Source organism: Janthinobacterium sp. TND4EL3 (assembly GCF_900156175.1).
Taxonomy (GTDB): Bacteria; Pseudomonadota; Gammaproteobacteria; order Burkholderiales; family Burkholderiaceae_D; genus Janthinobacterium.
The window spans coordinates 1-55,920 of the sequence record NZ_FTMV01000019.1 but is presented as its reverse complement, the minus strand read 5'-3'; the positions used below and the strand labels follow the sequence as shown (position 1 = coordinate 55,920).

General features: G+C 63.6%; 55 protein-coding genes and 2 tRNA genes (1 of these 57 only partly in view). 33 read left to right on the top strand and 24 right to left on the bottom strand.

Annotation, left to right across the window (positions count from 1 at the left end):
* The 5 genes in view from ureC to BXA07_RS24310 are tightly spaced (at most 23 nt apart) and all read left to right on the top strand, a layout consistent with a single transcriptional unit that may run on beyond the window.
* Positions 1-715, top strand: the 3' portion of a protein-coding gene (gene ureC / locus BXA07_RS24330; RefSeq protein WP_076571693.1) for an urease subunit alpha. The gene continues 986 nt to the left of window position 1, outside the view; the window shows 715 of its 1,701 coding nt (coding positions 987-1,701); the start codon falls outside the window, past its left edge; the stop codon is at positions 713-715.
* A 12-nt stretch (positions 716-727) separates the two neighbouring features.
* The gene (gene ureE / locus BXA07_RS24325; protein WP_076571692.1) at positions 728-1,252 is read left to right on the top strand and encodes an urease accessory protein UreE; all 525 of its coding nucleotides are present in this window, start codon (positions 728-730) and stop codon (positions 1,250-1,252) included.
* A complete protein-coding gene (locus BXA07_RS24320) occupies positions 1,252-1,932 on the top strand; it encodes an urease accessory protein UreF (protein WP_076571793.1) in 681 nt (226 codons plus the stop codon). The genes ureE and BXA07_RS24320 overlap by 1 nt, the downstream gene beginning before the upstream one ends.
* Positions 1,933-1,955: 23 nt before the next feature.
* Positions 1,956-2,594: an urease accessory protein UreG gene (ureG, locus tag BXA07_RS24315; RefSeq protein ID WP_076571690.1), complete on the top strand. Its 639-nt coding sequence runs from the start codon at positions 1,956-1,958 to the stop codon at positions 2,592-2,594.
* Positions 2,591-3,151 carry a HupE/UreJ family protein gene (locus BXA07_RS24310; protein ID WP_076571689.1) on the top strand — a complete coding sequence of 187 codons (561 nt, stop codon included), beginning with the start codon at positions 2,591-2,593 and terminating at the stop codon, positions 3,149-3,151. The genes ureG and BXA07_RS24310 overlap by 4 nt, the downstream gene beginning before the upstream one ends.
* Here BXA07_RS24310 and BXA07_RS24305 read toward each other — a convergent pair.
* Positions 3,148-3,759: a 1-acyl-sn-glycerol-3-phosphate acyltransferase gene (locus BXA07_RS24305; protein WP_076571687.1), complete on the bottom strand. Its 612-nt coding sequence runs from the start codon at positions 3,757-3,759 to the stop codon at positions 3,148-3,150. The two genes, BXA07_RS24310 and BXA07_RS24305, sit on opposite strands and share 4 nt — an antisense overlap.
* Before the next feature lie 250 nt (positions 3,760-4,009).
* Here BXA07_RS24305 and BXA07_RS24300 point away from each other — a divergent pair, with 250 nt between their 5' ends.
* Positions 4,010-4,243: a hypothetical protein gene (locus tag BXA07_RS24300; protein WP_076571685.1), complete on the top strand. Its 234-nt coding sequence runs from the start codon at positions 4,010-4,012 to the stop codon at positions 4,241-4,243.
* A 179-nt stretch (positions 4,244-4,422) separates the two neighbouring features.
* On the opposite strand, the gene BXA07_RS24295 is transcribed toward BXA07_RS24300, so the two are convergent.
* The 3 genes from BXA07_RS24295 to BXA07_RS24285 all read right to left on the bottom strand — a co-directional run bounded on the left by BXA07_RS24295 (position 4,423) and on the right by BXA07_RS24285 (position 6,304).
* Positions 4,423-5,478, bottom strand: coding sequence for an alkene reductase (locus BXA07_RS24295; RefSeq protein WP_076571684.1), 1,056 nt, complete (start codon positions 5,476-5,478; stop codon positions 4,423-4,425).
* 46 nt (positions 5,479-5,524) lie between these two features.
* The gene (locus BXA07_RS24290) at positions 5,525-5,821 is read right to left on the bottom strand and encodes an ArsR/SmtB family transcription factor (protein ID WP_076571682.1); all 297 of its coding nucleotides are present in this window, start codon (positions 5,819-5,821) and stop codon (positions 5,525-5,527) included.
* Between the two features lie 123 nt (positions 5,822-5,944).
* A complete protein-coding gene (locus BXA07_RS24285; RefSeq protein ID WP_139335736.1) occupies positions 5,945-6,304 on the bottom strand; it encodes a DUF1304 domain-containing protein in 360 nt (119 codons plus the stop codon).
* 196 nt (positions 6,305-6,500) lie between these two features.
* Here BXA07_RS24285 and sugE point away from each other — a divergent pair, with 196 nt between their 5' ends.
* Positions 6,501-6,821, top strand: coding sequence for a quaternary ammonium compound efflux SMR transporter SugE (gene sugE, locus BXA07_RS24280; RefSeq protein WP_070217981.1), 321 nt, complete (start codon positions 6,501-6,503; stop codon positions 6,819-6,821).
* An 11-nt stretch (positions 6,822-6,832) separates the two neighbouring features.
* Complete coding sequence (locus BXA07_RS24275) at positions 6,833-7,174, top strand: SMR family transporter (RefSeq protein ID WP_076571679.1); 342 nt, start codon at positions 6,833-6,835, stop codon at positions 7,172-7,174.
* On the opposite strand, the gene BXA07_RS24270 is transcribed toward BXA07_RS24275, so the two are convergent.
* Positions 7,175-8,128 carry a M14 family metallopeptidase gene (locus tag BXA07_RS24270; protein ID WP_076571678.1) on the bottom strand — a complete coding sequence of 318 codons (954 nt, stop codon included), beginning with the start codon at positions 8,126-8,128 and terminating at the stop codon, positions 7,175-7,177. It abuts the gene before it with no gap.
* Between the two features lie 147 nt (positions 8,129-8,275).
* Here BXA07_RS24270 and BXA07_RS24265 point away from each other — a divergent pair, with 147 nt between their 5' ends.
* Positions 8,276-9,388, top strand: a complete 1,113-nt coding sequence (locus BXA07_RS24265) for an acyltransferase family protein (protein ID WP_076571792.1) — start codon at positions 8,276-8,278, stop codon at positions 9,386-9,388.
* Positions 9,389-9,391: 3 nt separating this feature from the next.
* Here BXA07_RS24265 and BXA07_RS24260 read toward each other — a convergent pair whose 3' ends face one another.
* On the bottom strand, positions 9,392-9,856 hold the full coding sequence (locus tag BXA07_RS24260) for a hypothetical protein (protein WP_076571676.1): 465 nt from the start codon (positions 9,854-9,856) through the stop codon (positions 9,392-9,394).
* Between the two features lie 148 nt (positions 9,857-10,004).
* On the opposite strand from BXA07_RS24260, the gene BXA07_RS24255 reads away from it, so the two are divergent.
* From BXA07_RS24255 to BXA07_RS24200, 12 genes are all read left to right on the top strand, one after another.
* Positions 10,005-10,081: transfer RNA gene (locus tag BXA07_RS24255), tRNA-Val, on the top strand.
* Positions 10,082-10,170: 89 nt separating this feature from the next.
* Positions 10,171-10,247 (top strand) — tRNA-Val (locus BXA07_RS24250).
* A gap of 211 nt (positions 10,248-10,458) precedes the next feature.
* Entirely contained in the window at positions 10,459-12,366 is a 1,908-nt protein-coding gene (gene thrS, locus BXA07_RS24245; RefSeq protein WP_076571675.1) for a threonine--tRNA ligase, read from the top strand.
* Positions 12,367-12,417: 51 nt separating this feature from the next.
* Positions 12,418-12,939: a translation initiation factor IF-3 gene (gene infC / locus BXA07_RS24240; RefSeq protein WP_071650129.1), complete on the top strand. Its 522-nt coding sequence runs from the start codon at positions 12,418-12,420 to the stop codon at positions 12,937-12,939.
* Between the two features lie 227 nt (positions 12,940-13,166).
* Positions 13,167-13,364 (top strand): 50S ribosomal protein L35, encoded by a 198-nt coding sequence (rpmI, locus tag BXA07_RS24235; protein ID WP_038493025.1) that lies wholly within the window; start codon positions 13,167-13,169, stop codon positions 13,362-13,364.
* Positions 13,365-13,390: 26 nt separating this feature from the next.
* A complete protein-coding gene (gene rplT / locus BXA07_RS24230; RefSeq protein WP_010399214.1) occupies positions 13,391-13,750 on the top strand; it encodes a 50S ribosomal protein L20 in 360 nt (119 codons plus the stop codon).
* Between the two features lie 146 nt (positions 13,751-13,896).
* Positions 13,897-14,913, top strand: coding sequence for a phenylalanine--tRNA ligase subunit alpha (pheS, locus tag BXA07_RS24225; protein ID WP_034751917.1), 1,017 nt, complete (start codon positions 13,897-13,899; stop codon positions 14,911-14,913).
* 78 nt (positions 14,914-14,991) lie between these two features.
* Positions 14,992-17,418 carry a phenylalanine--tRNA ligase subunit beta gene (gene pheT / locus BXA07_RS24220; RefSeq protein WP_076571673.1) on the top strand — a complete coding sequence of 809 codons (2,427 nt, stop codon included), beginning with the start codon at positions 14,992-14,994 and terminating at the stop codon, positions 17,416-17,418.
* 172 nt (positions 17,419-17,590) lie between these two features.
* Positions 17,591-17,938 carry an integration host factor subunit alpha gene (locus BXA07_RS24215; RefSeq protein WP_010399205.1) on the top strand — a complete coding sequence of 116 codons (348 nt, stop codon included), beginning with the start codon at positions 17,591-17,593 and terminating at the stop codon, positions 17,936-17,938.
* 10 nt (positions 17,939-17,948) lie between these two features.
* Positions 17,949-18,353 (top strand): MerR family transcriptional regulator, encoded by a 405-nt coding sequence (locus BXA07_RS24210; RefSeq protein ID WP_076571672.1) that lies wholly within the window; start codon positions 17,949-17,951, stop codon positions 18,351-18,353.
* 199 nt (positions 18,354-18,552) lie between these two features.
* Positions 18,553-19,185, top strand: a complete 633-nt coding sequence (locus BXA07_RS24205; RefSeq protein ID WP_076571670.1) for a response regulator — start codon at positions 18,553-18,555, stop codon at positions 19,183-19,185.
* A 151-nt stretch (positions 19,186-19,336) separates the two neighbouring features.
* On the top strand, positions 19,337-20,752 hold the full coding sequence (locus BXA07_RS24200) for a sensor histidine kinase (RefSeq protein ID WP_076571668.1): 1,416 nt from the start codon (positions 19,337-19,339) through the stop codon (positions 20,750-20,752).
* 78 nt (positions 20,753-20,830) lie between these two features.
* Here BXA07_RS24200 and BXA07_RS24195 read toward each other — a convergent pair whose 3' ends face one another.
* On the bottom strand, positions 20,831-21,640 hold the full coding sequence (locus BXA07_RS24195; RefSeq protein WP_076571666.1) for a Crp/Fnr family transcriptional regulator: 810 nt from the start codon (positions 21,638-21,640) through the stop codon (positions 20,831-20,833).
* Between the two features lie 226 nt (positions 21,641-21,866).
* Complete coding sequence (locus tag BXA07_RS24190; protein ID WP_076571664.1) at positions 21,867-23,924, bottom strand: methyl-accepting chemotaxis protein; 2,058 nt, start codon at positions 23,922-23,924, stop codon at positions 21,867-21,869.
* 186 nt (positions 23,925-24,110) lie between these two features.
* On the opposite strand from BXA07_RS24190, the gene BXA07_RS24185 reads away from it, so the two are divergent.
* Positions 24,111-25,787, top strand: coding sequence for a peptide chain release factor 3 (locus tag BXA07_RS24185; protein ID WP_076571790.1), 1,677 nt, complete (start codon positions 24,111-24,113; stop codon positions 25,785-25,787).
* A 51-nt stretch (positions 25,788-25,838) separates the two neighbouring features.
* Here BXA07_RS24185 and BXA07_RS24180 read toward each other — a convergent pair whose 3' ends face one another.
* Positions 25,839-27,731, bottom strand: a complete 1,893-nt coding sequence (locus tag BXA07_RS24180) for a putative bifunctional diguanylate cyclase/phosphodiesterase (RefSeq protein ID WP_083708504.1) — start codon at positions 27,729-27,731, stop codon at positions 25,839-25,841.
* A 579-nt stretch (positions 27,732-28,310) separates the two neighbouring features.
* Here BXA07_RS24180 and rnk point away from each other — a divergent pair.
* On the top strand, positions 28,311-28,718 hold the full coding sequence (gene rnk, locus BXA07_RS24175) for a nucleoside diphosphate kinase regulator (RefSeq protein ID WP_170909733.1): 408 nt from the start codon (positions 28,311-28,313) through the stop codon (positions 28,716-28,718).
* A 54-nt stretch (positions 28,719-28,772) separates the two neighbouring features.
* Here the strand turns inward: rnk and BXA07_RS24170 are convergent, their stop codons facing one another.
* The 3 genes from BXA07_RS24170 to BXA07_RS24155 form a co-directional block, all read right to left on the bottom strand.
* On the bottom strand, positions 28,773-29,801 hold the full coding sequence (locus tag BXA07_RS24170; protein WP_170909732.1) for a transporter: 1,029 nt from the start codon (positions 29,799-29,801) through the stop codon (positions 28,773-28,775).
* A 116-nt stretch (positions 29,802-29,917) separates the two neighbouring features.
* Positions 29,918-30,616 (bottom strand): YXWGXW repeat-containing protein, encoded by a 699-nt coding sequence (locus BXA07_RS31730; protein ID WP_348532971.1) that lies wholly within the window; start codon positions 30,614-30,616, stop codon positions 29,918-29,920.
* Positions 30,617-30,805: 189 nt separating this feature from the next.
* Complete coding sequence (locus BXA07_RS24155) at positions 30,806-31,042, bottom strand: hypothetical protein (RefSeq protein WP_076571660.1); 237 nt, start codon at positions 31,040-31,042, stop codon at positions 30,806-30,808.
* Between the two features lie 310 nt (positions 31,043-31,352).
* Here BXA07_RS24155 and BXA07_RS24150 point away from each other — a divergent pair, with 310 nt between their 5' ends.
* The 5 genes from BXA07_RS24150 to BXA07_RS24130 all read left to right on the top strand — a co-directional run bounded on the left by BXA07_RS24150 (position 31,353) and on the right by BXA07_RS24130 (position 38,133).
* Positions 31,353-33,665 (top strand): coiled-coil domain-containing protein, encoded by a 2,313-nt coding sequence (locus tag BXA07_RS24150; RefSeq protein ID WP_076571658.1) that lies wholly within the window; start codon positions 31,353-31,355, stop codon positions 33,663-33,665.
* Positions 33,666-33,684: 19 nt separating this feature from the next.
* Positions 33,685-35,991: an SUMF1/EgtB/PvdO family nonheme iron enzyme gene (locus BXA07_RS24145; RefSeq protein WP_076571656.1), complete on the top strand. Its 2,307-nt coding sequence runs from the start codon at positions 33,685-33,687 to the stop codon at positions 35,989-35,991.
* 62 nt (positions 35,992-36,053) lie between these two features.
* Positions 36,054-36,773: an SIMPL domain-containing protein gene (locus tag BXA07_RS24140; RefSeq protein ID WP_244556391.1), complete on the top strand. Its 720-nt coding sequence runs from the start codon at positions 36,054-36,056 to the stop codon at positions 36,771-36,773.
* Between the two features lie 77 nt (positions 36,774-36,850).
* Entirely contained in the window at positions 36,851-37,249 is a 399-nt protein-coding gene (locus BXA07_RS24135; RefSeq protein WP_076571652.1) for an OsmC family protein, read from the top strand.
* Entirely contained in the window at positions 37,246-38,133 is an 888-nt protein-coding gene (locus BXA07_RS24130; RefSeq protein WP_076571650.1) for a pirin family protein, read from the top strand. Before BXA07_RS24135 ends, BXA07_RS24130 begins: the two co-directional genes overlap by 4 nt.
* A gap of 7 nt (positions 38,134-38,140) precedes the next feature.
* Here BXA07_RS24130 and BXA07_RS24125 read toward each other — a convergent pair whose 3' ends face one another.
* The 9 genes from BXA07_RS24125 to BXA07_RS24085 form a co-directional block, all read right to left on the bottom strand.
* The gene (locus BXA07_RS24125) at positions 38,141-40,618 is read right to left on the bottom strand and encodes a TonB-dependent siderophore receptor (RefSeq protein WP_076571648.1); all 2,478 of its coding nucleotides are present in this window, start codon (positions 40,616-40,618) and stop codon (positions 38,141-38,143) included.
* Positions 40,619-40,730: 112 nt separating this feature from the next.
* The gene (locus BXA07_RS24120; protein ID WP_076571784.1) at positions 40,731-41,693 is read right to left on the bottom strand and encodes a FecR domain-containing protein; all 963 of its coding nucleotides are present in this window, start codon (positions 41,691-41,693) and stop codon (positions 40,731-40,733) included.
* Positions 41,693-42,202, bottom strand: a complete 510-nt coding sequence (locus tag BXA07_RS24115; protein ID WP_244556390.1) for a sigma-70 family RNA polymerase sigma factor — start codon at positions 42,200-42,202, stop codon at positions 41,693-41,695. Before BXA07_RS24115 ends, BXA07_RS24120 begins: the two co-directional genes overlap by 1 nt.
* Positions 42,203-42,311: 109 nt before the next feature.
* The gene (locus BXA07_RS24110) at positions 42,312-42,911 is read right to left on the bottom strand and encodes a metal-dependent hydrolase (protein WP_076571646.1); all 600 of its coding nucleotides are present in this window, start codon (positions 42,909-42,911) and stop codon (positions 42,312-42,314) included.
* Between the two features lie 400 nt (positions 42,912-43,311).
* A complete protein-coding gene (locus BXA07_RS24105; RefSeq protein ID WP_244556389.1) occupies positions 43,312-44,877 on the bottom strand; it encodes an FHA domain-containing protein in 1,566 nt (521 codons plus the stop codon).
* Positions 44,878-45,094: 217 nt separating this feature from the next.
* On the bottom strand, positions 45,095-45,601 hold the full coding sequence (locus BXA07_RS24100) for a class I SAM-dependent methyltransferase (protein WP_212592362.1): 507 nt from the start codon (positions 45,599-45,601) through the stop codon (positions 45,095-45,097).
* Between the two features lie 50 nt (positions 45,602-45,651).
* The gene (locus BXA07_RS24095) at positions 45,652-46,575 is read right to left on the bottom strand and encodes a PP2C family protein-serine/threonine phosphatase (RefSeq protein ID WP_076571781.1); all 924 of its coding nucleotides are present in this window, start codon (positions 46,573-46,575) and stop codon (positions 45,652-45,654) included.
* Between the two features lie 147 nt (positions 46,576-46,722).
* A complete protein-coding gene (locus tag BXA07_RS24090) occupies positions 46,723-47,163 on the bottom strand; it encodes a glycine zipper 2TM domain-containing protein (RefSeq protein WP_076571640.1) in 441 nt (146 codons plus the stop codon).
* A 120-nt stretch (positions 47,164-47,283) separates the two neighbouring features.
* The gene (locus BXA07_RS24085) at positions 47,284-47,781 is read right to left on the bottom strand and encodes a GNAT family N-acetyltransferase (protein ID WP_244556388.1); all 498 of its coding nucleotides are present in this window, start codon (positions 47,779-47,781) and stop codon (positions 47,284-47,286) included.
* A gap of 207 nt (positions 47,782-47,988) precedes the next feature.
* Here BXA07_RS24085 and BXA07_RS24080 point away from each other — a divergent pair, with 207 nt between their 5' ends.
* The gene (locus BXA07_RS24080; RefSeq protein ID WP_076571636.1) at positions 47,989-49,437 is read left to right on the top strand and encodes a M20/M25/M40 family metallo-hydrolase; all 1,449 of its coding nucleotides are present in this window, start codon (positions 47,989-47,991) and stop codon (positions 49,435-49,437) included.
* A gap of 87 nt (positions 49,438-49,524) precedes the next feature.
* A complete protein-coding gene (locus BXA07_RS24075; protein ID WP_076571634.1) occupies positions 49,525-49,758 on the top strand; it encodes a hypothetical protein in 234 nt (77 codons plus the stop codon).
* A gap of 12 nt (positions 49,759-49,770) precedes the next feature.
* On the opposite strand, the gene BXA07_RS24070 is transcribed toward BXA07_RS24075, so the two are convergent.
* From BXA07_RS24070 to BXA07_RS24060, 3 genes are all read right to left on the bottom strand, one after another.
* Positions 49,771-51,099 (bottom strand): hypothetical protein, encoded by a 1,329-nt coding sequence (locus tag BXA07_RS24070; protein WP_139335735.1) that lies wholly within the window; start codon positions 51,097-51,099, stop codon positions 49,771-49,773.
* 130 nt (positions 51,100-51,229) lie between these two features.
* Complete coding sequence (locus BXA07_RS24065; RefSeq protein ID WP_076571632.1) at positions 51,230-53,359, bottom strand: T6SS effector phospholipase Tle3 domain-containing protein; 2,130 nt, start codon at positions 53,357-53,359, stop codon at positions 51,230-51,232.
* A gap of 139 nt (positions 53,360-53,498) precedes the next feature.
* Positions 53,499-54,356, bottom strand: a complete 858-nt coding sequence (locus tag BXA07_RS24060) for an MBL fold metallo-hydrolase (protein ID WP_076571630.1) — start codon at positions 54,354-54,356, stop codon at positions 53,499-53,501.
* A 188-nt stretch (positions 54,357-54,544) separates the two neighbouring features.
* Here BXA07_RS24060 and BXA07_RS24055 point away from each other — a divergent pair, with 188 nt between their 5' ends.
* The 3 genes from BXA07_RS24055 to BXA07_RS24045 form a co-directional block, all read left to right on the top strand.
* Positions 54,545-54,781 (top strand): hypothetical protein, encoded by a 237-nt coding sequence (locus BXA07_RS24055; protein ID WP_076571628.1) that lies wholly within the window; start codon positions 54,545-54,547, stop codon positions 54,779-54,781.
* A 111-nt stretch (positions 54,782-54,892) separates the two neighbouring features.
* Positions 54,893-55,141 carry a hypothetical protein gene (locus tag BXA07_RS24050; protein ID WP_076571626.1) on the top strand — a complete coding sequence of 83 codons (249 nt, stop codon included), beginning with the start codon at positions 54,893-54,895 and terminating at the stop codon, positions 55,139-55,141.
* A gap of 147 nt (positions 55,142-55,288) precedes the next feature.
* On the top strand, positions 55,289-55,920 hold a 632-nt coding region (locus BXA07_RS24045; RefSeq protein ID WP_076571624.1), incomplete at its 3' end, for an IS1595 family transposase.

Here is a 55,920-nt window from a genome sequence, read left to right as displayed (position 1 = left end):
CGTGGCCTTTGCCGAGTCGCGCATCCGCCGCGAAACCATCGCCGCCGAAGACATTCTGCACGATATCGGCGCCATTTCCATGATGTCGTCCGATTCGCAGGCCATGGGCCGCGTCGGCGAGGTAATCATGCGCACCTGGCAGACGGCGCACAAGATGAAGGTGCAGCGGGGGCCGCTGGCGCCCGACACGGCGCGCAGCGACAATTTTCGCGCCAAACGCTACATTGCCAAGTACACGATCAATCCGGCCATCACGCACGGGATATCGCACGTGGTCGGTTCCATCGAGGCGGGCAAGATCGCCGACCTCGTGCTGTGGAAACCGGCGTTTTTCGGCGTCAAGCCGTCGATGATCTTAAAGGGCGGCATGATCGCGGCCGCGCAGATGGGCGACCCGAACGCGTCAATTCCCACGCCGCAGCCCGTGCATTACCGCATGATGTTCGGCGCCTTCGGCGGCGGCCTGAAAAAATCGTTTACGTTCGTCTCGCAGGCGGCCTACGAGCTCGATATCGGCCACCAGCTCAAGCTCAACAAATCCGTCATCGCCGTGAAGAACATGCGCGGCTTGCGCAAGGCGGACATGATCCACAACGGCGCCACGCCGCACATGGAAGTGGACCCGGAAACCTACGCCGTGCGCGCCGACGGCCAGCTGCTCGTGTGCGAGGCTGCGGCCGCGCTGCCCATGGCGCAGCGTTACTTTCTATTTTAGGCAGGAGACATCATGCTCACTTTGCATACCAAGCTGGCAGCGGACGATCAGCGCGCCGCCGTTGCCCAACTCGTGCTGCCCTACGACCAGCGCGAAAAATGCCGGCTGCGCGCCGTGCTGTCGAATGGCGACGAGGTGGCCGTGTTCACCGTGCGCGGCACGGTGCTGCGCGACGGCGAGCGCATGACGGGGCCGGGCGGGCAGGTGGTGCGGATCGTCGCCGCGCGCGAGGCCACCTACCTGGTGCGCTGCGCGGATGCGCACACGCTGCTGCGCTGTGCTTTCCACCTGGGGAACCGCCACACGCAGGCGCAGGTGGGCGACGGCTTTTTGCGCATCCGCAAGGACGTAGTGTTGAAGGAGATGCTCGAAGGCTTGCAGGCGACCGTGACGGAGGAAGAGGCGCCGTTCGAGCCGGAAGCGGGCGCCTACGGCGGCGGCCATGGCCACCACGACGGCCATGGCCAGCATTTGCTGGCCCCCGTGCCGCTGCGGCAGAAGATCCACCGTCCCGGCGATGCACCGGGCGCCGCATGATGCAGGCCTCGGCCCTGCTGCATCTGCTGCAGTTCGCCAGCCCCGCCTTGCCGATCGGCGCCTACAGCTATTCGCAGGGGCTGGAAGCGGCGCTGGAATCGGGCCTGGTGACGGATGCGGCCACGGCGCGCGCGTGGATCGCGCAGCATCTGACCTTGGTGGTGGCGCGCTGGGAAGCGCCCTTGTGCTGGCGCTTGATGCAGGCGTTTGCAGCGCAGGATCTGTGCGCCGTGCAGCGCTGGAGCGAGCGCTTCATCGCTTCGCGCGACACGGCGGAATTTCGCGCCGAGACCATCCAGATGGGATACTCGTTGAGCAAATTGCTGGCCGAACTGGGCGTGGCCGACGGCGTCTTGATCGACATGCTGCAGGGCCAGCCGGAGGTGGCGCTGCCCACCGCGTATGCGTGCGCCGTGGCGGCGCTGGCCATTCCGCGCGAAGAGGCGCTGCTGGCCATGCTGTTCGCCTGGGCGGAAAACCAGGTGCTCGTCTGCGTGAAATCCGTGCCGCTGGGGCAGGTGGCGGGCCAGCGCCTGCTGCTGTCGCTGCGGCCGGACCTGGAAGCGGCCGCGCTGACGGCGCAAACCTTGGCCGACGACGAGATGGGCAACTGGGCGCCGGGCCTGTCGCTGCTGTCGATGCGCCACGAAGTGCAGTACAGCCGCCTGTACCGTTCCTGAACACTACACCGAGAGACCACAACATGACTTCGATTACATCAAACCCCCTGCGCGTCGGCATCGGCGGCCCCGTCGGCTCGGGCAAGACGGCCCTGTGCGAAATGCTGTGCAAGGGCATGCGCGAGCGCTACGACATGGCCGTCATCACGAACGACATCTACACCAAGGAAGACATGGAAATCCTGCTGCGCGCCGATGCCTTGCCGGCCGAGCGCCTGATGGGTGTGGAGACGGGCGGCTGCCCGCACACGGCCATCCGCGAGGACGCGTCGATCAACCTGGAAGCGATCGCGCGCATGCAGGCCGATTTTCCCGATCTCGACCTGATCCTCGTCGAATCGGGCGGCGACAATCTGGCCGCCACCTTCAGCCCGGAACTGTCGGACCTGACGATCTACGTGATCGATGTGGCCGGCGGCGAAAAAATTCCGCGCAAGGGCGGGCCCGGCATCACGCGCTCCGATTTGCTCATTATCAACAAGACGGACCTGGCGCCGTATGTGGGCGCCAACCTCGACGTGATGGCGCAGGACGCCAGGCGCATGCGCGGCGAGCGCCCCTTCGTGTTCACCAACCTGCGCAGCGGCGACGGCGTGCAGGTCGTCATCGATTTCATCCGCGAGCAAGGTTTGCTCGATCAATCCGGCAAGGAGCTGCAATGAGCGCAACACTGATGACAAAAACGGCCGCCGTGGCGGCCCTGTGTCTGCTGGCCTTGCCCGCCATGGCCCATCCCGGCCATGGCGACAGCGTGGGCTTCCTGGCCGGTTTCGCCCATCCGTTCACGGGCATCGACCATTTGCTGGCCATGCTGGGCGTGGGGCTCTGGGGCGGCCAGCAGCGCCGCGGCTGGGGGCAGCCCGCCACCTTCCTCGGCATGATGCTGCTCGGCGCGCTGGCCGGCATGGCGGGCGTGACGGTGCCGGGGCTGGAAACGGGCATCGCCGCCACGGTGGCACTGGCGGGGCTGGCCATCGCGCTGGCGCTGGCCTTGCCGAACTGGCTGGGCGTGTTGCTGGTGGGTATGTTTGCGCTGGCGCATGGCAATGCACATGGCCAGGAATTGCCGTCCGCCGCGGCCGCGTGCGGCTTCCTGCTGGCCTCGGCCATGCTGTTGTGTGCTGGACGTTTCACCGGCCAGGTGCTGGCCGAGCGCCTGTTGCGTGTGGCCGGCGTGGCCTTGACGGCCGCCGGCGTGGTGCTGATGGGAATGAATTAAGCGCCGGGGCGCTTGTCGGACAGCACGATGGGTGCCGCGTTTTCCGGATGTAAGCCCTGGTGGCCCGCATATACGGCGGCAATCGCCGCCATGTCGGCGTCCTTGTCGCCCGTCAAATACAGATGGTCGACGACGCCCAGCACCTTGTTCGGATAGTCTATGTAGACGAGCAACAACGGCACCTTGGCGGCCAGCGCCAGGTGATAAAAGCCGCTTTTCCAGTTCGGACGGTAGCTGCGCGTCGCTTCCGGCGTGATGGCCAGCCAGTACCAGTCTGCGGCCAGCATGCGTTCGGCCTGGCGCTGTATCGTGCCGCTGGTGGTGCTGCGGTCGACGGGTTCGCCACCGAGGTAGCGCAGCACCTTGCCCATGGGGCCACGGAACAGCGTATCCTTGGCCAGCCAGCGGAAGGGCAAGGACACCGCCCACTTGCCGAACAGGCCCACCATGAAATCCCAGTTGGACGTGTGCGGGTAGACGACGGCGATGCCGCGCGGCCCCGGCAGGGGACGGAAGCGCATGCGCCAGCCGAACAGGTGCAGCACCCGCAGCGCGCAGCGCTGGTGCCAGGTCGGCAAGTCGCCCGCTTGTACAAATAAATCGTCCATTGATACCCTTCAGTGACACTGTTCTTAATGGGATGGCGCTGGTGGCCATTTTCCTTGAAGCAAAAATTCTGCGCAGGCATTCTATACGGGGCTGGCGGTGGCGACAAGCAGCCGGGCCCGCCATCCATGCGGTGCCGGGGCCGTGCTCACTGCCATTTTAACCATGTCCGGGTACTGCGCCGGGCACTAAATGCACGCCATGTGGTCAAAACTTGCTGCAGTGTAGATCCACCAGACATGGAGCCATGGCATGAAGAAGAGTATCGACGTGCTTAATAGCAACAATGACGGAGAGAATGTCAGAACGGACAAGGCGATGGCCGAACTGGTCGAGCGCGGTGTCGCTTTCCACCACGCCCTGGGCAGGACGGTGGCGACGGCTTATTTGCGCGAGCACGCCGTGCCGGCCGACGTCATTTACCGCGTTTTCAGCAGCGCCCAGGCGCGTCGGCCCGCGCGGCCGGCCCGGCGCCGATGGCGCTGAGCGGCCCGGGTGTTGCGCATTTGATGTTGAGATAAAACAAACGGCGGGCGCGCCGATATCGGCGCTTTGTCTGCGCCTGTATCGTTGCGCCCGCCATAAAGGGGGAGGTGTGCGCAGCTATGCGCCGCTACGCCGTGTGCAGCCGCTTGTTTGATCGGCTATCGCGCCTCTTGGCGTGCTCAGGCCAGCGCCGGATAGTCCGTGTAACCGGCGGCGTCCGGGGCATACAGGGTGGCCGGGTTCAGCGGATTGAGCGGCGCGTCGCTGTGCAGGCGGATGGGCAAGTCGGGGTTGGCGATGAACCACAGGCCGAAGGCCACGGCATCGGCTTCGCCCTTGGCCAGCAAGGCTTCGGCCGCCGCCTTGTCCATTTTTTCGTTGGCAATGTAGACGCCGCCGAATTCCTGCTTCAGATACGGGCCCAGGCGGTCGTCACCGAGCGCTTCGCGCGCGCAGATGAAGGCGATGCCCCGTTTGCCCAGTTCGCGTGCCACGTAGCCAAAGGTGGCGCGCGGGTCGGAATCGCCCATGTCGTGCGCGTCGCGGCGTGGCGCCAGATGCATGCCCACCTTGTCCGCGCCCCACACTGCTATGCACGCATCCGTCACTTCCAGCATCAATCGGGCACGGTTCTCGATCGAGCCGCCGTAGTTGTCCGTGCGCAAGTTGGTGCTGTCTTGCAGGAACTGGTCGAGCAAATAACCATTGGCGCCATGGATTTCCACGCCGTCGAAGCCCGCTTTCTTTGCGTTTTCGGCGCCCAGTCGGTAGGCGGCCACGATGCCGGGGATTTCTTCCGCGTCCAGTGCGCGCGGCGTGACGAATTCCTGTTGCGGGCGTACCAGGCTCACATGGCCGGCCGGCTTGACGGCGCTGGGCGCCACGGGCAAGTCGCCATTCAGGAACAGGGGAGCGGAAATGCGGCCCACATGCCACAGTTGCAGCACGATCTTGCCGCCCGCGTCATGCACGGCCTTGGTGATGTGTTTCCAGCCTTCCACCTGTTCATCGGACCAGATGCCCGGCGTGTCGGCATAGCCCACGCCCTGCGGCGTGACGGCCGTCGCTTCCGAGATGATCATGCCGGCCGAGGCGCGCTGTGCGTAGTACTCGGCCATCAGGGCGTTGGGCACGCGGCCCGGGTTGCCGGCGCGCGAACGCGTCAGCGGCGCCATGATGATGCGGTTTTTCAGTTGCAAACTGCCGATGGTGATGGGGTCGAATAAAGTTGCCATGATTGTCCTTGTGAGTGCCGCTCAGGCGGCGTTGAGATGGGGATGCTTACAAACCTTGCTGCATGTGCTCCAGAAAGGCCTCGATGGTGGCTTCATTGCGCTTGAAAAAGCTCCATTGGCCAACTTTCCTGGCGGAAATCAAGCCTGCCTTTTGCAAGGTGGCCAGGTGGGCCGAGACCGTCGATTGCGACAGGCCCAGCCGACGGTCGATCAGGCCGGCGCAGACGCCGAAGTCGAGCGGATGGTCTTGTTCGCAAAAATACTGCTCCGGCTCCTTCAGCCACTGCAGGATCTGCCGCCGTACGGGATTGGCCAGCGCCTTGTGGATGGCGTCGATGTCCATGCTGTTCCTCCTGGTCGATGTTCGTCTTCAAACGATATATGTATCGTCTTTTGTCAATTTCAATATCGGTATAATACGATATAGTAAAAAAACGTGCTGGCCGTTGGATATTTCAAGCAGGGATCAGGCGAAGTGGAGCAGCAGCAGGGCGAGGACGGCGGGCACCGTTTGCAGGTAAAGGATGCGCGTCATGACGGTCATTGCGCCCCACACGCCGGCCACGGCGATGCAGGCCAGGCCGAACACGGTGAACGCATGGGCGATGGCCGCGTCCGGGTGGAAAAAGCCCAGTGCCAGCGCCGCGACGAGAAAGCCGTTGTAGCAGCCCTGGTTCGACATGGCGGGGCGCACGATTTCCGCCTTTTCCTTGCTCAGGCCAAAGACCTTGCGGCCGCGCGCATCGAACAGCACGGTTTCCAGCAGCACGATGTAGACGTGCAGCAGCAGGATGAGGGCGGTAAGAATCTGGGCCAGTAGCAGCATCATTGCTCCCCGAGAATAAATAGATGCGCAATTATGCTGCCAGGCGCATGTTTTTTGGCACCAGCACGAGAAAAAATGTGCTTGCGGCAAGACCTTTCACCGAATGGTATACTTTTCCTTTTGCTCCTGTGGGGACGACCCCGCTCGATGTGGGGGCTGCATGGCGGGGACGACCCTGCCGCCTCGGGAGAAGAAGATGGCGTGGATTATTCTGGTATTGGCGGGCTTGCTGGAAATTGGCTGGGCCATCGGCCTCAAGTACAGCGCCGGTTTTACGCGCCTCGTGCCGTCCGTGCTGACGGCGGTGTCCATGCTGGGCAGCGTGGTGATGCTGGGCCTGGCCTTGCGCACCTTGCCGCTGGGCACGGCCTACGCCATCTGGACGGGCATCGGCACCGTGGGCACGGCCATCTTCGGCATCATGGTGCTGGGCGAACCGGCCAGCGCCGCGCGCATCGCCTGCATCGCCCTGATCGTGTCGGGCATCCTGGGCTTGAAATTGCTCAGCCCGCAATAAAGGATGCCAGCATGAGTCTTGCCACGACGTATTTCTACCTGGCCATCGCCATCATCGCCGAAGTCATCGCCACCAGCGCCTTGAAGGCGTCCGAGGGCTTCAGCCGCTTGTGGCCCAGCGTGATCACCGTGGTCGGCTACGGCATCGCCTTCTGGTGCTTGTCGCTGACCCTGAAGGTCATTCCTACCGGCATCGTGTATGCGATCTGGTCGGGCGTGGGCATCGTGCTCATTTCCGCCGTGGGCTGGTTCTGGTTCAAGCAAAGCCTCGATACGCCGGCAATGATCGGCCTGGGGCTGATCATTGCCGGCGTGCTCGTGATTAATCTTTTCTCCAAATCAGTGGGGCATTGATCAGAAGCTGCTGGCCACCCGCGCCAGGTAATACCACTCGGCATTGGCTTGCGCATTGACGTCCGGGAAGAGGATGTAGGCGTCGAATTCGGCCGTCACGGGCGTGCCGTCCGCGCGCACGCCGATCTGTTCGCCCTGTTTGACCTTGTCGAAGCTGGACCAGGTCTTGATGAAGCGGTCGCTTGCATGCAGCTTGTCGTGCACGACGACCATGTTCAGCGCTTCCATGTCCGCGTCGGCGATGGGTTCCGGTTGCGGCGCATCAATGAAGCCCAGGAAGGCCAGGGTATTCTTGATGGCGCGGTAAGCCACGTCCGGCGCAGCCGGGTCCGCGTGCTGGCCGCATTCCAGGGTCAGCGCATAGCCGCCCGTCGAGCGCATGTATTCGGTCGTGCCCACGCCGTAGCGCAAGACCAGGCCCACCTGGTCGCTATTGCCCAGGCGGCGCTGCACGCCCTGGCCATACGCATGCAGCCAGCCATCGACGAAGCGGCGCACGCCCAGGCGGCGCGCCAGTGCGCGCTCCTTGTCTTCATGCTGGAATGGTTGCAGCGGGCCATCGTTGTTGCGCGGACCCACCATGACGAAGGGCTGGCTGTCGGCGTTGAACGAGTGCAAGTCCAGCAGCACGTCGTGCTGGCCCAGCAAAGGGCACAGCCAGTTGGCGATGCGGTCTTCAAAATCCTGTGGATTGTCGTTCGGGAACAGATTGCGGTTCAGGTTGCGGTCGCCGCTGCGCACGCCCTTGGCGTAGGCGAGCGGGTTGGTGATGGGCACGAAGGTGACGCTGCCGGCCACGATGGAGAGGGCGCCGCTGTCGAGTTCAGCCATCACGCGGTGGATGCCCTTGGTGCCGCAGGTTTCATTGCCGTGCACGGCGCCCGTGACGATCAGGCGCGGGCCGCTGCCCTGGCCCGTGTAGTTGATGGACTTGAAGTGGAGTGCGCTGCTCATGCTGGACATATCCTATGCTGTTGCGGGAAGGGAAAGCGGGGTCGGCATATTTTAGCGGGATTCGCCGTGTACGCCTGCAAAAATGTGGCCATGGCGCACTCTGGCGTGGCATGATCGGCGCCACCGTTGTTTTCCCTTGCCCATTTCATGTCCAGCACGACCCATCCTTCCCGCCTGTACGGCCTCGACACCTTGCGGGCGCTGGCCATCGTGCTCGTCTTCATGAACCACTATCTGCTGTTCGTCAGCGAGGGCGGGGCGTTCGGTTTCTGGGGAGAAATCGGCTGGACGGGTGTCGACCTGTTCTTTGCCCTCAGCGGCTATCTGATCGGCAACCAGATCTTTGCCGCCCTGCGCAGCGAACACGGCTTTTCCCTGTCCCGCTTCTATGCGCGGAGATTCTTGCGCACCTTGCCCAATTTTTATGTCGTGCTGGCTTTGTATTATCTGTGGCCCGCGTTTCGCGGCGATAACGCGCTATTGCCGCTGTGGAAATTCCTGACGTTTACGCAAAACATCAACCTGACGCCGGGCACGGCGTTTTCCCATGCGTGGTCCTTGTGCGTGGAAGAGCAGTTCTATGTGCTGTTGCCGGCCGTGGCGCTGGCGATCGCCGCCTGCCGCAAATCCTTGCTGTGGGCCTGGCTGGCCGTGGCCGCCAGCTTGATCGTCGGCATGCTGGTGCGCGCCTACCTGTGGGAGGAGTACGTGCAAGTGCCGCGCGGCGGTCTCGGCTATTACAAGTATATCTATTACGCGTCGTGGTGCCGCTTCGACGAGCTGGTGGCGGGCGTGGCGCTGGCGCTGCTGAAAAACCACCATCCCGGCGCCTGGGCGCGCCTGACCGCCTATGGCAACCGTACCTTGCTGGCGGGAATGGCCGGTACGGCGCTGATGTTTTATGTGTTTCTCACCGATCACTATGGCTATGCCGTGACGGTGTTCGGCTATCCGGCCCTGGCCGCCAGTTTCAGCTTGCTGCTGATCGCGGCACTCAGTCCCGGCAGCGCGCTCTATCAACTGCGCGTGCCGGGCGCGGCCAGCCTGGCCCTGTGGTCGTATGCGATTTATCTGTTGCACAAGCAGCTGTGCATCCTGCTGCGCCCGTTCCTGCAGGAGATGGGGCATGGGCCGGACGGGGCGCCGGCGATACTGATCAGTGTCGCCGTCAGTATCTTGACGGGCTGGCTCTTGTATAGAGTGGTGGAAACGCCGTTCATGCGTTTGCGGGCGCGCTATGTGCCCGCCAATCACGCGTGATGATTACATGTCGATCACATCGAGCCCCCGCGGCGTGCCCACCAGCAATTCCAGGATCGCATGCACGCGCAGATTCGTGTCTTCGTGTTCGGTATTGAGGATCAAGGTGCGCAGGCCGGGCACGGCTTCCGCGATGTGGGGACTGGCGTAGGCATTGATCAATAACAAGACCAGGTCCGTGGCGCCCGCGCCGGGCTGGCGCCGCAGCCGCTCGTGGATCACGTTCAGCAGCGCGCGCTGCATGCGCGGCGTGGGATTGCTGATGTAGGCGAAGACGCTAGGCGTGTTGGCGATGGCCGCGCAGATGCGCCGCTCCATCTCGTCCGGCTTGACGTCGGAAGCGATATCGAAATACGCGGCATTCCAGCGCGTGCGCGCATACGGGTGGCCGGGCGGGAAGGAATCGGCCGTCTCGAAACCGCAGATGCGGCTCAGGGTTTTCAGCCAGCTTATTATGGTGGAGTTCATGCCGCGATTCTAGCGGCATTCCAGGTGCCCGGGGCCGACTGTATATAAAGGAGGCTGACGCCCGGGAAGCGGATGAAAAAGAGATTAAAGTTTCCTGTAAAACAGCCCTTGTCATTCTGGGAAAGCCTCTCTATAATGCTGGTCTTCGGGGCGGTTAGTTCAGCTGGTTAGAATACTTGGTCGACATCCAAGGGGTCGGGGATTCGAATTCCTCACCGCCCACCAGAATTTAGCAGCAAGTGGTTTTGAAGAGTTTTAAGCTGGCGCAAGCCGCAAGCGGTCATTTGAAATACAATGATCAACAAAAGTTTTACGGGCGGTTAGTTCAGCTGGTTAGAATACTTGGTCGACATCCAAGGGGTCGGGGATTCGAATTCCTCACCGCCCACCAGAATGCAGTTAGAGAGAAAGGGTAAACCGGTTATGACACCGCGAACTACTACCAAGCTTTGGGAGTGACGCTAGTCGAACGGGTTTCCTTTGTCTCAAGAAAGTGAAAAACGCGGCTAGTCCGCGTTTTTTTGCGTCTGCGTTTTCCTTTCAGTTATTTTACCCATCACATCGCAGTTTTACCTGGCGCCAGCGCCGATATGGAGATCAATATGCTTACAATCCGACTTCCCGATGGTTCCGCCCGTCAATTTGACGGCCCGGTCACCGTGGCCCAGGTTGCGGCCAATATTGGTACCGGCCTGGCCAAGGCGGCCCTGGCGGGCAAGGTTGACGGCAAGCTGGTCGATACTTCCTATCTGATCGAGCAAGACGCGGAACTGGCGATTGTCACGGACAAGGACGCCGATGGCCTGGAAGTGATCCGCCATTCGACGGCCCACTTGCTGGCCTATGCCGTCAAGGAATTGTTCCCGGACGCGCAAGTGACCATCGGTCCCGTGATCGACAACGGCTTTTATTATGACTTCGCCTACAAGCGCCCGTTCACGCCGGAAGACCTGGTCGCAATCGAAAAGAAAATGGCGGAACTGGCCAAGAAGGATGAGCAAGTCACGCGCAAGGTCGTTGCGCGCGACGAAGCCATCGAGTACTTCAAGGGCATCGGCGAGGCGTACAAGGCTGAGCTGATCGGCTCGATCCCGGCTGACCAGGAAGTGTCGCTGTATTCCGAAGGCAAGTTCACGGACTTGTGCCGCGGCCCCCACGTGCCATCGACGGGCAAGCTGAAGGTCTTCAAGCTGATGAAGCTGGCCGGCGCCTACTGGCGCGGCGACTCGAAAAACGAGATGCTGCAGCGTATCTATGGCACGGCCTGGGCCAAGAAGGAAGACCAGGAGCTGTATCTGCACAACCTGGAAGAGGCGGAAAAGCGCGATCACCGCAAGCTGGGCAAGCAGCTCGATTTCTTCCATTTCCAGGAAGAAGCGCCAGGCCTGATCTTCTGGCACCCGAAAGGCTGGTCGATCTGGCAGCAAGTCGAGCAGTACATGCGCAATGTGTACCAGGTCAACGGCTACCAGGAAGTCAAGGCGCCGCAAATCCTTGATCGTGGCCTGTGGGAAAAAACCGGTCACTGGGATAATTACCGTGAAAACATGTTCATCACGGAATCGGAAAACCGCGCCTATGCGCTGAAGCCGATGAATTGCCCTGGCCATATCCAGATTTTCAACAATGGCATGCGCAGCTATCGCGACTTGCCATTGCGCTACGGCGAATTCGGCCAATGCCACCGCAACGAGCCGTCGGGCGCCTTGCACGGCATGATGCGCGTGCGCGGCTTTACGCAGGATGACGGTCACATTTTCTGCCTGGAAGAGCAGATCGCCGGCGAAGTGACGGCGTTCCACCAGCAGGCAATGGATGTGTACACGGCATTCGGCTTCACGAATATCGACGTGAAACTGGCCTTGCGCCCCGATAACCGCATCGGCACGGAAGAATCGTGGGACTTCGCCGAGGAATCGTTGCGTTCGGCCCTGCGCGCCTGTGGCGTGGAATGGACGGAATTGCCGGGCGAGGGCGCGTTCTACGGTCCGAAGATCGAGTACCACCTGAAGGATAGTCTGGGCCGCGCATGGCAAGTGGGCACCGTGCAGATCGATCCGTCGATGCCGGGCCGCCTGGGTGCCGAATACGTGGCCGTGGACAACACGCGCCAGGTCCCCATCATGCTGCACCGCGCGATCGTGGGCTCGCTGGAACGTTTCATCGGCATCCTGATCGAACACTACGCGGGCGCCATGCCGCTGTGGTTGTCGCCGGTGCAGGTGTCGGTGTTGAATATTTCCGACGCTCAAGCTGATTATGTACAGGAAGTTACAACAAAACTGCGCAAAGCGGGGCTGCGCGTGCAGGCTGATTTGCGTAACGAGAAGATTACCTATAAAATACGTGAACATTCCGTACAAAAATTGCCTTACATCTTAGTAATTGGCGACAAAGAACGGGATGCGAATACAGTGGCCGTGCGGGCGCGGGGCAATGTCGATCTGGGCGTCATGTCCGTCGATGCCCTGATTGAGCGACTCAAACATGAAGTCGACACCAAGGCCTGACGAGGAAACTCGCTGCACGACCGTCTTACAAGATTTTTAAAGGAAATTACAATAGCTACTGACAAGTCACATCGCATCAATGGCGAAATCACTGCCCCTGAAATGCGTTTAAGCGGGGTCGATAACGAGCCACTCGGTATCGTAAGTTTGGCTGAAGCCTTCCGCCTGGCGGAAGAGGCAAACGTCGACCTGGTGGAAATTGCGCCTACCGCGCAGCCACCGGTATGCCGTTTGATGGACTACGGCAAATTTAAGTATTCGGAGCAAAAGAAAGCTCACGAAGCCAAATTGAAGCAAAAGATCATCCTCGTGAAGGAAGTCAAATTCCGTCCGGGGACTGATGATGGTGACTACAATATCAAGTTGCGTAATCTCATCAAGTTCCTTGAAGACGGCGATAAAACCAAGATCACCTTGCGTTTCCGCGGTCGCGAGATGGCGCACCAGGATATTGGCTTCCGCATGCTGGAACGTCTGAAAGCCGATCTGGAGCCGTACGGCCAGGTCGAGCAGTTCCCGAAGATGGAAGGCCGCCAAATGATCATGGTTCTTTCGCCTAAGAAGAAGAAGTAAGTTACAATAGCGTTTTACTGTGGGTGAACACTGCGCGTGCCAGCATTGGCGCGGCGTCAAACCCCAGGCAGAATTTGCGCGGCCCGCTCAGCAATGTGCGGGCCGCGTGAACTGTAGCGGACTCGCATCCGCTGCACAACATGTGAAAGCAGGCATCTAAGCGCAGCGTCGTGTTGCCACCTGCAATCCTGTTATAAATGGAGCTGTCCGTAAGAGGACAGATTGCTATGCCTAAAATGAAGACCAAAAGCTCCGCGAAAAAACGTTTTCGCGTGCGTCCAGGTGGAACAGTCAAGTCGGGTCACGCGTTCAAACGCCACATCCTGACCAAGAAAACCACCAAAAACAAACGTCAGTTGCGCGGTACCCGTAACATCAACGCATCGGATGTCACATCCGTCATGCGCATGATGCCGACTGCTTAATCTCACACTCAATTTAAGGAGTTACTATGCCTAGAGTAAAACGTGGGGTTACAGCTCGTGCCCGTCATAAGAAGATTCTTGTTCAAGCTAAAGGCTACCGTGGTCGCCGCAGCCGTGTATACCGTGTTGCCAAGCAAGCAGTTATGCGCGCTGGCCAATACGCTTACCGCGATCGCCGCAACAAGAAGCGCGTTTTCCGCCGCCTGTGGATCGCCCGTATCAACGCCGCTTCCCGTGAGCATGGCGTAACGTACAGCGTATTCATGAACGGCTTGAAAAAAGCAAATATCGAACTGGACCGTAAAGTCCTGGCCGATATGGCTGTGATGGACAAGCCAGCATTCGCTGCGATTGTCAACGCAGTGAAAGCAAAAATCGCTGCGTAAGCACGGTGATTGCACAACGTCATCCACAGGGTGACGTTATAAAGAGCGGGGCAGGGGTTTTAACACCTTATGCCCCGTTTCCGTTTTTGATTGTTGGATTTTAGCTAACCGAGTCCAGAATTGATGTCCAAAACAGGAAATGCCGCATGAACTCCCTAGAAGAACTCGTCGTCTCGGCCCAGGCTGACTTTATCGCCGCCGCAGACGCTGCCGCACTTGAAAACGCCAAAGCCCGCTACCTGGGCAAGACTGGCCAGATTACTGAAATGATGAAGGGCCTGGGCAAGCTGGACCCGGACGCGCGCAAGGCGCAGGGCGCCCTGATCAACGCCGTCAAAGTGCAGATCGAGGACGCGCTGACGGCGCGCCGTGATGCACTGGCAGATGCTCAAATGCAAGGCCGCCTGAACGCCGAAGCGATCGACGTCACCTTGCCAGGCCGTGGCCGCATGCCCGGCGGCATCCATCCCGTGATGCGCACGTGGGAGCGTGTCGAGGAAATCTTCCGCTCGATCGGCTTCGACGTGGCCGATGGCCCCGAAATCGAAAACGACTGGACCAACTTCACGGCGCTGAACAGCCCGGAAAACCATCCAGCCCGTTCCATGCAAGATACGTTCTACATCGATGGCAACGACACCGATGGCAAGCCCTTGCTGCTGCGCACGCACACGAGCCCCATGCAGGTGCGCTATGCGCGCACGCATACGCCGCCGATCAAGGTCATCGCGCCGGGCCGCACCTACCGCGTCGACAGCGACGCCACCCATTCGCCCATGTTCCACCAGGTCGAAGGCCTGTGGATCGCCGAAGACATCAGCTTTGCCGACCTGAAGGGCGTGTACCTGAACTTCGTCAAGGCATTCTTTGAAACGGACGACCTGCAGGTGCGCTTCCGTCCGTCGTACTTCCCGTTCACGGAACCGTCGGCCGAGATCGACATCGCCTTCGGCTCGGGTCCGCTGAAAGGCCGCTGGCTGGAAGTGTCGGGCGCGGGCCAGGTGCATCCGACCGTGGTGAAGAACTTTGGCCTCGATCCCGAGAAATTCATCGGTTTCGCTTTCGGCTCCGGCCTGGAACGCTTGACGATGCTGCGCTACGGCATCAACGACCTGCGCCTGTTCTATGAAGGCGACTTGCGTTTCTTGAAGCAATTCAACTAAGCGTTGTTCCGTTTGATTCATGGCGCTTGAGCGCCCGTGCGCTCGCGCTGTGAGCTTTGACCATTTGAAGGCTTGATTATGCAATTTTCCGAAAACTGGCTCCGTACCATGGTCGATCCGAAGATGACTTCGGACGAACTGGCCCATCTGCTGACCATGTCCGGTCTCGAAGTCGAGGACGTCGATCCCGTCGCCCCGCCGTTCTCGAACGTGGTGGTGGGTTTGGTCCTGGAGATGGAGAAACATCCGAACGCGGACCGCCTGAACGTGTGCCAGGTCGACGTCGGCACGGGCACCATGCTCAATATCGTCTGCGGCGCGCCGAACGTGCGCCCGGGCTTGAAAGTCGTCTGCGCGATGGCCGGCGCCGTGCTGCCCCCTGGCGCCGATGGCAAGCCGTTTGAAATCAAGGTGGGCCAGCTGCGCGGCGTCGAGTCGCAAGGCATGCTGTGCTCCGCGCGCGAATTGAAATTGTCGGAAGAAAACGCCGGCTTGATGGAATTGCCGGATGACGCGCCGATCGGCCAGAATTTCCGCGATTACTATGCGCTCAACGACTTGAAATTCACCATCAAGTTGACGCCGAACAAGGCGGACTGCCTGTCCGTGCTGGGCGTGGCGCGCGAAGTGTCGGCATTGACGGGCGTGCCCCTGAATGCGCCCCAGTTCCGCACCGTGCCGGTTTCCAGCGATGAAATCCTGCCCGTCAAAGTCAGCGCGCCGGACCTATGCGGCCGTTTCACGGGCCGCGTCATCCGCGGCCTGAACGCCAAGGCAGCCACGCCGGACTGGATGAAGCAGCGCCTCGAGCGCAGCGGCCAGCGTCCGTTGTCGGCCCTGGTCGACATTTCCAACTATGTCATGCTGGAACTGGGCCGTCCCAGCCACGTATTCGACTTGGCAAAGATCCACGGCAGCCTCGACGTGCGTTGGGGCAAGGCGGGCGAATCCGTCAAGCTGTTGAATGGCAACACCGTTGCCGTCGACGAGTGGATCGGCGTCATTGCCGACGAGCAGGAAATCGAATCCTTGGCCGGCATCATGGGCGGCGACGCCAGCTCGGTGTCGGACGATACGGACAGCATCTACCTGGAAGCGGCATTCTGGTGGCCGAACGCGATCCAGGGCCGCGCCCGCCGTTTGAATTTCTCGACCGATGCGGCGCACCGCTTCGAGCGCGGCGTCGATTTCGCCACCACCGTCGAGCACATCGAGCGCATCACGGCCCTGATCGTGGAAATCTGCGGCACGCCGGCCACCACCGTCGGCCCCGTCGACGACCACGTGGTGAACTTGCCGCAACGCCAGCCCGTGACCATGCGCACGGCGCGCGCACAGAAAGTCATCGGCGTGCCGCTGACCGATGCGCTGATCGCCGACATCTTCACGCGCCTGGCCCTGCCGTTCACCCTGGCCGACGGCGTGTTTTCCGTGACCTCGCCCAGCTACCGTTTCGACATCGAGATCGAGGAAGACCTGATCGAGGAAGTGGCGCGCGTGTACGGCTTTGAAAACATCCCGACCCTGCCGCCCGTGGCCGCGAACGTGATGCAGATCGCGCCGGAAAATACCCGCTCCTTGTTTGCGGTACGTCATGTGCTGGCCGACCTGGGCTTCCAGGAAGTGGTTAACATGAGCTTTGTCGATACGGCATGGGAGCGCGATTTCTCGGGCAACACCAATCCGATCAAATTGCAGAACCCGATCGCCAGCCAGATGAGCGTGATGCGTTCCTCGCTGATTGGCAGCCTGATCGCCAACGTGCGCTATAACCTGAACCGCAAGACGAACCGCGTGCGCATCTTCGAAGTGGGCGCCATCTACCAGCGCGACGACAGCGTGCAAAACGGCCCCTTGTCGGTGGCCGGTTACGCCCAGCCGAAGCGCGTGGCCGCCATGGCCTACGGTGCGGTGGCCGACGAGCAGTGGGGCCAGGCCTCGCGCACGGTCGATTTCTTCGACGTGAAGGCGGACCTGGAAGCGCTGTTCGCGCCGCTGGTCTTGCGTTTTAGCAAAGCGGAACATCCGGCCCTGCATCCGGGCCGTTCGGCCAATGTGGAGCTCGACGGCAAGGTCATCGGTTTCATCGGCGAACTGCACCCGCGCTGGATGCAAAAATATGACTTGCCGCTGGCGCCCGTGCTGTTCGAAGTCGACGCTGCTGCCCTGACGCAACGGGTCGTGCCCGTGTACCAGGAAATCTCGAAATTCCCTGGCGCCAGCCGCGACCTGGCCGTGGTCGTCAAGCAATCGGTGGCCGTGCAGGATCTGCTCGACAGTTTCCAGGCGGCCGCGAAGGCAAGCCCCGCAGCGCGTATCGTGCAAGCCATTGTTTTATTTGATGAATATCGTGGAAAAGGGCTGGAAACGGATGAAAAAAGCCTTGCTTTCCGGATTAGCTTGCAAGATACTCAAAACACCCTGCAAGACGATGTCGTCGATGGCCTGATGGCTGTGCTGATCGATGCCGCGAAGCAGGGCCACGACGCGAAACTGCGTTCGTAATTACCGGACTGGCCGTCGCTTTTTGCGTGACGGCCTTTCCGTCGTCAACCGTAGACGAACCTGCCATGTGGCCGGTTCGGGCGCACAGAAAAGGCAGGGCAGGAAAATTAATAATAGCGACGTTGATTCCGCCGTACTGCAATCCGCATTGGCCGCCGATCTGCATCGGGCCATGCTGGTTGCCAAAGTGCGCCAGGAAGCGGAAAAAGATCTACCCACCTTGACCAAGGCGGAACTGGCCGAACTGTTGTTCGAGCAGGTGGGCCTGAACAAGCGCGAAGCGAAGGATATGGTCGAGACCTTTTTCGACGAGATCCGCAATGCGCTCGAGCGTGGCGAAGCCGTCAAGCTGTCCGGTTTCGGCAATTTCCAGTTGCGCGACAAGCCGCAACGGCCGGGTCGCAACCCGAAAACGGGCGAAGAAATTCCCATCACGGCGCGGCGCGTCGTGACCTTTCATGCGAGCCAGAAGCTGAAAAGCATGGTCGAAGAGACCAGTCCGCTGGCACGTGCTGCCTGAGTGAGTGGCGATGAACGAGCGCATCAGTAAAACCGAGTTGATCGCCTTGCCGCCCATCCCGGCCAAGCGCTATTTCACGATCGGCGAGGTGAGCGAGTTGTGCGGCGTCAAACCGCACGTACTGCGCTACTGGGAGCAGGAGTTTTCCCAGCTCAAGCCGGTCAAACGACGTGGCAACCGCCGTTATTATCAGCATCATGAAGTGCTGCTGATACGGCGCATCCGTGAGTTGTTGTACGAGCAAGGTTTTACCATCAGCGGCGCGCGCAACAAGCTCGATAGCCGTGGCGCATCGCATGTCATCGTTGACGAGCTGCCGGTGCTGCCGGCCACGCCTGTCGTGCCACAGGAAGCGCCGCTGGACCGCGCGTGGATACGCGATGAATTAATTGCGATTTTAAACTTGCTAAAATAAGATTTGTACCAATATAGGTCGGGTTGTCCGATACCGCTTGACTATACTGCATGGTACAAGCGTTGGCGCTGCCGGTATCGTACGGTACGCTACATTTTGAATATAATGTTAATGTTGCGTTTTTGTTAGTGACGCTAAGCCGGAGCAGCGTTCAGGTTCCGGTAGTCTTTCCCAGGCCAGGAAAATTTAAGGGGAAACAATGATACGCGTTGCCATTTGTGATGATCACCAAATAGTACGAGCTGGATTCAAACAGATTTTTTCGTCGTCAGGCGATTTCAGTGTGGTGGCGGAAGCCGGTACGGGGCGCGAAGCGCTCGATATCGCCCGCCGCGAGATATGTGATGTGCTGTTGCTCGATATCGCCATGCCCGATCAGAGCGGCATCGATACCTTGCGCACGATACGCCAGGGCCAGCCGGAATTGCCCGTGCTGATCCTCAGCGGCTATCCCGCGCAGCAGTACGCGCTGAACCTGTTCAAGATGGGCGCGAACGGCTATCTGAACAAGGAATGCGAGGCGGACGAGCTGATGACGGCCGTGCGCACCGTGTACCAGGGACGCCGCTACGTCAGCTCCACCGTGGGCGAGTTGCTGGCGCAGTCATTCGACCGCGATACGAATGCCGCACTGCACACGGAATTGTCGGACCGCGAGTTCCAGGTCTTTTTACGCCTGGCGCGCGGCGCCACCGTGTCCGATATCGGCGTGGCCCTGTCGCTGAGCATCAAGACGGTGAGTACTTACCGTACGCGCATCATGGAAAAAATGGGCTTGCAATCGAACAGCGACTTGACCTATTACGCAATGAAAAACAATTTGCTTGACTAGCGCGGCGGTGCGATCATGGTTGCATGATCGCCCGGCGTGCCAGCCTGGCACAACTTGATGTTGTGCAGTGCAGCAGTCTGTGGCGAGGATTATAATTGGCCGGCGCCGGCGTTCTTTCCCGCGCCGAACCTTGCTAAGGATGCACACCAGGATGTATTTCACCGCTGAACCGGCCCCGAATCACCGCCTGCCCCTCTACAAGACGATCCTGTGCGTGACTTGCGCCTTGCTGCTTGTACTCAATGGTTTCAGTCTCTTCCATAACCTGCAGTCGCTGAAGGGCACGAATGCCTTGCTCAGCCAGAGCGCCCGCGTGGCTGACCGCCTGCAGTACCTGAACGTGCTCGTGCTCGATGCGGAAAGCAGCTTGCGCGGCTATTTCATTTCCGGCTCGGAAACCTATCTGGGCCCGTCGAAGACGGCTTCGACGGAAATCGAGAACGAATTCAACGAGTTGCAGACCTTGCTGGCGGGCAGTCCCACCCAGCTGAAGAACCTGGCCCAGCTGAAAAGCTTGATTCGCCGCAAGATGTCTATGTTGCAACAGGCGGTCGAGGTCTACAAGCAGGGCGGGTTGGCCGAGATCGTCAATATCTCGCGCGTCACCGATGACCGCGCCACCATGGATGAAATCCGCCTGCAGGTGGTGATCATGACGCGCGAGCAGAATGAAGCGTTGTCGACCGGCAGCGCCGCCTTTTACCATGAGTATCAGAAGGCCGTCATACTCGGTATCGGCATCAATGCGCTGGCCATCCTCGTGCTGATCATGTTTTACCAGCTGGTGCGGCGCAGCTTCCAGAACCGCGCGGCCGTCGAATACGCGCTGCAGAATGCCAATGACACCCTGGAGTCGACGGTAACCAAGCGCACCGAGCAATTATCCGTGCTGTCGCGCCATTTGATCAGCGTCAATGAGGTCGAGAAGGCGCGCCTGGCGCGCGAGCTGCACGACGAGCTGGGCGCCAATTTGACGTCGATCAGCATGGACCTGGGCGCCGTCACGCAGCAATTGGCGCACACGCAGCCGGAACTGGCCGCGCAACTGCGCCGCGCCAAGGCGACCCTGCTGGAAACGGTGGAATTGAAGCGCCGCATCGTCGAGGACTTGCGCCCCAGCCTGCTGGACAACCTGGGCCTGTGCGCCGCCATCGAAAGCTATTGCGAGGATTTCGCCCGCATGAGCTCAGTTCGCTGCGATACGGACGTGGCCATCAATATCGACAACCGCGAAGCGACCCTGACGATTGCCCTGTTCCGTATCGTGCAGGAATCGCTGACGAACATCCTCAAATATGCACGCGCCGGCATGGTCAGCGTGACCTTGAAACGCAATGAACACGGCCTGGTGCTGCGCGTCATCGACGACGGCATCGGCATCACGGAAGAGGCGCTGCAAAAGCCCATGTCGCACGGCTTGCTGGGCATGCGCGAACGGGCCTTGCTGCTGGGCGGCACGCTCACCGTGCGCCAGGGGCCGGAAGGCAAGGGCACATGCGTGGAAGCCGTGATTCCCTTGCCGCTGACGCCGGAGCCGGAAGAACTCGACGAAGACGCCAGCGTTTAAGTCATGGCGGGCGAAAAAATGGCCGGGCATGCAGCCCGGCCATTTTTTTATCGTGCTGCGGATTCAGTCAGCAAGGCATCAGCAACGGGAGACGTCGCGCAGCAAGCGGTCGTATTCCGTCTTGGCCACCTTGTAGCACTCGCCCGCATAGCATTCGAGGCCGGCGCGGTCCAGTACCGTGATATTGCCGCGGCGATAGTGGATCAAGCCTTCTTCCTGCAGCTTGCCGGCGGCGGCCGTGATGCTTTCGCGGCGCACGCCCAGCATGATGGAGATCAGCTCTTGCGTCACTTTCAATTCGTTCGATGGCGAACGGTCCAGACGGTCCAGCAGCCAGCGGCACAGTTTTTGCTCGATCGAGCTGTGGCGGCCGCCGACGGCGTTCTGCGCCATTTGCGCAAACAGGGCGTTGGTGTAGCGCATCAGCAGCTGGGGCAGGGCGCCGCCTTGATTGAAGGCGTCGCGCAAGCTCTGCGTTTTCAGGCGGTAACCGTAGCCAGCGCTCTGCACGACGGCCGTGCACATGGCGCGTTCGCCCGCCAGCAGCGAGGCGCCAGCCACGCCTTCATGGCCGACGACGGCGATTTCCGTCGTGGCGCCGTCTTCCATCACATACAGCAGGGAAATGATGGCCGTGGTGGGGAAGTAGCTGTATTCCAGGTTATTGCCGTAGGCATACAACTCCTTGCCGAAAGGCAGTTCCACCAATTCCAGGTCTTCGAACAGCGATTCGAGCGCGGCGCGCGGCAGGGCGGCCAGCAATTCATTCTGTTGGGCACTGCTGAGGCTAACCCGCGACGCAAGCTTGATTTCCCGGCCGGCCGCCGGCATGGCGCGCGGCAGCAACTGGTTCTTCTGGACCGGGGTGCTAAGTTGAGTATGGTTCATGGTATTTCCTCACAGGCTTTTTACATCGGAGTGCGATTGCCGCGTTGCCGGTCAAAGAAGTGCTGTTCCCATTTTGCAACAGCGTTTTTTTTCGACCGCGCGGTGCAGATCGCGATGTAGCTACTTTAAAAGCTTATGTAAGTGGCGAACATAAGATTAGCAGTCGCCACTTTGTAGTCTCTACTGAGGCGAAATTGTAGTCCTTGTCCTACATGCACACTTTAGCCTAGCTAGCCTTGCGCCGTTCTGCGCGATTTTGTGATATGACGCGCGGCTTGTTGGCGCTCCACAGGCCGGCTGGACGCACGCTGGGCAAGCCGTTGCGCATGCCGGCGACGGGCGCCGGACGCGCTGCCGCCACGTCCTGTTCGCCCAGGCGGAAGCGGCTGACAGCCTGCGTCAGCGCTTCGCCTTGCTGGTGCAGGCGCTGCGAGCCGGCGCGCGCCTCCTCGACCAGGCCCGCATTCTGGCGCGTCATGTCGTCGATCTGCGCCAGCGCCGCATTGATCTGGGCAATCTCGCCATTCTGCTCGGCGCCGGCGCTGCTGATGCGCCCGATGACCACGGCCACCTGCTGCACGGCGTCGACCACTTGCCGCATGGTGCTGCCGGCCGCGTTGACCAGGTCGCCGCCCGCGTCGACGGTGGCGACGGAATCGCCGATCAGGCGCTTGATCTGCTGCGCCGCCTCGCTGGAGCGCTGCGCCAGGCTGCGCACCTCGGCCGCCACGACGGCAAAGCCGCGCCCCTGCTCGCCCGCGCGCGCCGCTTCCACGGCCGCGTTCAGGGCCAGGATGTTGGTCTGGAAGGCGATGCCGTTGATGACGCCGATGATGTCGACGATCTTGTGCGAGCTGGCCTTGATCGAGGCCATGGTGTCGACCACGGCGCTGACCGTCTCGCCGCCGCGCAGGGCCACTTCGGCCGCCGACGCCACCAGCGTGCGACCCTGTCCTACGTGGGCTTCGTTGCGGCCCACGGTGGCCGTCAGCTCGCGCATCGAGTCCACGGTGGCGCCCAGCGCCTGCGATTGCGTGGCCGTATGGCCGGACAGGGCGGCGTTGCCGTCGGCGATGTCCGCGCCGGCCGTGGCGATGACGGCTGCGCCGCCGCGGATTTCCTGCACCAGGGTGGCCAGGCCGTGCGTCATGGCGCCGAAGTCGCGCACCAGGTCGCCGATCTCGTCGTGCGCCTGCGAGGTGATGCGCTGCGACAGGTCGCCCGCCGCCGCCGCGCCGACGGCCACGCGCAGCTGCGTGACGTCGCGCGCGAACGCGGCATAGAAGCCCGCGCACAGGTAGGCGGCGGCCAGCAGCACCAGCAGCATGGCGGCCAGGATCAGGGTGCGGCGCGCCTGATCGCGGGCGATGCGCTGCGCCAGCACGCTGTCGAGGGCCGTGGCGGAGGCGCCGGACAGCGCGTGCAGTGCATCGATGGCCTGCATGCCGGCGGCGTGGAATTGCGCGCCCGAGGTCTGGTCGTAGGAATTCGTCACCTCGTTCTTCGTGCGTTCGAGGAAGGCCAGCGCCGCCGGCACGGCTTTCAGGGCCGGCTGCAGGCTGGCGCGCAGGTCCGGCCTGGCGGCGAGGATTTCCTCGTAGCGGGCAGGCAGGCGTTCCAGTTCATGGCGCGCGATCAGGGCGTTGGCGTTGACGAGCTGGTCTTCGTTCGCCTCGAACAGGCCCGTGTCGATGTAGGCGGCGCCGCGCCCGGCGATATCGGACAGGCTCTCGGCCAGGTCGGGCAGGGTGGTCGTGAAGGCGGCGCTCAGGTGGTTGGCGCCCGCGTCGGGGTCCAGGCTCAGGTGCGAGCGGTCGGCCACCAGCTGGCCCAGTTTGCCCGCCTGGCGCAGCAGCGCCGTGTGCGCCGCGTAGCTGTCGCGCGCCGCGATGCCCGCCTGGCGGCCCAGCAGGGCTTGCCACTGCTTCGTCAGCTCGGCGGCCTGGGGCAGGCCCGCGCCGGCCGGCAGGCGCGCCAGGGCCGCCAGCGCGGCCGTGATGCGCCCATTGATGGCCGTATTGTCCATGCCGGCCTTGCCGCTCAGGCGCAGGTGTTCCAGGCCACGCCGCTGCTGCAGCAGGCGCGTGCCTTCCTGCAGCTGGCGCACATAGGCCACGCCCAGCTGCGCATCCTGTGCCTGGGCCAGCGACTTGCCCAGCTCCGAGATCAGCAGGGTGGTCGCCAGCGCCAGCGGCAGCAGGAAGACCAGGCAGACGAGCATGAATTTGGGCAGCAGGCGCAGGCGCTGCATGAGTCGGATGGCGGGGGTGAGGAGCATTTTCATCGGGTTTCCAGGGTAGGGTGACAACATTTCTGCAGCGCAATGTTGCCTGTGAATTGTGACCCCTTGATGAAGCGGGCGCCGACGCGGATATTTTTGGCGCGCGCAAGAGTGGAACAGTTCACACGGAGTGCTCAACCTTCTGTAAAATCGAGGGTTTTTTGCGAGGGCCATATTATGGTCACCAATATGGCCAACGAGAACGACATCAACACCCCCGATTCCACCGACAACGCGGACAATGCCGCGGCGTCCGCCGGCAGCAAGGCGCCGGCCGTGATCGCGCGCGAAGTCAAGCGCCGCCGCACCTTCGGCATCATTTCCCACCCGGATGCGGGTAAAACCACGCTGACGGAAAAACTGCTGCTGTTCTCGGGCGCCATCCAGATGGCCGGTACCGTCAAGGCCCGTAAATCGGGCCGCCACGCGACGTCGGACTGGATGGAGATCGAGAAGCAGCGCGGCATTTCCGTCGCATCGTCCGTGATGCAGTTCGAATTCCGCGACCACGTCGTCAACCTGCTCGACACCCCGGGCCACCAGGACTTCTCGGAAGATACCTACCGCGTGCTGACGGCCGTCGACTCGGCCCTGATGGTGATCGATGCGGCCAAGGGCGTGGAAGCGCAGACGATCAAGCTGCTGGCCGTCTGCCGCATGCGCAATACGCCCATCGTCACCTTCATGAACAAGATGGACCGCGAGACGCGCGATCCGCTGGAGCTGCTCGATGAACTCGAATCGGTGCTGAAGATCCAGTGCGCGCCCGTCACCTGGCCTATCGGCATGGGCAAGAACTTCCGCGGCGTGTACCACCTGCTGAACGACGAGATCATGCTCTTCAAGGCCGGCGAGGAAAAGGCCGACGGCGCCTTTGAAATCATCAAGGGCATCGACAACCCGCGCCTGCAGGAGATGTTCCCGCTTGAGATGGATCAATTGCGCATGGAAGTCGAACTGGTGCACGGTGCCTCGCATCCGTTCAACCTGGATGAATTCCTCTCCGGCGTGCAGACGCCCGTGTTCTTCGGTTCGGCCATCAACAACTTCGGCGTGCGCGAGATTTTGTCCGCGCTGGTCGACTGGGCGCCGGCGCCGCGCGAGCGCGACGCCACCGTGCGCTCCGTCGATCCGACCGAGCAGCCGTTCACGGGCTTCGTCTTCAAGATCCAGGCGAACATGGACCCGGCGCACCGCGACCGCATCGCCTTTTTGCGCGTGTGCTCGGGGCGTTTCGAGCGCGGCATGAAGGTCAAGCACTTGCGCCTGGGCCGCGAGATCAAGGTGTCGAACGTGGTGACCTTCATGGCGTCGTCGCGCGAGCAGGTGGAAGAGGCGTACGCGGGCGACATCATCGGCTTGCCGAACCACGGCAACATGCAGATCGGCGACAGCTTTTCCGAAGGCGAGATGCTGACCTTTACCGGCATCCCGTACTTCGCGCCGGACTTCTTCCGCTCCGTTCGCATCCGTAATCCCTTGAAAATCAAGCAGTTGCACAAGGGCTTGCAGCAGCTGGGCGAAGAAGGCGCGGTGCAGGTCTTCAAGCCGGTGCAGGGCGGCGAACTGGTGCTGGGCGCCGTCGGCGTGCTGCAGTTCGAAGTAGTGGCCAGCCGTCTGCTCAACGAGTACGGCGTCGACGCCGTGTTCGAGGGCACCAGCATCAGCAGTGCGCGCTGGGTCAGCTGCGACGACAAGCGCGTCCTGCAGGATTTCGAAAACGCGCTGGGCCACAACGTGGCCTATGACGCGGCCGGCAACATGGCCTATCTGGCCACGTCGGGCGTCAACCTGCGTCTGACGGAAGAGCGCTGGCCGAAGCTGAAGTTCCACGCCACGCGCGAGCATTCGGCGAAACTGGCTTGATGAACACGCACTAGGTGCGAGGGAGGGCGGAACCGGCGGTTCTGCCTTTTTTTACGCCGGCAGGATCGTGCGCGTGCTCCAGTCGCGCCGCTCCAGCAGCAATGCCGTCAGCTGCGCCGCCGTCATGGGGCGCGCGAAGAAGTAGCCCTGCACGTTGTCGCAGCCCGCTTTTCTTAGAAACTCCACCTGCTGCAGCGTTTCCACGCCTTCGGCCACCACTTTCAGATGCAGGCTGTGCGCCATGGCGATGATGGCCGTGACGATGGCTTCGCCCTCGCCGGGCAGGTCGTGCACGAAGCTGCGGTCGATTTTCAATTGATCGATGGGCAGGCGCTTCAGGTAGGACATCGAGGAATAGCCGGTGCCGAAATCGTCGACGGACAAATGGATGCCCGTCTCCTGCAGGCGCCGCATCAGTTCCACGTTGGCGTGGATATTGTCCATCAATACCCCTTCCGTGATTTCCAGCTCCAGCAAGCCGTGCGGCAGCTGCGTTTCGTGCAGGATGGCGCGGATGTCGTCCATCAGCCCCGGATCGCGCGCCTGGCAGGCCGACAGGTTGACGGCCACGTGTTCCAGCGAGTCGAGCAGGCCCGCCTTGCACCAGGCAGCCGCCTGGCGGCAGGCGCTTTGCAGCACCCAGCGCCCCAGGTCGACGATGATGCCGCTTTCCTCGGCCACGGGAATGAATTCGCTGGGGCTGAGCTGGCCCATGTCGCGGCAGTTCCAGCGTATCAGCGCTTCCACGCCGACGATGCGCCCGCTGCGCAAGTCGATCTGCGGCTGGTAGTGCAGGTACAGTTCCTCGTTGCGCAGCGCTTTGCGCAGGTTTGCTTCCATGCGCAGGCGGCGCTGGGCGCGCAGCTCCATTTCCGGCTGGAAGACGGCGTAGCGGTTCTTGCCCTGGTGCTTGGCGTGGTACATGGCCGTGTCGGCATTGCGCGTCAGGGTCGCCACGTCGCGCGCGTCGAACGGGTACAGGCTCATGCCGATACTGGCGCTGACGTACAGCTGGTGGCCTTCGAGGGCGAACGGCGCGGCCAGCACGGCGAGGATCTTGCGCGACACGCTGGCCATTTCCGAGGCGTCGTCGGCCGGCTCGACGATGACGACGAATTCGTCGCCGCCGATGCGGCAGATGATGTCGGTGGTGCGCAGGATGGCCACCAGGCGCTCGGCGACGAGCTTGAGCAGCTGGTCGCCGCAGTGGTGGCCCAGGGTGTCGTTGACCACCTTGAAGTTGTCCAGGTCCAGCAGCAGCAGGCCCACGCTGCTGTCCTGGCGGTCGGCGCGCGCCAGCGCGTAGGCGAGGGCGTCGTTGAACTCGTGGCGGTTCGGCAGCTGCGTGACGGGGTCGACGTGTGCCAGGTAGTGCAAGTGGTTTTCCGCGTGCTGGGCGGCGGCGCGCGTGCGGCGCACCATCAGGGTCGTCAGGCCGAACGCGCACAGGCTGACGAGCAGGGTGAAGCCGGCAAAATGCGCGAGGCTGCGGTATTGCTGCGCCAGGCTGGTGCGCAGGAACAGGGCGCCGCCGCCAGGCAGGGACTCGGTGAAGGCCGCGTTGCCAGTCAGAAAGTCAACGTGCAGGCCCGGGCGCGGCGCGGTGGGGGGCGCATCGGCGCCGCTGCGCGCGTAACGGGCAAACGGCGTGCCGTAAGGCGTGTAGAGCCATGCCTGCTGGAGTTGGGGGGCGGCGGAAAGCGAGGCGAGCGTTTGCTCTGCGGCAAGACGATTGTCCTGGCGCAAGGCCGCGCTGGCGGCAGGGGCCAGCATGCCGGCCTGTATCTGCAGGTTGCGCTGCAGCGATGCTTGCAAGGAAAACCACTGGAACAGTACCAGCAACAGGCTGGCCGCTGCCAGCATGGCCGCCGCGGCCACCAGGTTCAGCCTGGCTATCCGGTCGCCGCGCAATTGCGCCGATGGCAGCATCAATGGGCTCATCATGACGCCCTCCCTTGCCGGCCCCGCCTGCCGCCGCCCCGTGTGATCCTGCCTCGCCCTGCCATACTTTACGTTCCAGTCTGATGAAAACCGATGTGAGCCGGAACTCTCAACGTGTTGTTAAGGCCGACATATTGTCATTTCGTAGCGTGAAAGTACAGGGCGTGCGGCAATTTAGTGCCCAGGCAGCACGCCGGTGGCCGCAGGCAAGGCGACAAGACAGGCGGAAAAGGCGGGGCATGTCTTTCTAATAATAATTCAAGTTGAATTTTAATCCTTTTTTTGCCCGCCGGTTTTTTTCTCTAAAAACATGCTGACAGTAAACAAATGCCGTCAAGAATAACTTCAATGTCCGCGTCCGTTACGGCATGGATTAACTTTTTGACTGGATCAGCCCTTGCAAGTCGTTGATTTTAATAAATTTTACCTGGCAAGGTGCAATCGCTATGGCCATGCCGCGCGAGTTCGTCCATAATCCGCTGATGATGGACGTTCTGATGCTGTTTGTTTTGTCCGCCGCGGCCAGGTAAGTTGCCGCCAGCAAAACCGGACGCCGCCCTAATGATAATCAGTGAGGATATCTTGGAAAAAAAACCAAAAATTATTTTGTCGTCACAAGACCTGGAACGACTGGAAGCGTTGTTGTATGCCTTGGGAAATAACTTGTCGCCGGACAAGGCCGCCTTGCTCGATGAGCTGGGCCGTGCCGACGTGCTCGAACCGCAGGAGATTCCGCCGACCGTCGTGACGATGAATTCCACCGTGCGCTTCACGGTGGAAAACAAGGAAGAGTTCTGCCTGACGCTCGTGTATCCGAAGGACGTGGAAGGCCAGGCCGACCGCATTTCCGTGCTGGCGCCCGTCGGCAGCGCGCTGCTGGGCCTGTCCGTCGGCGACAGCATCGCCTGGCCCATGCCGGGCGGCGTGGTGCAGGTGAAGATCGAGGAAATCGTCTATCAGCCTGAACGGGCCGGCGAATACCACCGCTAAGCAGTGAGGGCGGACGGCGCCCGCCGTTCGCCTGCCAGGCCGTGTTTCCGATAATTAACTATTGCGTTGCACGCGCACCACCAGCCATCCCGCCACGACGGTGAATGTGACGATGATGGCGACGATGATCCAGAAGCCCTGCGGGTGCTGGGCCAGCGGAATTCCCCCCACATTCATGCCCAGCATGCCGGCGATGATGTTGATCGGCAGGGCCAGCACGGTGACGATGGTCAGCACGAACAGGCTGCGGCTGTTTTCCTCGTTGACGCTGGCGGCAATCTCTTCCTGCAGCAGCTTGATGCGTTCCTGCAGCGAGGACATATCGCTGAGCACCACCGAAAATTCCTCCGTCGACTGGCGCAGTTCCAGGCTGTCCAGCTCCGATACCCATGCGGGCGGGCGTTGCAGCAGGCGGAACAGGGCGGCCGGTTCCGGCGCCAGCAGGCGCTGCAGCCGCACCAGTACGCGCCGCATGGCGCCCAGGTCTTCGCGCTTCGGCACCAGGCGCCCGGCCAGCAAGTGATCCTCGATATCGTCGACCCGGGCGACGGCGTCGCGCACGATGTTGACCAGCACATCGGCCTGGTCGCGCAGCAGGTGGATCAGCAATTCCACCGACGAGCGTATCGGCTCGTGGTTCTTGATGACGGCCTGGCGCAGGCGTTCGATCGATTGCAGCGGCGCGCGGCGCGCCGTGATGACGAGGTTTTGCGCCACGCTGGCCCACATGGTGGAAATGTCGGACGCTTCGAACGAAAAATTGTGCACCACGTCGTTGACGACGGCGATCAGGGTATTTTCCGCCTGTTCGATGCGTGTCGAGCGCGAGCCCTGGTGCAGGGTTTCATAGAATTCGTCGGCCAGTTGCGTGTGCGCCGTCAGCCATTTTTCGCTGGCCGCATGCGACAAATTAAAATGCAGCCAGACGAATTCCTGCGCCGGCCTGGCCGCGCCATCGCCCAGCCAGGCCAGCGCGGCCGTCGAGTCGAGCGCCAGCGGCTGCGCCTCGCGGCCAAACAGGAAGCCCCAGACGAGGCCCGAGGTGTCCGAGCCATAGGTAAAGCCGGCAGTTTCCATCGCCATCGTGAATCTTTCTCGCGCAGTGTGATTGATCGTCGCGCGATGTTAATACACGGATATGTCCGGAAAATGACAAGGCCACCGCGATGGGTGGCCTTGGCGGGGACTACAGCCGGGTATTAATTGCGATGGGGATTGTCGGGCCTGCGGTCGTCCCGGTTGGGCACGCCGTCGCCATCGCGGTCGTGGCGGTTGCCATTGTCGCGGTCATAGCGGTTGGGGATGCCGTCATGGTCGCGGTCGCCGTTCGGGCCGCGCGGCGACCAGCGGCCTTGCTCCATCTGCCAGCGGCCGTCGCGCTGGTTCCAGGCGGGCGGCGCATACACGTAGCCGGGGCGTTCGGCGATCCACACGCCCGGCGTCCAGGCGTAGCGCTGGGCGCGCCATTCCCAGTGGCCGGGCGCCCAGACGTAGCCGTGGCGGGCGCGCGGGATGGCTTCGCGGCGCGGCGGCGGCGGGGCGATGCGGATCTCGTCATAGCGCACGGGCTGCACTTGCGCGGCGATCCAGCCGCCCCGGTCCAGGCGCCATTGATTGTTTTCCTGTACCCAGGCGGCGCGGCGGTACTGGTTGCCGTGGCGTTCGCGCAGCCATTCGCCGCTGTTCCAGACGTGGCGGTGGCCGTCCCAGTTCCAGTAGCCGGGCGCCCAGACATAGCCGGCGCGCGGTGCTGGCGCGCTTTCAAACCGTGGGGGAGGCGGGGCGTTGCCGACGACAATGCTGACGCCGAGCTGATTCTGTGCCATGGCCTGCGCGGGCAGGAAGGCTGCGGTGCTGATGGCCAGCATGGCTGCTGCGTAGAGTGCGATGGGTTTCATGGTGTACTCCATTTCGGTGATTGCTTGAAATGGACTATAGGCGCTTGCTGGTATGCTGATCGCCTTTGATTCAACTTATTACAATTGACACAATGCTGTGTGTCCGTGTATCCGCGGCGGATACAAATGGCGGCCTGGCGCGGCGGTCTTCACGCTGGCGCCAGGCGGCGTGGGGTGGTCATGCGTGGCTCACAGTGCGCTGGCGGTGGCATTGCCCAGCAAGGCTTGCCGTTCTTCGATCAGCGAGATTTTCTTTTCCTGTTCCGTCAGGCGCCTGGCGCTGACCACCACGACGGGGATGGCGTTCGCCTGCGCCACTTCGGCCGTCCTGGCTGCCGATGGTTGCATGAAGCTGACATAGCTGGCGCCGCAAGCGATGGCGACGGCGACGGTGAAGATGACTTCCATGTTTTTCAAGGCTTTCATGATGATTCCTTTCGGGTGGCGGGTGGGTATGCATGCACTGTAGCCAAGCGCGCGCCTGCCCGCCATGCGCATGCGACCAGCCGTGGTTTTGGCGGGATGGCCTGCAAAAAAACGGCGCTGAAACGCCGGCGGGGGTGGATGGCTGGCCGACGGCTGGAATTGAGGCCTAAATAGCCCTGTATCCGGGCATATGAATGCAATTGCCACATGGCATTATTTGAGACTGCGCGGTGTGGCGTGCGCCGCCGGCGCTCCTGCTAGAATCGCTACGGTAGCCAGCGCGCGCAATCATTCTCATCAGGAGTCACACATGTTCCAATTGTTTGGTTTTGGCGGCGCCCGCTGCCCCCGTTGCGAGCACAGGAACGGCGCTGCCGCCGGCTACTGCGCGCAATGCGGCCTGTCGCTGGGGGCGCCTGACAGCGACGCGGTGCTGCACGCCAACCAGTGGCGCCTGGCTGACGAACAGTTGGCCCTGTTCTTCGGCGTGCGCGAGCTGTCCTCGCTGTTCGGCAGCGCGGCGCGCCGCCTGCGGGTGCCGGCCGAGTCGCGTGCCTGGATCGTGCAATCGGACGCTTTCACCTTGATACCGGCTGGCGACTACGACAGCGCCGCCTTCTTTGCGCGGCTGCCCGCGCTGCTGCCGGCGCGCCCGGCCGAGGTGCTGATCGCGCGCGCCGATGCCGTCAGCCTGGAATTCGATGTTCCCGGCCTGGCCAGCACGGAGCGGCTGGAGGTCGCCGCCTCGTTGCGCGTCGATATCGCGCTGGGCCAGCCCGATGCGTTCGCGCGCCAGTTCATGCGCGCGCCGGGCGCCGTCACGCGCGCCCACCTGCACGCCTTGCTGCTGCCGTCCGTGCGCCAGATCGCGCTGGAATTCATCGGCAGCCGCGCGCTGCGCGAGATGGACGCGAATGCCGATTTGCGCCCCGAATTGAACGAACGCCTGCAATCGGCCCTGACGCAGCGCCTGGCGCCATCCGGCCTGGCCGTGGCGCGCGTGGAAACGCTGAGTTTGCGCCACGACAAGCGCGACGGCAACGGCGATGCCGCCATCGGCACCCTGTGGCTGGGCGGCTTGCCGGCGCAGGAACTGGAACAGCACAGCCTGGAGCGCATGAAGCAGCTCGACCAGCTGTATGACGAGGAAGAGTGGCAGCGCATCCGCCGCGAGGAGCTGGCGGCCCGCCATGCGCACCGCCGCGCCGAACTGCGGCAGGACGCGACGGTGGAAAAGGCCGAGCTGGGCCACCAGGAAGCGGAGCGCCTGCAGGCGCTCCGCGGACGCCAGATCGACCTGTATGGCCGCATCCTGGAAGCGAAATCGCGGCGCCAGGCGCTCGACCATGGCGCCGCGCTGGCGCTGGGCGAGCTGGAACAGGAACTGGCGCAGAAGGGGGCGCAGCGGGCAGAGGAAGCGGCCAGCTGGGAGCACGTGCGGGCGCTGGCCGCCATCAAGATGCGCAGCGAGCTGGAATTGTCGCAGCTGCACGGGCGCGAGCAGATCCAGCTGGCGCAGCAGCGTTTTACGCATCAGGTCCACTTGCAGTCGATCGCGCAGCAGGTAGAGAGCGCGCTGCTGATCGACGACGAGACGAGCCGCCGCACTCAGCTGGCGCGCCTGCGCCAGGCGGAGGCGGACGCGGCCCAGCGCGAGGCGCAGCTGGAGGCGGAGCAGCACCAGGCGGCCTGGCAGGGACTGATGCTGGCCAACGCGGCGCGCAAGCGCGAGGCCGAGCGGGTGCAGGAGTGGGAAGACCAGATGCAGCTGGCGCGCCAGCGCGAACTGCTGCGCGCCGAGGCGCACAAGGACGAGGCGGCGCAGGTGCAGGCGGCGGAAATCGCGGAAAAAGTGGCGGCGCTGCGGCGCGGCGGCGCGCGCGAGGACGCCATCGCGCAGCAGGAAAAGCTGCTGCGCACCATCGAGGCCGACGGCGTGCATGCGCGCCAGCTGCAGCAGCAAGCGCAGCTGGCGCAGCTCGACGCCCTGGCCATCGAGGAACAGCGCCAGCAGCTGCGCCAGCTGGAACAGGAGGCGCAATGGCAGCGCGACTTGCTGGCCATGGCGCAGCAGCGCGAAAGCGATTACGCGCGCTGGAAGGGCGAATACGAAGCCTTGCTGGCGCAGCAGGCGCATGCGGCCGAACTGGCGCGCATCGACATCGACCGCATCGAGAAAATCGGCTCCCTGAGCGACACGGGCAAGGTGGCCATGGCCGCCGGGCAGAACGCGGCCGCGCTGGCGCAGGTGCTGAAGGTGCAGCTGCAGGCGGGCATGAGCGCCGAGCAGATCCATGCGCTGGCCGCGCTGGCGGCGGCCGAGAACAGCGTCGCGCCGATGGAGGCGCTGCGCATGGCGCAGGACAGCGCGGCGCAGGAGCGCAGCTACCTGGAAGGCCAGGCGGAGCGCGAACGGCGCCAGCAGCTCGACCTGATCAACTTGCAAAATGCGGCGCATGCGCACGGCCTGTCGGCGCAGGCGCAGCTGGGCGTGGCCGTGGCGCAGGCGCTGCAGCCGGTGGCTGCTGCCGCGCCGGCGCGCTGCAAGAACGGCCATGCGCTGCGCGCCGGCCACCCGGAAGATAAATTCTGCGCCGCCTGCGGCGTCGCCCTGCAGCCTTGATGGAAGCGTTTCACCCCAGATGATGCAAAAAGCACGAGAAAAACTGCGGGAACTGCGCGCCCTCCACGACGACGGGCTGCTCAGCGAGCAGGAATTTGAACGCCGCAAGAACGCCATCCTCGACGCCGAGTATGCGCCGCCGGGCGCCGCTCCCGCGCCCGCGCCGCCGCCCGCGCGCCAGGGCACGGAGCTGGGCTTCATGACGGGCCAGGAAATCGGTCCGCAAAACCGCCGCTACCGGCTCGAACGGCTGATCGGCACGGGCGGCATGGGGCAAGTGTGGCAAGCGACCGACCTGGCCACGCACGCGGAGCTGGGCAGCAGCGAAATGGTGGCGCTGAAGATCCTGCCGCCGCAGCTGACGCAAAGCGCCACGCATGCCAAGCTGCTGATCGAGGAAGCGACCCAGGCGCGCAAGCTGGCGCATGAAAACATCGTGCGCGTCTACGAGTGGGCGCAGGACCCGGCCACGGCCAGCTATTTCATCATCATGGAATGCCTCGATGGCGAAGACCTCGAGCATTATCTGGGGCGACAGGGGGCGCTGCCCCTGCCGACCGTGCAGGAGCTGCTGCAGCCGGTGGCCGACGCGCTGTCGTATGCGTGGGAGAAGCACAAGCTGGTGCACCGCGACCTCAAGCCGGGCAATGTCTTCCTGACGGCGAAGGGCGACATCAAGCTGCTCGACTACGGTATCGCCACGCGCGTGCGCAATGCGGGCAGCAGCCTGGGGCTGGAAACGCCGAACGCGGGCACGCAGGGTTACCGCGCGCCCGAGGCGGGCACGCACCAGCGCCAGCCCAGCCCGCGCCTGGACGTGTACGCGGTGGCCGTGATGATTTACCAGATGCTCGAAGGGCGCATGCCGTTCGACGACGCGCGCAGCGCCAGCGACCTGCCTTCGAAGCCGCAGGCGCTCAACGCGCCGCAGTGGCAGGTGCTGCAGAACGGGTTTTCGCTGACGGCGGAACTGCGGCCGCAGTCGGTGCAAGCCTTGCTGGAAGGGCTGGAACGGGCGGCCGGGCCATCGCCGGAGGAACTGGCGGAACTGGCGCGCCAGGAGCAGGCGCGTCTGGCGCAGCAGCAAAAGCAGGCGGCGCTGGCGGCCGAACAGGCCCGCGAGGCGGCGGTCAAGGAGGCGCGTGCGCGCCAGGAAGAGCTGGACCAGCGCCGCAAGGCGGAAATCCAGGCGGCGGCGCTGGAAAAGCAGCGACTGGACAAGCTGCGCCGCGAACAGGAGGCGCAGCGCCATTTCGAAGCGGAAGAGGCGCGCAAGCTGCGCAAGGAGGCGCTGCGGGGCCAGTTGCGCGCGCGCCGCGAAGCCGATGCGGCAATGGCGCTGCAGGAACACCAGGAACTGCAGCGCAAGGCCATTGTCGCCAAGGCGGAAGCGGCCTACCGCGCGGAGCAGGAGCGCGCGCGCCGTGAAGAGGCCAGCCGCGCTGCCGCTGTCCCCGCGCCGGCATCCGCGCCGGCGCCGGAGCAGGAACACGCGGAACCGGTGGCCAATGCCGAAGGCATTCTGCGCGACGATTTCCTCGATGGCTCGGGCCAGGGGCCGGAACTGGTGCTCATTCCCAGCGGCCGCTTCCAGATGGGCGCGCACGAGACGGAGCACAAGGCCGCCATCCAGGCCGGCTCGCAGCAGGCGTGGCTCGAGCGCGAACTGCCGCAGCACTGGGTCGGCATCGAGCGCCCGTTCGCGCTGGCGCGCCACCCCGTCAGCGTGGGCGAATGGCGCGCCTTCGTCAAGGCGACTGGCTGGGCGGGCGGTTCCGAGACGGACTGGGACAATCCCGGTTTCGTGCAGAACGAGCAGCACCCCGTGGTGGGGGTGAGCTGGAACGATGCGCAGCTGTACCTGGCGTGGATGAGCGAGCGTACCGGGCGCAAGTACCGCCTGCCCAGCGAAGCGGAATGGGAGTACGCCTGCCGCGCCGGCACGCGCACGGCCTTCAACGTGGGCGACACGATCAGCACCGAGCAAGCCAACTACGACGGCCTGTACGTGTACAACGGCGGCCCGCGCGGCGTGTACCGGGGCGGCACTACGCCGCTGGGCACCTTCGCGCCGAATTCCTGGGGACTGTTCGACATGCATGGCAATGTGTGGGAATGGGTGCAGGACGTGGTGCACGACAACTACGAAGGCGCCCCCGTCGACGGCAGCGCATGGGAAGAGGGCAGCGACAGCAGCCGGCGCATCCTGCGCGGCGGTTCCTGGCTGTACCACCCGCGCTACCTGCGCTCGGCGCTGCGCAACGGCTTTTCCACCGTGCTGTCGAACGATATCGTGGGATTCCGGGTGGCGCGCACGCTCGATTGATTTATTGTCAAATGCGCCATCTTGACGGATACTTCATGCACCTTAACCGTGCCGGAGTCTCCGTGTTCAAACGCCGCCTGCTGTCCATCGTGTTCGCCTGCCTGCCCATCTGCGCCCTGGCCGGCGACTTGCCTGCTTATCCCTTCATCCACGCGACGGGCACTGCCTACAGCTTCGTCACGCCGGACCTGGGCGAAATCGATTTCGACGTCAGCGTTTTCGACCCCTCGCCCGAGGCGGCGACTGCCCTCGTGCAGACGCGCATTACGGAAATCAAGGCGCTGCTGGCGGAGCAGGGCCTGGCCGAAGCGGCCGCCGGCATCGAGGTGCGCGACGTGCGCAAGGAAATCCGCAAGGGCGCCGAACAGGACCCCGCCAACCCGCAGTACCTGATCAAGGCCAGCGTGCATGTCAACGTGGCCGACCTGTCGAAGTGGCCGGCCGTCATGCGCCCGCTGCTGGCCATGCCCAACCTCGATGCATTCGCCGTCACCTTCGGCGCCACGCAGCGCATCCGTATCGAGGAGGAACTGATGGCCGAAGCCGTCATGGATGCCCAGCGCAAGGCCGATTCCATGGCGCGCGGCTTCGGCAAGCGCGTGGGCGCCGTGGCCGGCATCTCGTCGGACCAGCTGAAAAACCTGGGCAATGCGGTGGGCCTGGTGCCGTCCGACCGCTACAACCGCGCCAACAGCCGCCAGCGGCAAAACCCCGATGACATGCTGATGGTGACCAGCCTGAAAATGGCGCAGACGGTCGACGCCTTGTTCCGTATCAAATAGGCAGCTGCCCGGGCGACGGCTGCGCAAAGCGGGCAAACGGTGTAAATTGTGGCTTTCCAAACGCACCAAGGAACGCCATGACCATCAAAGCCATCCGCGACCAGTCGCAACCCATGCGCCACATCGTCCACGTGCGCGACCACATCATTTCCGCCGACGCCTCGGTGGATGAAGGGGGCGGCGATTCCGGCCCCTCGCCGCACGACCTGTATGACGCGGCCCTGTCGGCCTGCAAGGCGCTCACCGTCGTCTGGTACGCCAGGCACAAGGGCATCCCCCTGGTACACGTGGAAGTGTCGACCGAGCGCGATGCGAGCGAAGAGCGCAAGGGCGTGTACCGCCTGGCTGCCACGCTGCACCTGACGGGCGAGCTGACGGATGCGCAGCGCCAGGAATTGCTGGCCGCGGCCGGCAAATGCCCGCTGCACAAACTGATGACGGCGGTCACCACTGAAGTGACGACGGTGCTGGCATGAGCGCGGCCATCCTGAAAAGCCACGAGAAGGACCTGGGCGGCGGCTTTGTCGTGCGCCGCCTGCTGCCTTCCGCCGTCAAACAGGCCGTCGGCCCCTTCATCTTCTTCGACCATTTCGGTCCCATCGACGTGGCGCCCGACGCCAACCACGACGTGCGCCCCCATCCGCATATCGGCCTGGCCACCGTCACCTATCTGTTCGAGGGCGCGATCGACCACCGCGACAGCATCGGCTCCTGCCAGCGCATCGAACCGGGCGCCATCAACTGGATGACGGCCGGGCGCGGCATCGTGCATTCGGAACGCACGCCGCAGGACCTGGCGGGACGGCCACACCGCACGCACGGCTTGCAGCTGTGGGCCGCGCTGCCAAAGGCGCACGAAGAGGACGAGCCGAGCTTCACGCACACGCCGCAGGCCGACATTCCCGTCGTGGCGCTCGATGGCGCCGTCGTCAAAGTGTTGATCGGCATGGCGTTTGGCCGGACCTCGCCCGTGCGCACCTATATGCAAACCTTGTACCTGGACGTGGCGCTGCAGGCGGGGCAAGCGCTGCGGCTGGAGGGCTTGCCGCAGGAAGCGGCGATCTATCCGGTCAGCGGGGAGGCATCGGTCGATGGCGTGCTGCTCGCGCCGCACACCATGGCCTTGCTGGAGGAGGGTAAGGTGCCTGTCGTGACGGCAGGCGGCGGTCCGGTGCAGTTCGTCGTCATCGGCGGCGAGCCGCTGGACGGCCACCGCTATTTGTTCTGGAATTTCGTTTCGTCGAGCAAGGAGCGCCTGGCGCAGGCGGCCGACGACTGGAGCGCCCAGCGCATGGGGCAGGTGCCGGGCGAGACGGAATTCATCCCGCTGCCGAAGGCGCCCCTGCGCCCGGCGACCTGAGTCCCGCTTAGTAGCGCGCGCGCAAGGTCAGCTGCGCCTTGCGCGGTTCGCCATAGAAATTGCCCCACGCCGGCGCGCCCACCGTCTGGTAGTAGCGCTTGTCGAGCAAATTCGTCACGGACAGCGACGCCGTCCAGTTGCGGTCGATCTGCCAGGCGGCGCGCGCGCTCCACAAGGCATACGCACCCTGCGCCACGGTCACGTCACGCGTCACGCGCGAGCTCTCCGTCTGGAAGTTCACGCCGCCGCCCACGCTCCACTGCTGCAAGGCGCCGGGCAGGCGGTAGTCGCTCCACGCGCGCAGCATGTGGCGCGGCGAGTAGGTGCTGGCGAACATCACGCCCGCATTCGACGTCTGCTCCAGGTATTTGAAATTGTTCAGGGTGTAGCCGGCGAACAGCTGCCAGCCCGGCGCCACTTCGCCGCTGATTTCCGCATCGACGCCCTCGCTGCGTACCTTGCCCGTCGAGAAATAGCACTCCGTGCCGGACGAGCAGGTATTGACCAGGTCGAGCTCGGCGCGGTTGCGCTGCTCGATGCGGAACAGCGCCAGCGAGGCATTCACCTTGCCGTCGAACAGTTCACCCTTGACGCCCGCTTCCAGGTTGCGGCCCTTGAGCGGGTCGAGCAGGGCGCCTTCGGCCGTGCGCTGGTTTTGCGGCTGGAAGATGTCGGAAACGCTGGCGTAGCCGGACCAGCGCTTGTCGAATGCGTAGATCACGCCGCCATACGGCGTGACGACGCCGTTTTCGCGATACGGGTCGATGTACACCTCGCCCGTGTCGCGGTACACGCTGCTCCATTTGTAGTTCGACACGCGCGCGCCCGCCACCACGGTGAGCGGATCGCTGACGCTGAAGCGGGCCACGCCGTAGGCGCCCGTCTGCGTCATTTTTGTGACGCTGGGATCGCCCCGGTAGCTGTTCTCGCGGAACCAGGCGTCGCTCGGCTCGGCCACGCCGTGATTCGGCTGCAGCGGATTGTTCGCTTGCTTCAGCAGGGCCAGGCTGAAATCGCTGTCGCTTTCCAGCCGGTTGGTGCTGATGCCGGCGCTGAAGCCGTGGCGGCGGCCGAAGGCGTTGAATTTGCCGTCGAGCGACAGGTCGAGGCCCTTGTTGGTGCTGCCGTAGTCGAACACGCCGCCGTACATCATCATGCCCGCCAGGGTGGCGGGGTCGATCGCGCCCTGGCTGAACATGTATTTCACGTCATGCCGCTCGCGCGTGTAGTTGGCGCTGGCTTTCAGCGACCAGTCGGCGTCGAAGCGGTGCTCGAATTCGGCGAAGACGGCCGTCTGGCGGCTGTTCCAGCGGTTCCAGTCGGCGCCGAGGAAGGTTTCGCGGGGCAGTTTCGGGTCGCTGCCATCGCGGTAACGGGGCATGCCGGAGAAAAACGGCGTCGATTTCAGTTTTTCATGGCTGGCGCCCGTCGTCAGCTTGCTGCCCGGCGCCAGCTCGAATTCCAGCACGCCGTACAGCACGTCCGTGCGGCTGTCGGCCACGTCATAGAAATAATCGCGCTGCTCATGCGCGGCCACGGCGCGGCCGCGGATGCTGCCCGATTCGTTCAGGGGACCGGTGACGTCCACTTCGCCGCGCACGTCGTTCCAGCGGCCCGCGCCGAGCGCCAGCTGCACCTGCTTTTCCGCCAGCGGGCGCTTGCGCACCATGTTGATGGCGGCGCCGGGCGAGCCCGTGCCCTGCAGCAGGCCCGTGGCGCCGCGCACGATTTCCACGCGGTCCAGCACGGCGGTATTGCTGGTGAAGCTGTTCGCCTGCGGGTAGTACATGGCGCGGTTGACGCCGTCGAACTGGTAGGTGTCGACCATGAAGCCGCGCGCATACACATAGCGCCCGCCCATGGGGCTGTCGTACATGGTGATGCCGGTGGTATTGGCCAGCACGGCGTCGATGGTGTTGAGGTTCTGGTCATCCATCTTCTGGCGCGTGACGACGCTGACCGATAGCGGAATCTCGCGCAGGGTCTGCACGCCCTTGCCGACGGTGACGGCGCGCGCCGCATACGAGTTGCTGTGTTCACTGACGGGGTCGCGCTCCATGCTGGCGTTCACGACCACGGGAGCCATGTTCTTTTCCACGCCGACCGCCGACGCGGAGGAGGGAGCCGCCTGGCGCAGCACCCAGGCGCCGTTCGGCAGCTGCACCGCTTCCAGGCCGCTGCCGGCCAGTACCTGCGCAAAGCCCTGCGCCACGTTGTGGCTGCCGCGCACGCCGGGCGAGCGCAGGCCACGCGTCTGCGCGGGATCGGTGGACAGGCTGACGCCGGCGGCGACGGCGAAGTCGTTCAGGGCGGCGGCCAGCGGACCGGCCGCGATGGCGTAGCTTTGTGGGGCGGTGGCGGCGGCCTGGCCTTGGGCCAGCGCGGGCGCGGCGAGGAAGGCGGCGGGGGCGGCGCAGGCCATGGCGATGGCGGCCAGGCGAATGGCGCGCGCGGCGGGATAGAGGACGGGGGGAGTCAGCTGCATGCTCGGTCTTTCTGCTCAGGGTAAGGGCTATGGTGGATGAATCGGCTTCTTACCTGTCAAGCCGAAGCAGCGCAGCGAAACACCAACCCCTGGCGCAAAAAAGATGAAAATATTAGGTGGCACGGGCCGACACCGTGGCCCAGTAGCGCGTGAAGTACGTCACTTGCAGCCCGTGCGAGGCGCACAGGCTTTCCAGCACGGCGTCGATATCGTCGAGCCGGTAAGTGCCCGTGACGGGGCGCTGCGCCACGGCGGCGTCGCAAACAAGACGCCCGCACCGGTAGCGCGCCAGTTCCTGCACCAGCTGTTGCAGGGGCCAGTCGGCCGCCACCAGCATGCCGCGCAGCCAGCTGTCCTGGTGCCCCGGCATGGCCATCGCGGTTTCAGGCCCGTTGTCCTGGAAACGTAGCTGCTGGCCCGCTTCCAGGCGCCGCACGGCGTCCGGGCGCGCCGCGCAGCGCACTTCCACCGCGTGCTCGAAGACGCTGACGACGCTGCCGCCGTCATCGCAGCGCACGCCGAAGCGCGTGCCCAGCGCGCGAATCACGCCGTGCGGCGTGTTGACGAGGAAGGGGCGCGCATCGGGCGCTGTCGTGATCATGATTTCGCCATGGTGCAGGCGGATGCGGCGCTGCGTGGCGCTGTAAGCGACATCGACGGCGCTGTCCGTATTGACCTCCAGGCGCCCGCCATCGGCCAGCGTCACGTGGCGGCGCTGGCCCGGCGCCGTGCGCAAGGATGCCGTCAGGGCTTGCCAGGGTGCGGACTGCAGGCCCGCCTGGCCCAGCATGATGCCGCCGCCGGCCGCCACCAGCACGGCCAGTATCCTGCCTGCCGCGCGGCGGCGCTGCTGCGCCGCCTGCAGGGCGGGAATCGCCAGCGCTGCCGGTATCGCGCCCAGCTGGCCGTCCATGCGCCGCAGCAGCTCCCAGGCCCGTTCATGCTCGGCGCTGGCGTCGCGCCAGGCTTGCAGGGCGGCGGCATCGGCGCTGCCGCATTTGAGTTCCACGTGCCAGTGGGCGGCGGCGGCCAGGATGCCGCGGGCGATGGGGAGGGAAGAGGGAGTGCCGAACATCAGGCGGCCGCCAGCATCAGGCATTCCGTATAGGCGCGCACCAGGTGCTTTTTCACGGTGGGCAGGGACACGCCCAGGCGCCGGCTGATGTCCGCATAACTCAGTTCTTCGATCTGCGCCAGCAGGAAGATGGCGCGCGTGCGGGCGCCCAGGCTGTCGAGCAGGCGGTCGACGGCGAGCAGGGTCTCGATGACGATGGCATGCGTTTCGGCGCACATCGATACCGGCTCGGCTTGTTGCGCCAGCGCTTCCAGGTAGGCCTGCTCCAGCGCCTGGCGGCGGTAGCGGTCGACCAGCAGGCCGCGCGCGATGGTCGCCAGATAGCCGCGCGGCTCGCGCAGCGGCGCCGCGTCGCGCTTGCCCAGCAGGCGCAAAAAGGTGTCCTGCGCCAGGTCGGCCGCATCGGCGCGGTTGCCCAGCTTGCCGCGCAGCCAGCCATACAGCCAGCCGTGGTGTTCGCTGTACAGGGTGCTCAGGGGAATGGCATGGACGGGACTGGCGGTGCTCACTGCGTACTCCGGGCAAGGGATGAGCTGGGCTGACGGAACGCGGGGCGCCGGCTGGCTGGGCTGTTTGAGAATGATACTCATTATCACATTGCCCTGCGGGCGGCGTCAATTACTGTCCGCCTCCCAGGCGCCAGCGTTCCTGCCACTGTTGCAGATCCGCCCAGGCTTGCCCCAGGGCGGCGGCGGACCAGTGCAGCAGGGCGTCAACCGCCAGTATGCTGCGCCGCAGGTGGATGCCGTCGAAAAACACGTGGTCAGCCACGACGGTGGCGGCCAGCCAGGCGGCGATGATGACGATGATGTCGTGTCGGCCGCTTTTCCACCAGCGCAGCGAGTGGCGGCGGAAAATCCATGGCACGCCCAGCGGATTGGGCCAGTCGGCCAGCAGATGCATGATGCCGCCGGCGGCAAAGCCGAACAGGGGCGGCGCCCAGACATGATGCGGCAATTGCAGATACGTGTAGACGAGCAGGGCGATCCAGGCCAGGCCCCAGTGCGTCCACGTGCGGTGCGTGATCCACAGCCTGTGCGTGCGCGCCCACCAGGCCACTTCCAGCCAGTCCGGCGCCGTGCCGCCCAGCGCGCCCATGACAAAGGCGAGCATGCTCAGCACTTGGTAGGGACCGCCGGCGCCAGCGTGCGCGACGAGGGCCGCGGCGATCACGCCGGCGGCCCAACCGGTCGCATGATGCGCTTTATTGGAAGCCATAGAAAATGTAAAACGCCATGCTGGCGCTGTGTGAAATACAGGGGGGATATTAACTGGATGAATATACAGTATGCAGGGGCGTGGAGGGGTACTATTTGCAGAATATCTGCTATTAAATTGTTAAATTGTGTGTCGTGATGGCATGGCCAGCGAACTCGGCGCCTGATGCCGGCCGGTCAAGTATGTTGTGCGGCTGACAATGTATTTGGCGCGCGGCGCGCTATGCTGAAAGCAGTCTTACGTTTTAAGAGGTGTCGCCATGAAAATCCCGCGCGAATTGCAGATTCCCGCCATCGTGTTTACGCTCGAAGCGGTGTTTATTCTGGGCCTGTCGATGATTTTTCTCGTACTGATACCACGCTAGAGCCTTGCGGATAACTGCAGATTTACAACAGTGTTACTACGCAGTTTGCATGCTGCTATCGCACAGGGCCGCGCCTTCGGTGCGGATGATCCAGCATTCCGGATACGGTTCACTGGCGAAACGGTTATGCCTGGCAAAACCGCTGAGCTTGTCGAGGGCGGTGGCGGGGGCCAGCGCCGTTTCCTTGCCGCTGGCCGTGTCCAGGTGCCAGAAACCGCCGTTGCGGTGGAACAGCACAGGAAGGCAGCCGGCCTGCGGCGTAGCCTGGTGGCTGGCGGGCGCGGGCTGGGTGTCGGGCAGCAGCAGGTAAAAGCATTCGGCGCGGGCGCCGTGGTCGATGCGGTGCAGGATCACGCCATGTGCAAGGATGGCCGTGACGCTGAGCACGACGATGCCCTTGATGCTGGCGGACAATTCGATGCGCATGCCCAGGCGCAGGGCGACGGGCTTGTGCTTGCCGGGCCACACGCCGTCGAGCAGCATGCCGTAGCGCGAGACGTCCTCGATTTCAAAGCCTTGCTGGCTGCGGCGGATGATGGCGTGGCGGCCCGACAGGCGGCGCGTCAAGCCATTGTTGTCCTGGCCGTCGGGGCTGAAATGGCTGAGCAAGACATCGGCTTCCGGGTCCACCAGCTCGAAACGGCCCAGCATGCATTCTTCCAGCGCAAACAGGCGGATCTGGCGCTGCTCGCCCGCTTCCGGCGCCGCATTGACGAGGCAGGCGGCCTGGCTTGGATGCGGGTGGCAATGGCTGGCGGCGGGCAGGTCGACTTCGATCAGTTCCTCGTCCCAGGCGATGGTGGTAAAGCCCATGTCGATCTTGCCCTGCGGGGCCGATAAATCCACGTGGGCGATGCCGGCGTTGCGTGCCGTCACGTCGAGGTTGCAGCCATCGCCGCCCGTCACGCGGGCGATCGAGGCGTCGTCGGCCATCACGCGCACGTTCTTGTGCGTGCTGAGGAAGATCTGGTGGATTTCCGTCAGGGTGGCGTCGCGGCGCGGCACGAGGATGACGAAGGTGCACACCCATTTCTGCGCCACGGCGCCAGCGATGTGGCTGTGCACTTCCACGTCGATCTGGTATTGCCCGTGTTCCTTGTTGCGTGAGGAAAACTCGACAAACACGGGACGCCAGTCGCCGCGCGTCGTGCGCACGAAATCATGCTGGACGGCGCCGCGCGGGATCAGGTCCGAGCGCAGGCGCAGGGTCAGTTGCGGCGCGCAGGCGGCGCTCATGCCGCGCAATTCCATTTTCAGGGTTTGCCGTCCGCCCGCAGCGCGCGGGTCGAAGCCGCTGATGTGCAGGTGGGCTTGCACGGGCTGGTAGGCCGGGGGCGTCGTTGGCGGGAGCGGCAGCGCGGCAGCAGGCGCCGGCGCATGCACCGGCAAGGGATTGCTTGCCGACTCAGTGACGGCGTCATGGGCAGGGGCGTGCGGCAGCGCCGTTGCCGACGACTCGGAACGGGCGCTGCGCAGTGCGGTCAACAGGTCGTAGCTGCTGGGAGCAGTCGTCGCTTGCGCGTGGTTGGCCGCGCAGACTGTTTCCCCAGGCAAGACCCAGAACGTACAGTGCGGGTGCTCCGGGTTGCTGCATTTTTTCATGACATTCTGACTCGAATCGAGCGGGGACATGCTGCCCTCTGTTATACATGAGAGCTTACGCGCTTTTGCGCCCGCTTGGCAACCTTCGCGGCATCTGTGCGTACTCTTTTTGTCCGAATTGATGTCCCTGATCACAACCCATCATGATTGCCATGGAAACAATTGCCTGAAAACACACTTCATATCTTTTCAGGCATGTTTATTTGATCATGGTCAATCAGCTGCGGCGTGTGTTGATGATCACTTCCAGGTATTCGGCGGGCACGACCAGTGACTGGGCGCCGGCCGTGTTCGAGCGTTCGAGCAAGGTGATCAGGTCTTGCTCCAGCGCCGCGAAGGCCTTGTGCACGGGGCCATAGCAGTCGCGGAACACCTGCAGCCAGTGCGCCGCCGAGGCGTAGCGGAAGTTGAAGAATTTGCGCTGCGCATGGACCTGTTCCGCCGCCCGGCCAAACAGGTCGCGCAAATAGGCTTCCTCGCCCCAGCGGGCCGGCGACACCACGCCCGCCGGGGGTGGCAAGTACTTGCCGATGATCTTGAAGAGCTGCCCGATGAAGCCATCCGGGGTCCAGTTGGCCATGCCGATGCGTCCGCCGGGACGCAGCACGCGCAGCATGTCGCTGGCCGCGCGCCGGTGGTCGGGGGCGAACATCACGCCGAAGGTCGACAGTCGCTCATGGCAGGCTCCTGTGGCAGTGACGAATGGCGGCAAACTGTCTACCATCAGACCACGCGGGGCGACGCGGGTTCACTTTGACGCAGGCGCGCGGGCAATCAGGGGAGAAAACGCAGGGCCAGCACGGTCAGATTGTCGCTCGACAAGCCCTTGGGCGGATTGGCGAGGAAGTCGCCCAGCAGGGCAGCGACGGTTTGCGCCGCACTCCTGCCTGCGCACAGTGCCGGCCAGCGCGCCGTGGCCGCATAGGGATCTTCACAGGCCCAGAAGCCGTCGCTGAGCAGCAGATAGTGGGCGCCGGAGCGTAGCTGCAGCACGCGGCGGTCTCCCAGCCGGGCCAGGAAGGGCGGCAGATTGTCCGCATCGAGGGCGAGCAGGGGTTTGTCGAGATGCAGGGACTCGCCGAAGGCGTTGCCCAAAATAAATGCCTGCGAGATTTGCGGATGGTGTTCGCCATGCACGCGGGCGCGCCACTGCGCCTCGTCCAGCGCGCCGCGCATCGCATAGGCGGTGGCCGGTACGTGATCGACGGTGAGCGCCGTGGCCGTGCCATCGCTGATTTCATACAGGCGCGAATCGCCCACGTGGTACAGCAGCGGCGCCTTGCCGGGCGGCACCTCCAGCAAGGTCAGGGTGGTGCCCGGCGGGCGGGCCGGCCTATCCGCCGTGAAAGCGGCTTGCAAGCGCGCGTGCAAATCATCGAGCTGGGCCGACAGGCTGGCTGTGTCATGGCAGGCAGGGATGGCCAGCAAGCCTTGCACGGCCGCTTCCGCCGCTTCGCGCCCGTGGCCGTGGCCGCCCATGCCATCGAGCACGGCGGCGCGCACGTGGCCAGCCGGCCAGCCGGGAACCTGGCAGTGGAACGGCGCTTGCTGCGACAGGCAGACGGCGTGGCCGCTGGCATCGATCAGCAGGAAATTGTCCTGGTTTTCGCGCCGCGGCATGGGGCCGGCGCCCACGCTGCTGCCGGCCGCCGCGTCAAGCCAGGGGCCAAAGTCGAGCTCGTCTTTGATTAAATGCATCGTTTGCTGCGGTCCAGGCGGCCCGATATTGATCATAGGACACAGCTTAGCCGATATTGTGGGTGGGCGATACCTTGCTTTTCTCGCAAAAAAACCTGCGGCAGCAGGCTGGCGCAGGTTTTGGACGGGACCGGTGCAGGGCGGTGCTTAACGGCGATGGCCCCAGCCGTGACCATGACCATGGTCATAGTAGTCGCGGCGGCCATGGTCGCGGTAGTAGCCGCGGCCCGGCTGCACGTAGACGACGGCTGGCGGGCCGTAGTAGCGCGGAGGCGGCGCGTAATACACGGGCTGCGGCGCCGGCGCGTAGTACACAGGCTGCGGCGCAGGAGCGTAATACGTTTCGCGGTAGCCGCCGCGATAGCCGCCACGGTCGTAATAACGGTCATTCGTGTTGATGCTGTTGCCGACGGCAGCGCCGATGACGCCACCGACGATCGCGCCATTGCGTCCGCCGGTGCTGTTGCCAATGGCTGCTCCGACGACGGCGCCTGCGACGGTATTGAAGTCGCGGTCACCGGCGACTGCGGCCGAAGACACAGCCACTGCCGCTACCATTACCGCACCCAGGAGTTTCTTGTTCAACATGGCATTTCCTTCCATTCCGGCGAGATCACAATGATCTGCATGGACTGGACTATATCCGCTGGCGCAAGCTTGTTCCACGTCTAATACAACTTATTACAATCCTGCCCCGGCCGTAACAAGTCAGCGGGCGCGGGCTTGCCATTCCGGCCGCAGCAGGCTGTACATTTTTGCATCGCGCATGATGCCGTTGATAAAGAAAGCCTGGCGTATCAGTCCTTCCTGGGTGAAGCCGTTCTTTTGCGCGATGCGCTCGGAGGCGGTATTGTGCGGGTCCATCAGCAGTTCCAGGCGATGGTAGGGATAGGCATGGAACAGGTAGTCGACCAGCAGCCGCGTTGCCTCGCTGATGTAGCCGCGCCCGTCGCGCTGGCGGTCGAACAGGCGGTAGCCGATCTCGCGCGAGACGGGCGTGCGGCTCTTGAAGTGGGTGATCGTGCCGATGATCTGCTGGGCGTGATCTTCGATGAGGAACAACTCGCTGTCCTCGGTAACCAGGCCCGTCTGCATGAATTCGCGCCGGATCGCTTCGGGCGACTTGAATTGCATGGAGAAGAACTCGCCCCGCGAGGGCAGGTCGTTAACGAGGGCAATATAGGTATTCAGGTCGGCGGCAGTCAAGTGCCTTACGGTACAGAGTGTTCCCTTGAGCATGGCGATATCCGGTAGCAATCACGATCTGCATGGTAATCGACACTGGCGGAGACAGGCAATCGATCCCGTAAAAGTTGCTGCAATGACAGAATAAATACGTTATCGTAGAAAACCGCGCCGTGCCCCTGGCCACGGCGTACCCGCTCCGACCTCGTTGACTGGAATTGACAGCACATGCATACCATCCTGACAGGCGCGCCGTCGCGCCGTTGCGTTTTATCCGTCGCCCTGGGCTGCCTGGCCAGCGCCGGCGCCTTGGCCGCCGCCCCCGGCAATGCGCCGCAAGCGCTGGCGCAGGTGCGCGACACGGCCCTGCACAGCGACTGGGCCTATGCCCGCCTGGCCGACATGACGGACTTGATCGGTCCGCGCCTGTCCGGCTCGGCCGGCGCGGCCGCCGCCGTGCAGCAGGTGGCCGACACCCTGCGCCAGCTGGGCGCCACCGTCACCCTGCAGCCCGTGAAGGTGCCGCACTGGGTGCGCGGCGTGGAAACGGCGGAAATCGTCGACTACGCGGGCCGTCCGCAGGGCGTGTCGCAGCGCGTGGTGCTGACTGCCCTGGGCGGCTCCGGCGCCACTGCGGCCGCCGGCCTGACCGCGCCCGTGATCATCGTCAAGAGCCTGGAAGAACTCAAGGCGCGCGCGCCGGAAGTGAAGGGCGCCATCGTGCTGATCGATACGCCGTTCGACCAGGAAATGGCCGAGCGGGGCCTGGCCGGCGTCACCTACGGCCAGGGTTCGCGCTTGCGTTTCAACGGACCGAAGGCGGCGGCCGAACTGGGCGCGGCCGCCGCGCTCGTGCGTTCGGTGGGCGGCGCGAACTTCCGCATCCCGCACGCGGGCGCCACGGGGCTCGATGACAACAAGCGCATCCCGGCCGCCGCCGTCACCGTGGAAGACGCCCTGCTGATCGGCCGCCTGGCCGCGCGCGGCCCCTTGAAAATGCACCTGACCCTGACGCCGCAAAACCTGCCGGAAGCGGACAGCTACAACGTCATCGCCGACTGGCCGGGCACGGACAAGGCCGGCGAAGTGGTAGTGGTGTCGGGTCACCTCGATTCCTGGGACCTGGCGACGGGCGCGCATGACGACGGCGCCGGCGTCGTGGCGGCCATGGGCGTGCTGGAAACCCTGAAAAAGCTCGACTACCGCCCGCGCCGCACCATCCGCGTGATCGCCTGGATGAACGAGGAAAACGGCGGCCGCGGCGGCCAGGCCTATTTCGAGGCGCACAAGCAGGCGCTCGGCAAACAATATGCGGCCATCGAGATGGACAGCGGCGCCGGCCGCCCGTTCGGCATCAAGGCCAGCGTGGGGCCGAAGTCGGAAAAGCTGTTCGCGCCCTTGCTGGCAGCCCTGCAGCCCATGGGCGCGCACGCGTTCACGCGCCGCGACGCGCTGGGCACGGGCGACCTGCACCGCCTGGAAACGGGCGGCGTGCCCAGCTTCGAGCCGCTGGTCGACAGCCACAGCTACTTCCATTACCACCACACGCCGGCCGACACGCTGGACAAGGTCGACCCGGAAAACCTCAAGCGCAACGTGGCGCTGATGTCGTCGCTGGCCTGGTTCCTGGCCAATATCGACGGCGAGATCGGGCGGGCACCGGAGCAGGGCGAGTAGGCTTTCCGCGAACGGCCGTGCCGCCTGACTGGCGCGGTCTCTTGCCGGCATGCCGGCCTTTCCTCACTGTCAACGCAGAGAACGCTTATGGCGCAACCATTTTCCGACGTCGAGCACGCCGCAGTCAACGCGATCCGCAACTATCTGCACAGGTATCCGAACAGCGCCGATACGCTCGAAGGCGTGGTGCAGTGGTGGCTGGCCGATGATTTCCCGAAGGAAATCACCGCCGCCGCGCTGGAGCACCTGCTGGCGTCGGGCGAGCTGGAACGGCTCAGCATCGGCCAGCAACAGCTGTGGCGGCGCGCGCGGTCCGCGTAGCGTCGCAGCGCCTTATTGGGAGTACCCCTGCATGTCGTCCGCCGCATCGTGCCGGATGCCCCACCACGGCAGATACGCATGGTTTTCGCCGCGCGCGCGGAACCACGGCTGGTCGTGATTGATGGGGCGTACTCTGGCTGGCGGCAAGACCAGCACGCCCGTGACGCTGTCCGGATCGCTGGTGCCCGCCACCAGCACGGGCTGGCCGACATGGTTGGCATGGGCGATGGCGAGGGCGACATTGGTCAGCGCCGTGCCGGCACCCATTTCGCCCAGCAGGGCCGGCGTATTGAAGGTTTGCGGCAGGAAGTCGAAGCCCGGCACTTCCAGGCTCAAGGCATGCGCCAGCTGGGCCAGCCGGTCGGAGGAGGTGGGCAAGGTCTTGTTGGCGTCGTGGATGACGTAGCCGATGTCTTCTTCCGTCTTGCCGCCCTGGCGCGCCGCTTCGGAAAATACGGCCTGCCACGCCTGCACGGCGCGCGGCGGCTGGTCCCTGGCCAGTTCAAAATCAGCTACGCTTTTCGTGGCCGGATAGCCTATCCACGCCAGCGCCGCCCGCTGCGTCTTGTAGCCGGGGCCGGCCAGCACCAGCAGCACCAGGTTTTCATTGATCTGCATGGGCTTGGGCCGGCTCGGCGCGTCCCAGTTCATGACCCACACGGTTTCCTGCGGATGCGCTTCCAGGTAGGCCAGCGCGGCGTGGAGGGAGACGAAGCCCGCGTTGTTGCCGCCCACGGTGATGCGCACGTCGGGCGGGGTGGCGCGGGTCCAGAGGGTGGGAAAGTGGGTGTTGCCGATGCTGAAGGTATCGGCGATGGTTTGCTGCGTGAATTGGTGTACTTCTGCCAGATCGAATTTCCCTTCAGGCAGGGCATATTCCACGCGGATGCCTGCCAGTTCACGCCAGTTCTGTTTTTGATTCTTGGGATAGACGTGGTAGAAGTAGGTGGGGCTGGAATAGTAAATGTCGTGGAAATTGGTCATTAGCTCGCGCAGATACTTATGGTGATAGCCCTTGAACGTTTCTTTGCCATTGATATCGTGGGCAATGGGGGCGACGGCCTGCAAGGTGCTGAAACCCTTGGGGTCCGTCCTGACCATATCGTCATTCTTGTTGGGCTTGGCCAGGCCGAGCGTCCAGAGCAGTTGCCACTCGGTCGGATAGTCGAGCCGCTGCAGTGGATTGAGCCACTGCAAGCCCACCACTTGTGCCCGGAAGGGAACGTGGGCCGTGATTGTTGGGAGATCGTCTTCTTTCTGCGCAGGTTTCACGGCACAGGCTGTCAATAGCGCAAACATGGAGACAGCGGCGAGCATGGGCAGTGCAAGGAACTGTTTCATGAGTTCTCCAGGTGTAGGGATAGTCTGGTGACCGGCATAGTCCGGCCAGGTGGACCAAAGTGCCAGGAAAATGATGAAGAGAAATGTGGTGAGCGCCCTGGCCAGTCGCTGGCGCGGCGTGGCAATGAACTTACGCACCGTCAGTCCTCAGTGCAAAGTTGGTGGGCGGGTCGGCAGGCCTGGCATTCTGGCGCTCGTCAACGATGTCTTTCGGTTTTCTGGCAGGGCTGTCTTTGTCATTTGCCCAGGTAAATAAAGATACATTTTTAAATGTGCCATTGTCGTAGTATTCAAAGAACTCTCCAGACTCGAAAGATGCGCCTTTCAACAGGCTCCAATCCGCCGCAACCCTTAATTCCCGCAACGCCTCCTGCCTGATCGTGCACACCCCCACCGCCACGTCATACGCCAGCGCCTTTTCCGCATGCTCGGGATTGGTCATGATGGTCGAGTGGTCGGTGGCGTGGGTGTCGATATTGGCGGCCAGATAGCTCTGGATTTCGTTCTTGCGCCAGGCATTGAATTCCTTGCTAGCCTCTTCCGGTTCGTCCACCGCCGTCACCGGCTTGCCTTTTTCGACCCAGCCGTCGCGCCTGGCCTGCATGCGCAGCATGCCATTCTGTTCGTAGCGCAGCGCCGCCTCGGTCTGCGCATCGCCCTTGCCCTGGGAGCGGTAAGGCGCATACGCATCGTCGGCTTCGGCGGCGCGGTCCTTGTGCAGGGAGTCGGCGGGGGCATCGCAGCCTTCGTCGAATTGTTCGCTCGTATCGGCAAAGCGTTTCGAATGGGGCAGGAAGGGTTCGGGCAGCTTGGGCGCCTTCATCGGCAGGCGCCAGGTCTTGGGCGGCAGCGCGTTGATGCGCGTGCCGGCAGTCTTGGCGAGCACGATGACGATGGGGGCGAAGAGGAAGGTCAGGATCTTGCGGCCTATGCCTTTGCTGGCCCGCATGCCCTTTTTGATCGAGTACTCGGCGACCAGCGAGCGCGGGTGCCAGAAATCGAGGCTGTCCGGCGTCAAGGGCTGGCCATTGCGCTGCCAGATGTCATAGTCCTTTTCATTTTCCTGGCCGACAAGGTGATTTTGCGCAAACACGCGCTGGGTGAAGACCCCTTCGCCGCCCGTATCGGTAATTTCCTGTGCCGACATGCCGCGCCAGCCTATGCCCTGCACGGGCGTGGCGGAAATCACCTGGTCGTGCGGATTGAAATACAAGGTAACCCTGCCATAGGTGGAACCCTGCAAGCCGTAGTCTGCGCGGTCGAACGCGGCCGTATAGCTGTCCTTGCGCGCAGGCTTGCGATTGGCGCTGCATTCGTCGACAAAGGCGGCATCCTGCTGCATGGCCGGGCGGGTGCGCAGGATGTTGAAAAATGCTTTCAAGGTTTGCGTGCGCGCCTCATACTTTTGCCGGCCCGTGTTGCCGTGCTCATCCTTCAGATGGCCGCTGACCCAGTTTTCCGTGAAGTTGCTGTCGAGCAAGCTGTAGGGCGGGTTGCACAGTACGTAACTGTCGGCCACGGCGGAAGCGCCCAGCGTTTCGCCGAGAAAGGCGGCCGCCATGGCGACCATATTGCCCTGGCTATGGCAGACGATGGTGACGGGCGCGTCGCGCTGGCAAGCGCGTATCGATTGTACGAGCCGCGCCAGACGCCAGGCGGCGAACACGAAGTACGGGCGCGGCGGGCAGGCATACACTTGCCGGTCATTCGTCGGGTTCATGTGCTGGATATGCATCCACAGGAACAGTTCCTCGGACAAGCCCTGGCCCCACAGGTCAGGCAGGGCGCTGCAGCCGTTGGCGAACGGCCCGCCGTCCCAGTAATTCTTTTCGTTCAGATAGATGCCGTCGCCGAATGCCTGCAATTCCTCGCCGTTGGCCTTGTAGCCCCAGCGAAAGCGGATCACGGGGGAATTGGCATCGTGCGCCAGCAGGAAGGTAGTAGCGTTGCGCTTGGGGTTGAGGAAGCCGTCATCCGTCAGTTCGCGCGCGTAAGTGGCGGCCTGCATCTGTCCGGCGGCCGGACCAGGTATCGCCAGATCCTCATCGCGGCGCTTCAGGCGGGCATTCAGGCCGGCGCACAGGCCTTGCTCGGCCTGTTCATACCATTCGCCGTCGGAATTGACGCCATGCACGAAGATGACGATGCCGGGGCGCGGCAGGCGCGTGACGGCCTGGAGCAGCGCGTGGCTGAACAGGGCCGTGCCTTCGGCTTCGGCGAGCAGGATGCAATGCGTATCGAGCGTAGGGTCGGGCGACATGCGGGCGCTCCGTCAGTGTCAAGCAGGATAAGGCGGCGCCAAAGTGAACTCAGGCAATCTGCACTGTATGCGGATTGCCCGGGGTGGGACTTGCGTGGTGTCAAGAAAGGACGTGCGGCAGGCGGGGAGTGCGGGGAAATCAGATGGCGTTCAGCGGTATCTTGAGGTAGCGCACGCCGTTTTCTTCCGGCTCGGGCAGCTTGCCCGCGTTGATGTTGACCTGGATGGCGGGCAGGATCAGGGTCGGCATGTCCAGCGTGGCGTCGCGGCGGGTGCGCATGGCCACGAACTGTTCTTCCGTGATGCCGTCGTGCAAGTGGATATTGCTGGCGCGCTGTTCCGCCACCGTCACTTCCCAGCGGGGCGCGCGGCCGTTGGGCGGGTAGTCGTGGCACATGAACAGCCGGGTTTGCGGCGGCAGCGACAGCAGGCGCTGCACGGAGCGGTAGAGCAGGGAAGCGGAGCCGCCGGGGAAGTCGCAGCGGGCCGAGCCGACGTCCGGCATGAACAGGGTGTCGCCGACGAACACGGCGTCGCCGATCTGATAGGCCAGGTCGGCCGGCGTGTGGCCGGGCACGTGCAGGGCGCGCACTTCCAGCTTGCCGATATGAAATACCTGGTCGGGCGCGAACAGCTGGTCGAACTGCGAGCCGTCGGCCCGCGCGCCGTCCTGGTGGTAGACCTGGGCAAACGCCTGCTGCACCGTCCGGATGGCGGCACCGATGGCCACGTCGCCACCGAGCTGCTGCTGCAGGTAGGGCGCGGCGGACAGGTGGTCCGCGTGCGCGTGGGTTTCCAGCAGCCAGCGGCACTGCAAGCCATGCTCGCGCACGAAGGCGATCACCTTGTCGGCCGAGGCGGTAGACGTGCGGCCCGCCTTCGGGTCGTAGTCGAGCACGGAGTCGATGATGGCGCAGTCGCGTCCGTCAGCCTCGTAGACGACATAGGTGACGGTGGCGGTGGCGGGGTCGAAGAAAGCTTGGATTTGTGGGGTCATCACGGCGGCAAGGAACGGGCAAGGGAGGGACAGGGAATGGCATTATATCGCCAGAGTTCGCTAAAAAAATGCTGCAAATTGACATTTAACATGCGAAAAACAGATAAGGGCGCGTGGCCGCGCACGCGACTGTCGTGCGCACCCTGCGGCTTGCAGCGTGGTAACCTCATTCTTCCAAGGAGGAATTCATGAACGATACCATTGCACGCAGCGAACAGTACCGCGGTTTTACGATTTCCGTGACCCCGCAAAAGGATAATGACGATTTATGGGATTTTACCTACCGCCTGCAGCGCGAGGGACAGGCCGAGGCGCAGGCCATCACGCGCAGCCGCACCCTGGGCGGCTATGCGGCTCCCGAGACGGCTTGCGCGGCCGGCCTGGAAGTGGCGAAGACGGAAGTGGACAATCTGCTGCGTCCTTGAGCCAGCGTAAATCGTTTAGCCCGATTGCGTGCCGGCGCGTGAAACACATCGCTGCCGGCAGCGCTTCATGCTACGATTTCCACTATCGAGTCAGTCACCAAGGAGGCACCCATGGATAACAGTTCTAAAATTCACTATAAGGGCTGGGAGATCGTTCCCCTGGCCGTGCCCACCACCGACGGCAAGTGGTCGGCCAGCTGCGACATCGAACGCGCCACCGCGGAAGGCCTGGAAGTCTTCGAAGGCTCGACCATGCAGTTCGTGCGCGACGACGAAGACGGCGCCATTGCCGCCGCCTGCGAAGAAGCCGTGCGCCAGATTGACAACATCATCGCCAACCCGCTGGTGCGGCTGGCCTAGATTTTTGTTTCTTCAGTAACAATGTTCCTGCAGCCGGCGCCCGCCGGCTGTTTTTTTAGGCTCTGTCTCCGTTAAGTAGGGGATTTCCAGGAATCTTGCTCCGCCCTGGCTGTCTGACTGTCTATATCAGACAAACAGGAGCCTTCCATGCAGCACGCCAAATGGATCCGTTTTATCGCGCAGTTTTCCCAGCTGAGCCGCCGCCAGCGGCAGGCAGGCATCGCCCGGCTGCGTGGCAACACGCCACAGGACGCCACCGTCGCATTACTTGAAAGCGTGGCGCAGCCGCATTTGGCTTGTCCCGCCTGCCACAGCAGCCATGCTCACCGGCACGGCCATGCGCACGGACTGCAGCGCTACCGCTGCGTGCCGTGCGGACGCACCTTCAATGCGCTCACCGGCACGCCGCTGGCCCGCCTGCGCCACAAGACCTTGTGGCTAGCCTACGCCGACTGCCTGCTGGCATCGGCTTCCGTGCGCCAGGCAGCGCGACAACTGAACGTGCACCGCAACACCGCCTTTCGCTGGCGCCACCGGTTTTTGACGCTCGCCAGGACGGACCGGCCGCTGTGCCTGCACGGCATCGCCGAGGCCGACGAGCTGTATCTGCTGGAATCAGAAAAGGGATCCAGGCATCTGACGCGTCCGGCACGCCGCCGGGGCGGCCACGCCCGCCAGCGCGGCATTTCCAGTGAACAAGTCTGCATCGTGGTGGCGCGCGACCGCACGGGACAAACCCTCGATTTCGTCACGGGAAAAGGGGCGCTGACCAAGGTGCA

Coding starts and splice junctions, on each gene's coding strand:
- ureE (WP_076571692.1), top strand. CDS start 728: ATGCTCACTTTGCATACCAAGCTGGCAGCGGACGATCAGCGCGCCGCC.
- BXA07_RS24320 (WP_076571793.1), top strand. CDS start 1,252: ATGCAGGCCTCGGCCCTGCTGCATCTGCTGCAGTTCGCCAGCCCCGCC.
- ureG (WP_076571690.1), top strand. CDS start 1,956: ATGACTTCGATTACATCAAACCCCCTGCGCGTCGGCATCGGCGGCCCC.
- BXA07_RS24310 (WP_076571689.1), top strand. CDS start 2,591: ATGAGCGCAACACTGATGACAAAAACGGCCGCCGTGGCGGCCCTGTGT.
- BXA07_RS24305 (WP_076571687.1), bottom strand. CDS start 3,759: ATGGACGATTTATTTGTACAAGCGGGCGACTTGCCGACCTGGCACCAG.
- BXA07_RS24300 (WP_076571685.1), top strand. CDS start 4,010: ATGAAGAAGAGTATCGACGTGCTTAATAGCAACAATGACGGAGAGAAT.
- BXA07_RS24295 (WP_076571684.1), bottom strand. CDS start 5,478: ATGGCAACTTTATTCGACCCCATCACCATCGGCAGTTTGCAACTGAAA.
- BXA07_RS24290 (WP_076571682.1), bottom strand. CDS start 5,821: ATGGACATCGACGCCATCCACAAGGCGCTGGCCAATCCCGTACGGCGG.
- BXA07_RS24285 (WP_139335736.1), bottom strand. CDS start 6,304: ATGCTGCTACTGGCCCAGATTCTTACCGCCCTCATCCTGCTGCTGCAC.
- sugE (WP_070217981.1), top strand. CDS start 6,501: ATGGCGTGGATTATTCTGGTATTGGCGGGCTTGCTGGAAATTGGCTGG.
- BXA07_RS24275 (WP_076571679.1), top strand. CDS start 6,833: ATGAGTCTTGCCACGACGTATTTCTACCTGGCCATCGCCATCATCGCC.
- BXA07_RS24270 (WP_076571678.1), bottom strand. CDS start 8,128: ATGAGCAGCGCACTCCACTTCAAGTCCATCAACTACACGGGCCAGGGC.
- BXA07_RS24265 (WP_076571792.1), top strand. CDS start 8,276: ATGTCCAGCACGACCCATCCTTCCCGCCTGTACGGCCTCGACACCTTG.
- BXA07_RS24260 (WP_076571676.1), bottom strand. CDS start 9,856: ATGAACTCCACCATAATAAGCTGGCTGAAAACCCTGAGCCGCATCTGC.
- thrS (WP_076571675.1), top strand. CDS start 10,459: ATGCTTACAATCCGACTTCCCGATGGTTCCGCCCGTCAATTTGACGGC.
- rpmI (WP_038493025.1), top strand. CDS start 13,167: ATGCCTAAAATGAAGACCAAAAGCTCCGCGAAAAAACGTTTTCGCGTG.
- rplT (WP_010399214.1), top strand. CDS start 13,391: ATGCCTAGAGTAAAACGTGGGGTTACAGCTCGTGCCCGTCATAAGAAG.
- pheS (WP_034751917.1), top strand. CDS start 13,897: ATGAACTCCCTAGAAGAACTCGTCGTCTCGGCCCAGGCTGACTTTATC.
- pheT (WP_076571673.1), top strand. CDS start 14,992: ATGCAATTTTCCGAAAACTGGCTCCGTACCATGGTCGATCCGAAGATG.
- BXA07_RS24215 (WP_010399205.1), top strand. CDS start 17,591: ATGCTGGTTGCCAAAGTGCGCCAGGAAGCGGAAAAAGATCTACCCACC.
- BXA07_RS24210 (WP_076571672.1), top strand. CDS start 17,949: ATGAACGAGCGCATCAGTAAAACCGAGTTGATCGCCTTGCCGCCCATC.
- BXA07_RS24205 (WP_076571670.1), top strand. CDS start 18,553: ATGATACGCGTTGCCATTTGTGATGATCACCAAATAGTACGAGCTGGA.
- BXA07_RS24200 (WP_076571668.1), top strand. CDS start 19,337: ATGTATTTCACCGCTGAACCGGCCCCGAATCACCGCCTGCCCCTCTAC.
- BXA07_RS24195 (WP_076571666.1), bottom strand. CDS start 21,640: ATGAACCATACTCAACTTAGCACCCCGGTCCAGAAGAACCAGTTGCTG.
- BXA07_RS24190 (WP_076571664.1), bottom strand. CDS start 23,924: ATGAAAATGCTCCTCACCCCCGCCATCCGACTCATGCAGCGCCTGCGC.
- BXA07_RS24185 (WP_076571790.1), top strand. CDS start 24,111: ATGGCCAACGAGAACGACATCAACACCCCCGATTCCACCGACAACGCG.
- BXA07_RS24180 (WP_083708504.1), bottom strand. CDS start 27,731: ATGATGAGCCCATTGATGCTGCCATCGGCGCAATTGCGCGGCGACCGG.
- BXA07_RS24170 (WP_170909732.1), bottom strand. CDS start 29,801: ATGGCGATGGAAACTGCCGGCTTTACCTATGGCTCGGACACCTCGGGC.
- BXA07_RS31730 (WP_348532971.1), bottom strand. CDS start 30,616: ATGAAACCCATCGCACTCTACGCAGCAGCCATGCTGGCCATCAGCACC.
- BXA07_RS24155 (WP_076571660.1), bottom strand. CDS start 31,042: ATGAAAGCCTTGAAAAACATGGAAGTCATCTTCACCGTCGCCGTCGCC.
- BXA07_RS24150 (WP_076571658.1), top strand. CDS start 31,353: ATGTTCCAATTGTTTGGTTTTGGCGGCGCCCGCTGCCCCCGTTGCGAG.
- BXA07_RS24145 (WP_076571656.1), top strand. CDS start 33,685: ATGATGCAAAAAGCACGAGAAAAACTGCGGGAACTGCGCGCCCTCCAC.
- BXA07_RS24135 (WP_076571652.1), top strand. CDS start 36,851: ATGACCATCAAAGCCATCCGCGACCAGTCGCAACCCATGCGCCACATC.
- BXA07_RS24130 (WP_076571650.1), top strand. CDS start 37,246: ATGAGCGCGGCCATCCTGAAAAGCCACGAGAAGGACCTGGGCGGCGGC.
- BXA07_RS24125 (WP_076571648.1), bottom strand. CDS start 40,618: ATGCAGCTGACTCCCCCCGTCCTCTATCCCGCCGCGCGCGCCATTCGC.
- BXA07_RS24120 (WP_076571784.1), bottom strand. CDS start 41,693: ATGTTCGGCACTCCCTCTTCCCTCCCCATCGCCCGCGGCATCCTGGCC.
- BXA07_RS24110 (WP_076571646.1), bottom strand. CDS start 42,911: ATGGCTTCCAATAAAGCGCATCATGCGACCGGTTGGGCCGCCGGCGTG.
- BXA07_RS24105 (WP_244556389.1), bottom strand. CDS start 44,877: ATGAAAAAATGCAGCAACCCGGAGCACCCGCACTGTACGTTCTGGGTC.
- BXA07_RS24100 (WP_212592362.1), bottom strand. CDS start 45,601: ATGGTAGACAGTTTGCCGCCATTCGTCACTGCCACAGGAGCCTGCCAT.
- BXA07_RS24095 (WP_076571781.1), bottom strand. CDS start 46,575: ATGCATTTAATCAAAGACGAGCTCGACTTTGGCCCCTGGCTTGACGCG.
- BXA07_RS24090 (WP_076571640.1), bottom strand. CDS start 47,163: ATGTTGAACAAGAAACTCCTGGGTGCGGTAATGGTAGCGGCAGTGGCT.
- BXA07_RS24080 (WP_076571636.1), top strand. CDS start 47,989: ATGCATACCATCCTGACAGGCGCGCCGTCGCGCCGTTGCGTTTTATCC.
- BXA07_RS24075 (WP_076571634.1), top strand. CDS start 49,525: ATGGCGCAACCATTTTCCGACGTCGAGCACGCCGCAGTCAACGCGATC.
- BXA07_RS24070 (WP_139335735.1), bottom strand. CDS start 51,099: ATGAAACAGTTCCTTGCACTGCCCATGCTCGCCGCTGTCTCCATGTTT.
- BXA07_RS24065 (WP_076571632.1), bottom strand. CDS start 53,359: ATGTCGCCCGACCCTACGCTCGATACGCATTGCATCCTGCTCGCCGAA.
- BXA07_RS24060 (WP_076571630.1), bottom strand. CDS start 54,356: ATGACCCCACAAATCCAAGCTTTCTTCGACCCCGCCACCGCCACCGTC.
- BXA07_RS24055 (WP_076571628.1), top strand. CDS start 54,545: ATGAACGATACCATTGCACGCAGCGAACAGTACCGCGGTTTTACGATT.
- BXA07_RS24050 (WP_076571626.1), top strand. CDS start 54,893: ATGGATAACAGTTCTAAAATTCACTATAAGGGCTGGGAGATCGTTCCC.